Below are 57,671 nucleotides of genomic sequence, written 5' to 3' on the forward strand. Positions count from 1 at the left end.
TTTGGCATTAGAAAGGATCAGTTTGTTTTTTGATTGATCCTTTCTAATGCCCTAGCAAACGCAGTGCGGTAGTTGTACTACGAAAAAAATATCAAATTTTAATGTCCACTTTCTTGACAGAAGTCCATTAGCATCCAATTTTAAGTTTTTTTGCTTCAGAATCTATAAAAGATAAGAGATCGTTCGTTTCTAAAAATGTATTCGTCATAACAGTGATAACAAAATGGAGTATTTACTGTAGGTGAAAATATCCACTCTATGGATTGTTATATTTTTTAACATGATGATTAACATCGATAGTATATAACGAGTGCAACATGTCTTTTTGTCGAAATCCGCTTGGGGATTGTGATGAATTTGTGACGTTTTTATTTGGTGAAGCGAGTTTTATTATTGGTTAGTTAGTTTTCGTTACATATGATGTTATAAAAGGTTACAAAGTTTCGTTTTTTACAATAAAACAATGAATGAAACGATTATTCTTAAGGAGACGAAACAATCGAAAGGAAAGAGGGATGGATACTTGTAAGGGGATCAAAGAGATTTCCTGAGATTAGTTCATGGATTTTTAAAAAGTTAGTTTAAAACCATTTATATAGGAGGAATATCTCATGCAAATTACCGAAAATACGAAAGTAACACATCCTTTGGAGCCACTATCAGGTAGGGAAATTACAGAAGCGGTTAAAATTTTAAGAGAGAAAAAGAATCCGAGTGCCAATGTAAGATTTGCACAAGTACTATTAAATGAACCGAATAAAGAAGTTGTTATTAATTTTAATGAAGGAGATCCGATTGAACGAGAAGCTTTTATTATTCTTTTAGAACCAGATACGAACGAAACATTTGAAACAGTAGTTTCTCTGACAAGAAAAGATATTGTTTTGTGGGAGCGAATTCCTGATGTTCGACCAGGATTTTTGTTAGATGAATTTGATGCAGTGGAAGAGTTAGTCGTAAATGATCCTAATTATCAAGCTGCTCTTTTAAAACGAGGTGTTACAGACTCAAGTTTAGTAATGGTAGATCCTTGGTCTGCTGGTCACTTTAATATTAATGAAGACGAAGGTAAACGACTAGTTCGTGCCCTAGCTTGGGTAAGACCCGCTGCTAACGAAAATGGTTATGCTTATCCTCTAACAGGTCTTGTAGCTGTAGTTGACGTAAATAAGATGGAGATAATAAGAATTGAAGATTATGGTGTAAAACCACTTCCACCTACGGAAGGAGCTTACACACCAGAAGAAGCAAAAAGCTATGAGATTGAAGCACGACAAGATGTAAAACCATTAGAAATTATTCAACCAGAAGGTCCGAGCTTTAAAGTTGAGGGGCATTCGATTGATTGGCAAAAGTGGAAAATCCGTTTTGGATTTACTCCTAGAGAAGGTCTTGTTATTCACACAGTAGGATATGAGGATAAAGGGGAAGTGCGACCTATACTTTATCGTGCTGCATTATCTGAAATGGTTGTTCCTTACGGGGATACAAACCCAGCCCATAACTGGCAAAATGCTTTTGATGCAGGGGAATACGGTATAGGGCAGCTTGCTAACTCATTAGAGTTAGGCTGTGATTGTGTTGGACATATTCAATACTTCGATGCGATCATGTCAAATAGTAAAGGTGAACCGTTTACTGTAAAAAATGCTATTTGTCTCCATGAGGAGGATTATGGAATTGCGTGGAAACATACAGATTGGAGAACGAATCAAGTAGAAGTACGTCGTTCACGTCGTCTTGTCATCTCGTTCTTTGCAACTGTAGCAAATTACGATTACGGATTCTTCTGGTCATTCTATCCAGATGGCACGATTGAATGTGAAGTAAAACTAACTGGAATATTAAATGTTGGTGCGCTTGAAGAAGGAGAAGTACCGAAATATGGAACAGAAGTTGCTCCACAAGTAAATGCGCCATATCATCAGCATTTCTTTAATTTCCGTATCGATCCAATGATTGATGGGATGAAAAACTCGCTTGTAGAAACGCATACAGTAGCGGAAAAATCAGGTCCAGATAATCCTAATAATAATGCATTCTATGCTGTATCAAAAACGTTTAAAACAGAAACAGAATCAGTTCGCAATATTGATTTGCCGTCACAAAGAACGTGGAAAATTGTTAACCCTAATTCTAAAAACTTTGTCGGTCAACAAGTGGGATATAAGCTTGTCACTGGTGAAAACTGTCTTCCGTTTGCGGCTGATGATGCAACAGTCATCCAACGTGCGGGATTTATTAAAAATCACCTACATGTAACGAAATTTGACCGTGATCAAATGTATGCTTCTGGAAAATATCCGAACCAGCATAAAGGTGGAGATAGCTTAGAACATTATGTGAAAGCTGACCGTTCAATTGAGAATGAGGATATTGTTGTATGGTATACAATGGGTCATCATCATATTACTCGTACTGAAGATTGGCCGGTGATGCCTACTGCATATCAAAGTTTTCAATTAAAACCAGTAGGATTCTTTGATCGTAACCCAGCTCTTGATTTACCACGTCCTGCACCAAAAAAATGGGCAAGTTGCCATTGATCCGAGGGTGATTCATATTCTTTAAAACATAGAGGGGGTATACTACCTCCTCTATGTTTTATCTAGTAACAGGTGGTGTTAGTATGCTATTTATTAATTCGATTCTAATTTTCATTTATTTAGCATTTTATATTTTGATCGTTTATCCTAAAAAACAATATATTCAATCCATGTTGGCCAAAATGATTTGTATGACCATTGGAATGACAAGTAGTTTACTAATTGGTTTAATGGCGGGGGTTGTTTTACAAGGGAATTTTGCGATATCAACAATTGTAGCGATAGTCATCAGTTTTGTGATTGCTTTCTTAATAGGTAGCCCGTTTGGTTCAATGGCTTCAATGGAGGCTCTATGTTCAAGTTTGATGGGTGCTATGATGGGAGCGATGGTAGGGGAAATGCTACCTAGTGAAGGTGTGAATGTGTTGCTATTTTTTATGGATAGTATTTTCATTGTAAGTATGGCATATGTGTTCATTTTAATTAAAAAAGAAGAACAAAAAAGTAATACGTTGGCTCCTAAACGCAATTCATCTTTTTCTGTTATATTCACCATTATTATTCCGATCCTCATTATTGGTGCAATTCATTTCATAGATAATAAAGGTTTGCAAAATCAAAGTGAAAAGATCGATCACAGTCAAATGCACCATTAATAATTTTTTTCAATATTTTAAAAAACTGTTGAGTTAAAAATATTGAAATATTAATTTTGGGAAGGTTTACAAAATGAAATGAATAGAGGTGACTAATAGAAAACTTATGCAAGAGGTACAGTTTAATATAATAGGAGGGTTAATTGATGATATCTTTGTTGAAGAAAAGACATTATTTATTCATTATCGTTTTAACACTATTTACATTCTTCCCATTAAATGTATTTGCTGCAACAAGCGTGCCTACTATTGATACAGGGGATACAACGTGGATTCTTATTGCTACTGCACTCGTTTTATTCATGCATGTACCAGGCTTAGCGCTATTCTATGGTGGACTTGTTAGTGATCGAAATGTTGTTTCAACAATGATGCACAGTTTTGTAAGTCTTATAATTGTTAGTGTTGTTTGGATACTATGGGGATATAGTCTTAGTTATGGGACATCTACTGGTGGTTTCATAGGGGGGGCTTGATTACCTAGGATTTAATGATGTTGGTGGAGAAGCTGCGCTGGGAACGTTAACAATTCCACATTACCTTTTCGCTATGTTACAAACTGTCTATGCAGCCATCACGGTGGCTATCATTTCAGGAGGGATTGCTGGCCGTATTTCTTTTTCGGCATGGGTGATATTTGCTGTCCTCTGGCCTACCTTTGTTTATGCGCCAATGGCTCACTGGGTATGGGGAGGAGGCTGGCTTTTCCAAATGGGAGAGCTTGATTTTGCTGGAGGAACTGTTGTGCATATCCTGTCTGGAGTAAGTGCACTTGTAGCTGCATTGATGATAGGTCCTAGAAGAGGGCACCTTACAAGTGAACAACGTCCTCATAATATTGTTTTATTTTTGTTTGGGGCTGCTACGCTTTGGTTCGGTTGGTTTGGATTTAACGGTGGTAGTGCCCTTGCTTCTGGAGCAACTACATCTCTTGTCTTTGCGACTACCCACGCTGCTGGAGCGGCAGCTGGACTTTCTTGGCTTATTATTGAATGGATCTTGCGTAAACGTCCAACACTGATAGGGACAGCTACCGGAGTTATTGCTGGTTTAGTTGCCATTACTCCTGGAGCGGGGTTTGTCACAGTTCTTTCTGCTTTAATAATTGGTTTAGCCGCAGCACCTGTTTGTTATTTTAGTATTAACTTTTTGAAGGCTCGTTTGAAGTATGACGATACGTTGGATGCATTTGGAGTCCATGGAATGGCTGGTATTTGGGGAGCGCTTGCTACAGGTATTTTTGCAACAACAGACGTGAATTCGGCTGGAAATAATGGCTTACTTTACGGTAATCCTGAACAACTGCTCCATCAATTTGTTGGTGTAGTAACAGCCGTTGTTTTAGGAGTTGTAGGTACATTTATTATTTTAAAAGTAATTAGCTTATTTACATCTTTACGTGTGAAAAAAGAAGATGAATTGCTCGGCTTAGATTTAAGCTTCCATAAAGAACCGGCATATCATTCAATTAGTCAATCAGATAATATGAACACATTAAGCTCAAAATCTGAGCATGGCGCTTCATAATGAATTTTTGCTAATAAACTAGAATAGGAAAAGGAGCTCATTAAATTATTCCCTTGGGTATAGTAGTGAGAGCTCCTTTTTTATTGTCGTTTCAGTATTGAGAGGCAATAAAAAGATTTTTATGATAAATAGAAAAAGACATATACGGAGCGATCTATTTACTGAGAAAAGGCTTCAATAGGATGGCTTTAAATGGTGGTAGATGGAAGACACTATTTGGAGGGGCGGCGAAGATAATGCTTTGCCGCACAATTTATTATTTTTCATTTCCACTTTGAGTGAATGGATATTCTTTCATTCAAAATGATTTTTGTCCCAACCTACTTGAACCTTCCCTGTACCATTGTAATCAGGGCATCTCTTTTAATGGTTGGAAAGAAATCCGCACTTGAGCAAACTTTCTCCATACAACATCTGCAAATTTTCATATAGGACAAGAAATCTCTTCCTTCGTTTAGAAGTGCTATTCAAATGAATACATTGTAATTGGGATTCTCTCTTTTTATCGTAGATTAACGGCAGTAAACCCCCGACTTCAGGACTTCATGGAGAAGCAAAAGAAGAGGGGGATTTGTTCAAATATCAGAATTTATAATTTTAGGCTTCGAGAATTGTCCAGCGCAAGGCTTATGACCTCGAGCCGATAGACGGGCGTCTTACGCTTTTCTTGGTTAAGGCTAAGTAAGTCTCGTTGAAAATCAGGAGAGTAAAGAAAAAAACACTGATGTAAGCCTCACTTAATAGCTGCTGCAGTTCGTTCATGAATCTACAAATATGGGGAAATATTTACGAAGTCTTCACTTGTTAGAAAAAAAGCTTACAGTCTTGTTATTTGCTTTCGGTTGAATCAACAGGGGAGAGAAGGCGAAATTATTCTTTTACTAGAATTTCGCCTTCATTGTTTTGACCGAGAGTATTATCTTTTAATTGTTGTAAATCCTCATCGGAAGCAACGCGAAAAATCAATTCCAACTTAATCTGATCTTCAGTGACTCCATGTGCTTTACAAATACATTCCTGAAATGATTTATTATATTGGATCATCATTAATAAATCATTAATATCTGCGACACCAAAAACCTCTTTCACAATATCCCCATATCTCAATTGTGAACCAGTTGCGAATTTACTGATACCATCTTCAGGATTTTCTAAATAATAAATTGTATCAATTTTTAATTCCATCCGTAACATCCTTCCAAAACATTTATTTTTTAACGTTTCCTAGCCCGGTTTGAATTTGTGGGCTGGAATAATAGATTGACATTGTGAACTCACATACTTCATCGGCATGATTTCGATAAACATGATTAGTATCGGAATCGAAGGAGATTGAGTCACCAATTTCTAATGTATGACCATTTTCTTCACCAATTTCGATGGACAAATGACCAGAATGGACAGTGATTGATTTTAATACGCCAATTCCTGTTGGGGCAGAAATGTGCTTGCACCCAGGTAACATCCGTATACGATAAATTTCTACAGGTATACCAGGAGAGGCAAATGTGTTATATGTTTCAAACAAATTATTATCTTCCTGAAAGAAAGGTTGTTCATCTTTTCTAAGAATCTTAATTGAAGGATCCTTTATTAGGAAAGAGGCAAAGGGAATTTGTAATCCTGCAGCTATTTTCCAAAGAACAGCTACAGTTGGATTGGAGGTGCCACGTTCAATTTGACCTAGCATAGGTTTACTAACACCTGTTAGATCAGCAAGTTCTTCCAATGATAATTGTCGCTGTTGGCGATGAAACCGTAAACGTTGTCCAATTTGAACAGATAAGAAGTTTTTATCCATAAACTACTCCTTAAATGAAATGTTATATTAAACTGTTTATTATATTATAACATATATTTCATTGCTAGTTTTTTAAAACTATTGTTAAAAATTTTCTGAATATTGGACGTGAGGGATTGTCAGATAAGTCTGTATGTTTTATGATATAAAAATAATATTATAACATACAATTTTGGTTATGTTTTAAGGAATCATTAAATAATAAAAAGTGCGAATATTGACAACTATCAATTTCATTTTGTGCAAAAGGAAGGGACATCTTATGGAATACTCATTTGCAGAGCAAACAAAAAACTTTAAATCATCGGCTGTTCGGGACATATTAAGTGTCATTCAACAAGGAAACGTGATTTCATTTGCAGGCGGCCTGCCTTCAGAAGATCTATTTCCTTTAGATGAAGTTCAGAAAGCATATGAAAAAGTATTTGCTTCAGGAAAATCGTCTTTACAATATGGTTTAACTGAAGGATTCACACCATTGAGAGAAGCAATTCAAACGAAAATGGATGGCAAAGAAATTCGAACATCATTAAATAATTTGCTGATCACAACTGGTTCACAGCAAGCAATTGATTTATTCTCAAGAGTTATTCTTTCTCCCGGAGATGTTGTATTAACGGAAGATCCAACCTATTTATCGGCATTACAGGTGTTTAGATCCTACGGTGCCCATGTAGTGGCGGTCAGCAGTGACGAAAATGGAATGGAATATGAGGATTTAGTAGCGAAAATAAATGAGTATCAACCGAAATTTATTTATATCATTCCTACATTCTCTAATCCTGATGGAAAGGTTTGGAGCACAGAACGACGCCAACAACTTTTAGACCTCTGTTATGAACATAATGTACTTATACTTGAGGATGATCCTTATGGAGATATTCAATTTCATGAGCGAGAAACCTATCCACCAGTTGCATCGTTAGATCAGAAGCAAAGCCATGTTTTGTATACGAGTACGTTTTCAAAGTCAGTTGTTCCTGCATTACGGACAGGCTGGGTAACGGGTCCTACTCCAATCATTAAGATGATGACTCAAGCGAAGCAAATGGCTGATTTGCATTCCAGTTCAATCGATCAACAAGCGCTTTATTATTTGTTACGTGATTTTGACTTGGATGGGCATATCCAGCTGTTGAGAAGAGAATATTATCAGCGGATGACGATTATGAGAGACTGTTTAAATAAGTTAGAGCCAGGTGTATTTACTTGGAAAGAACCAAAGGGTGGAATGTTTATGTGGGTAAAGGGACAGAAGCATCTAAATACAACCACGTTGCTCAATAATGCGGTAGAAAAAGGTGTTGCATTTGTTCCTGGTGCTCCGTTCTATGTTGATCATCCAGAATATAATACATTCCGATTGAACTTTAGCCATCCCACACCTGAAAATATTAAGCTAGGAATGGATCGCTTAGTCGATGTTTTGTTAAATCCGGTAACAAACTAAGAAACGAAAACTTACCTCCTACATATAGTAAGAGTAAATGCTTACTATATGTAGGAGGTGAGGAAAATGTATGCTCGTTTGGTAGTTTTTACATTAGGAAATGAGAAAAGACAAATTGCAGAAAAATTAACGAAAGAATTTGATACGACAACTAGGAAATTAAGCGGTTTTAGAGGAAATGTGTACTTTTTTAATGATCGTGAAGGGGAATATCGAGCTTTAAATTATTGGGATACAAAAGATCATGCGAAAGATGCCAACAGTGTTATGTTTCCAAAATTAGAAAAAGAACTCGAAAACATGAACGTGAAAAAGCCAGTTGTCAAGCTATTCGAAGTATATGATCCTTCAGATAGTAAAGAATTATTGTTTTCTCATATCAAAATATAATAAAAATGAGGAACTGATTAATTTGGTTCCTCATTTTAATAACCTTTATTTTATAAGAACAGTGGATCAAGCGGTACTATAATAATATAGAAAATAAATATGCTAAATAGGATAGCGTTTCCAGTTCCTGGCTCCTCTTGGGTCTACAGCCACTGCTGAATTGAGGGTAAAAACACCTTCTATTCAGCAGTGGCTTATTTGCCCTAGGCTAATCAAGGCGCTTCTGCTTTTGTTCTTTAAGAACTAAACAAGCGCTTCCTGTTACCTGACCTACAATAAATCACCAAGCTCATTATCTGAATAGCTCGCAATTAAAACGACAGCTTTTTCCTCGCCAATATTTTTTACAAAGTGAGGAACACACGCATTCCAACTGAAGGAATCACCTTGTTCAACAATCACCGAATCCTCTCCTTGTTCGGCCAGAACTTTCCCTTCTATGACCATATGGCACTCTTCTCCCTCATGCGCATGTGGATCGCCAGTAGAAGTTCCTGGAGGAAATTCTACAATCATCATTCTCAATCCACCTTTTGACGTTAAATGCTCAATTTTCAAGTTATTAAAGGTTGAGAAGCTTCTTTCCGTTTTTCGAACAACCCTCATATGTTGTTTCTTTTCTAACAGTAGATATGGTAATGGAACCCCTAGAAAGTTTGCAATTGTTTGCAGAGTACTAATGGAAGGGGAAGTATTATTATTTTCGATATTGCTTATAAAACCCTTTGATAGCCCAGTTTCTGCACACATTTGTGCAATCGTAATTTTTTTTCTCTTTCGTATTGCACGAATTTTTGCGCCGATATCCAAGTAAATCACCCCTAATGTTTCCTAATAAAAAACTTAATCACATCGTAGCAAAAAAATCATTGACAATCCACAGAAGAAATTGTTATCTTATAAACAACTAATATTCATATTAAGAAACAAATTGATAGAAAGAATTCTATTATTCATTATTTTTTTGGATATGTGTATTCTTATATGAACATTTTATTCTTAAAAAGATGGAATATTTACCTAGAATTGTTTAGATTATAGGTATTTCATTCAGTTAATAGTTAGATTCTAATGGACGTTGGGATAAGAATACAGAGGCGACTACTATATTTTAAGAGGAGGAGTTAAGATGATCCCATCTTTTTTTATCGCTCATGGGGCGCCATTATTAGCAATTGAAGATAATGAGTACACACAGTTTTTAACAAGCCTAGGGCGTACATTGCCACGTCCAAAAGCGATTGTGCTATTTTCAGCTCACTGGGTATCTGGTGTACAAAATGTAAGTAAAGTTGATGAATACGAAACAATCTATGATTTTGGGGGATTTCCTGATGCTTTATATCAAATTAAATATCCAGCAAAAGGAAACGAGAAAATTTCAAATGAAATAGAAGAATTGTTTACAAAAAACGGTATTTCATATGAAGTGGAAACAAGTCGTGGATTAGATCATGGAGCCTGGGTTGTACTCCGTAAGCTTTATCCAGACGCGGATATCCCTGTTATCTCTATGTCCGTTAATCCGAATCTTACACCAGAAGATCAATATAAAATCGGGAAATCTTTATCTGTGTTAAGTGAAAATGATATTTTAGTTATCGGAAGCGGCGGGACAGTTCATAACCTAAGAGCTGTTAATTTTGGTAAAGACAATGGACAAAGTGATGATTGGGCGCTTGACTTTGATGAGTGGTTGGCACAGCATTTGGAAAATTGGGATGTTGAATCTCTTTTCAACTATGAGTCGTTGGCACCAACTGCAAAGCTAGCGGTGCCTCCATATGGAAATGAACATTTTGTTCCATTTTTCTATGCAATGGGAGTAGCAGATAATAAACGAAATGCAACATTATTGCATCGCAGTTATCGTTACGGAAATTTAAGTCACAGTGTTTGGCAGTTTGGGTAAGAACAAAAGCGCAAGCGCCTTGATCAGCTAGGCGCTGGAGCTGGATGTCATGCGCTTATCCACAGTACAAGAATTTTATAAATTCCTAAGTAATAAAAAGAATAACTTTTTATCATAAAATAATTGGAGGAAAGAAAAATGACGAATAAATATGAGTGGAGTACATTACTTTTACGTGTGGTGCTAGGGATTACTTTCTTTGTTCATGGGCTAGTAAAATTCCAAGGTGGTATTGAAAATACAGTTGGCTGGTTTGATAGCATTGGAATTCCTGGGTTTATGGCTTACGTAGTTGCATTGATTGAATTAGTCGGTGGAGTTGCATTAATTATTGGCTTTGGGACTAAAATTGTCTCTGCTTTATTAGCTATAGTAATGCTTGGCGCGATATTAAAAGTAAAATTAGCTGCTGGCTTTTTAGGTAATGGTCAAATGGCAGGATATGAATTAGACCTTGTTTTATTGGTAATGGCAGTATTTCTTGCGGTTAATGATAGTAAAATGTTATCGCTTGATCAAGTTGTTTTTAAAGGAAAAGAGCAACAACGCGGTCAGACAAAAGCTGTATAAGTAAATAATACGTATGTAATAGTAAAGGCAACTTAGAGCATTACTTCAATTAGGAGTAATGCTCTTTTGATGTTGAAAAAATTGAGCGGGAAATAGGGAAGAATATTAAGTTAATGTTAATAAAATGTAATTTTGGAATTTTATGTTGTTTATTTCCAGGACATGTTATATATTGATTATGGATAAAGAGATACGCTGACTTGACGACAAGAAGCGCTGGAAAGTTCTAAATCGACATGAACTTTTCAAGCGCTTTTTTTGTGTTCTTTTTATCTAAATCATACGTAAACGGAGGAATGTGAAATGGAAAAAACGTGTATGAATATGTCAATGATGGTGTGTATGGAAAGAATGATGTGTGAAATGAACTGCATGAAAATGATGATGACTGAGATGAATACCATGGATTCGGTCATGCTGATCACGAATATGGATCAAATGATGTCTAAAATGCAAGAATGCGATGAAATGATGACATCAATGATGAATATGATGGTCGATATGAAGGAAAAATGCTAGTAAAATAAAAGGAAGCACCTTATCTTAGATAGGGTGCTTTAAAGAATATCTATTTTGAAGAGTGTCCTTTAGTCAATTCAATCTGACGGCCCAATAAGATGCGTTGTTTTTTTAGCTGTTGGATTTTAACATCTAGATTTATATTAGAAGGTTGATGTTTCATTTGATGATAAATACCAAGTATTTCTCCATTCAGACGCTTGTATTTTTCTAACAGTTCGGTAAGCGAATGTAATCGAGACTTTTGATTTTCGTTAACGATAATCTTAAGTTTTTCAATGATTTCTGCCCGCCAAGGTTTATCTCCAATATTTTTCGCATAAAGGTACAAATCTAAATAATCATTTACCTCGATTTGATTCTCTTGAATGTTCATAAACATTCTCCTTTCTTATCTTCAAAAGCTATGCTCTTCTGGAAGTAGCACCATACAGAAAAAAGGCTGTGGTTGCTGAGGCTTCATAGGACCAGTCCCTCCACCTCTCTTGATAAGAGTGTTGTTATTATTTTATTTCCAATAATATTAATCGGAATAAAAGGAATTGTCAAGAGGCGAATATAAAGTATCTACTTTATCCCATTTTTAACAGACCGTAAAATTCCTATTTTAAGATTCAAGCGAAGCAAAGAAGGTAGGTAAAATAGATTTAGGTAAGTCACGCCAACCATCAATGAAGGATAAAGAAAACCCCACTGATGGAAGGCTTGCTTTAGTCCCCCTTTGCCACAAGCCAATTTAAGTGTTGGATTTGTTCGTCTTTGCGCCACTTTTTTGGCATATCGATATCAGAAATGACGTAATGAATATCTGAAATATCGCAAATGCGACAAAAGGATTGATTGTCTATTTTGGTTGAATCAGCTAACAAAAAAACTCGATTGGCATGTTTAATCATCATGGAAGAAGCAATTGATTCTTCCATATCGAAGTCACTAATTTCCGAAAGGTTAATTCCTCCGCAAGAAATAAAGGCCTTATCAAAGCGAAACTCTGAAAGTAACCGACTAGTTAGTGTACCAGAGAGAGACTTTTGATATGGATTTAATGATCCTCCTAAAACGATCACTTTTCCTTCGAAATGATTATTTTCCAACAATCCGTTTAATTCGTTTGCAGCAGCAATCGAATTTGTGACAATCGTAAGGTTTTTAATCCCTTTAATATTTTTAGCTAACTGTAGTGTTGTTGTGCCAACATCAATGACAATGATGTCTCCGTCCTCGATAAAACTTGCTGCTTTCTTTCCAATTGCAGATTTTTCTTCATACATCATATTTTGCTTTTGCTCAAACCGAGGTTCACTCTTTTTAATTGCTCCGCCATGAACACGTTTTAGCTTATTATCCTGTTCCAATATAAATAAATCGCGTCGGATCGTTTCGGGAGTCACATGAAAATGAGTAGCTAAGTCTGTCCCATATACTTTTCCTTTTTCATCAAGTAACTGCAAAATCATATTTTGGCGTTCTTGTGCTAGTAAACTCATGATAGTAAATTGATGCCTCCTCAAGATCCTTAAGTGTTTAAAGGTCATTTATTTTGCTTCGGAATTATCCCATTCATTACAGGCAGTAAACCCCTACCTCAAAATTCAAAAGAAGCAAGGAAGATTGGTGGTTGATATCTACCCTTAAAGATATAGATAAGTTTCGCTTTATTAAATACTAGTACTTTGGATTAGTTCTCTGAAACCCTGCTCAAGCTGACCAAGGTAATTTCGCTTTAATTAAAAATAGGTTATAGCATATTTACCATCATTATAACTGAAACTAGTGGATTGCATATATTGGAAGAATGACTTTTACAATAAATTTACACATTTTTACGTTGGGTTAATATTGTCTTAATGTTTGAGATTTATGATATGACTTGTAAAAACAAAACAAACAAACAAAAAACAAACATTTAAAAGGAGCCTGATTAGATAAACCAGAGAATCGTTTTAGAATGATTATCGGAAGAGGTTTGAACATATCATTAGCAAATACTAGAGGTGAAAGAATGGCGAAAATTCAATTGAACCAATTGTGCAAAGTGTATGAAGGCAATGTGAATGCCGTATCAAATGTGAATTTACATGTGGATGACGAAGAATTTATCGTGTTTGTTGGTCCTTCTGGGTGTGGTAAATCAACGACACTTCGAATGATTGCAGGTCTAGAAGAAATATCATCAGGTGAATTTTTAATTGATGGTAAAAGAATGAATGAAGTGCAGCCAAAGGACCGAGATATCGCCATGGTTTTCCAAAACTATGCACTTTATCCTCATATGACAGTCTATGACAACATGGCTTTCAGTTTGAAATTACGTAAAACACCTAAAGAAGAAATAAAAAAACGGGTAGAAGAGGCAGCGCGCATCCTTGATTTAGAAGCGTACCTTCATAGAAAACCAAAAGCATTATCGGGAGGCCAAAGGCAAAGGGTTGCTCTAGGGAGAGCGATTGTTCGCGATGCAAAGGTGTTTTTAATGGATGAACCATTATCCAATCTTGATGCCAAATTACGCTTCCAAATGCGTTCGGAAATTACGAAACTTCATCATCGATTAAAAACAACAACGATTTATGTCACACATGACCAGACAGAAGCAATGACGATGGCGACGCGAATTGTCATTATGAAAGATGGTGTCATTCAACAGGTTGGAACACCGAAAGAAGTTTATGGTGAACCCGCAAATAAATTTGTTGGCAGTTTTATTGGATCACCAGCGATGAACTTTTTTGATTGTGAGTTAATAGATGGTTCGATAAAAATTGGACAAACCCTATTAAAGACTACCAAACAAGTTTATGAAAAACTTCAAGCTAAGGGATATGAACATAAACCATTTATTTTCGGAATTCGACCTGAGCACATTAATGTGGTTCATCCATCAAATTTATCGGAAGGGCAAAACTTCCCAGTTCAAATTGAGGTAGCGGAGTTAACAGGTGCAGAGACTCTATTATACGCAACAAATGGTGGGCAAAATCTAGTTGCTAGAGTTGAAACAGATCAAGATTTTCGACCAGGAGATTCTGTGACACTTTCCTTTCAATTAGAGCATGTTCATTTCTTTGACACTGAAACAGAGAATCGTATCCATGTAAAATGGACTGTTTAGGAGGGAAGAAAAATGCTTCAAACAAAGGGAAGTGAGATGAAGCTTGCTTCCTATTCAATGCAAATGACACGTGAAAATGAACAAAGCCACTTCATTATTCGCATGTTTATTCCAGAACATTTAGATTCAATTGTTGTTTCATTTTCCTATCAACCGGAAAAAGAAGAAAATCAAGCTGTAATAGACTCGATTATTAAAGAACAAGGTGATCTGTATAACTTAAATCAACAAGAGAAGGAATCGATTTCAAGTTTACGGAACTTAATCACATTATCTGTTACAGACCCGGTTGGATATCGTGGAAGCTGTCACCGATTTGAAACAACGCAAACTGTTAGATTAGCAGCTGGGGGATCGACGCCCGGTATGCTCAATCGATCGATCAAAAGTGGAATGTGGGACTTTGCCTTTAATATGCATGCAGTTGTAACAGAAACATGTCAGCTAGATATTCAAATAAAAGGATTTCATGAAAAGGCAACAAACCGTCGTTGGTTTCAATCACCTTTTGAAAAACTTGAGAAGAAAAAGCATTACCAACTTGGTCCAATTGAGTCCAATGCATCACACACTTATTTAAAAGGTGAAATTCACACGCACACAAACCATAGTGATGGTGGACAAACTGTTGAGGAATTAGTAGGTGGAGCAAAGGCACAGAATATCGATTTTCTAGCAATTACAGATCACAATACGATGAGTGCTACTGAACAAATAGCTAGTTTAGCTAATACTCATCAGGTGAAACTTATTCGCGGGATGGAATTGACAACCTTTTACGGACATTTCCTTACATTGGGTTATCAAGACGATCAAGCTGAGAATTGGGTTGAAATGGGACCTAGCACGTTAGAAGAAACATTGGTGAAAATGAAAGATCAAGGTGTACTTGTTGGAATTGCGCATCCGTATAGTCCAGGGACACCATTTTGTACAGGCTGTCATTGGGAATATGAATTGAAAAAACTTGATTTTGTGGATTTCATTGAAGTGTGGAATTCAGATGATCCACATTTAAGTCCTACTAATATAGAAGCTTTCCAACTATGGACACGATTATTAAATGATGGTCATCAAATTTCAGCTACTTGCGGAAGAGATTGGCATGTACAGCACACAGATAAACAAGTTGCTTATTTATTTGCTTATTTGCCACAAAAACCAACAGAACAGGAAATATTACGTGCAATTCAAAATGGTCACACCTATATCAGCTGTGGTCCTGAGCTTGAATTTACAGCAAACAATCGATATATACCAGGAATGACGCTGCTTTTAGATGAGAAGGAATCTTCCATTCGCATTGGTGTTGCAATTAAGCAAATGGATGAAAAGCATAAAGTCGTCATCGAGAGCAACAATGGGACAGTACTTGAATCCAAGGATCATGAACTAAGTCATTTGATTGAGGAATCCGAAGATTTAAAATGGCTGCGAGTTAGTATTTTTGATGATGCTCACGTCCGTGTAGCCTTTACGAATCCTATTTATATAGAAGATAGTAATCAAAGAGAGCTATAAAAACTTCCTTCATATATAAGGTTGAATGTTTGCTTGCGTTAATTAAATGAAAGGTGAGTGTTCATGGAGATAAAATTAGAAAAACCGGAAGAAATGCCTATAACTATACAAAAAAAAGGAAAACTTTCGGTACTTGGAAAAAACATTTGGCAGCATCGCCAGCTCTATCTAATGTTACTACCATGTATCATATTCTTTATCCTATTTTCTTATTTACCAATGGCGGGTTTAGTCCTTGCTTTCAAAGAGTTTCGATTTGACACAGGTTTATTTGGTGGAGCATGGGTTGGCTTAGAATACTTTGAACGATTTTTTAATGATCCTCAAAGCTGGGTATTCATAAAAAATACGTTGATTATCAGTTCTATGAAGCTATTTCTAGCATTACCTTTTCCAATCATACTTGCGCTTATGTTTAATGAAATAACGAATAACAAAATTCGTGGTATTTTTCAAAGTATTACCTATTTACCCCACTTTTTATCATGGGTTGTCGTCATTGGTATATTACAGCGTATTTTAGCACCTGATACAGGTTTACTGAATGAAGTCATATCGATGTTTGGTGGAGATGGTAGTACATTTTGGTTAATGGAAGAGTCGTCATTTTATCATGTGATGTTTTGGAGCTACATTTGGAAGGATATTGGCTGGAACTCAATCATTTACTTTGCCGCGATCGCAGGAATCAATCCATCATTGTATGAGGCTGCAGCGATTGATGGGGCGAGTAAATTGAGACAAATCTGGCATGTTACGTTACCAGGAATTAGACCGACCATTATTATCTTATTTATTCTTTCACTAGGAAATATATTATCTGCAGGTTTTGACCAGATTTATTTACTCAAAACACCAGGAAATGTGGAAGTTTCTGAAATTATTGATACGTATGTCATTAGTGTTGGGCTTCAAAATGGTCAGTTTGGATATGCAACAGCTGTCGGAATGATGCAAGGTGTTATTGGGCTTGTCTTAGTTCTAGTTGTTAATCATTTTTCGAGGAAAAAATTCAACACCTCAATGTGGTAAGAAACGGTTGCAAGGTCTTAATCAGACTTGACAATACACAAGAAAATTCAAAATGGAAAGCAGGATAATTGTGAAAAAACTTCGATTGATTATGTCATTATTTGTAGTTGCAGTCTTATTTATCACAGGTTGTGCACCAAAAGAAGAAGTTAACATGAGTAAAGAAATTCCTGAAGGAAAACCAGATACATGGATCGCGGATCGTACAATAAAAGGATTAGTCTTCATGAGTGATGGCGACGTTTCTGCGGAAATGAACCCAGAAATTGCGAAAGAATTAAAAGAGAAAACAGGTATTACGTTAGAATTACAAGGGATTTCACAAGAGGACTCTACTCAAGCGTTAACATCAGGATTAGCAGCTGGAGATTTACCTGACTTTATTGCCTATTACTTAAATCATAGTGGACGTCCAGAAATGCAAATTTTATTAAAAGCTGCAAGAGAAGGGATGTTTACAGATTTAACACCAATGTTAAAGGAAACAAAAATCTATTCTAAGTATTTCGAAGAAGGTTATTTACCGACAGATACAAAAGATAATGTTATGTTCCGAGATGAGTTTGGTGGTTCATCGTACTTTGTTCATATGACTGTCCCTAGAAAACCAGGTACTGTTACAACAAAATATGTCGGTGGTCCTTACATTTTAAAAGATATCGTTGATCAACTTAAGATAGATCCAGTATCAATTGATACGACAGAAGAATTGTATGATTTAGCTATAAAAATAAAAGAAGGTAATTTTAAAGATAAGAATGGTAAAGCTATTACACCTATTGGTCCAACTGCATGGGGTGGCGCGGATAAAGATCAAATCTTTAATGATTTAGTATGGACTGGTGATAGTGGTGAAAAGTTTTTAAAGGATGATAACGGCAAATTATTACACGAAAGTCAAACAGATTATGGTATGAAGCGAATTGAGTTAGTTCAAAAATTATTGAATGAAAAATTAATGCACCCTGAGTACTTCACAATGGAAGAAAACCGTGCAAAAGAAGGCATTGTCAATAAATCATTTGGTATCGTTTCAGACATGCATAATTACATCGTTCAAAATAATGATTTAAAATACATTCCACTTGGCCCAATGAACACAGTTGAAGGCGAATATCAAATGCAATTAACTTACAAATCAGGTTATGCTGGATGGTCAATTCCAAGCACGACAGAAAATCCAGAAGATATTGTGAAGTTAGCTGACTTCTTAACGAGTAGAGAAGGTAAATTACTAAGTCAATACGGAATCGAAGGTAGAGATTACACATTAGATGAAAAAGGTAACCCAATTGTTAAACAGGAAGTGTTGGACTTAAAAGAAAGTAACCCAGACGAAGCGAAAAAACTTGGTTTTAGAGGTGTAGGTTCATACTGGGCAGAACATCTAGGTTATACAGATTTAGATCGTTTAGAAGATTTTGGTGAAGCAGAATATGGTGATTCGGCTTCTAAAGCTTCGAATACAGCAGCTACAGAAATTATTAAGATGTGGAAGTTCGACGAGAAATATAAAAATGCTAACGTAATAGATGGTTCAACACCACAAGCATTTATCTTTGAATATGAGAATGGGGCAAATTTAGAGATTGCCTTAACTAAATATAATGAGAGTTTGTTAAGAGCTTATTATAGTAAGGATCTGAACGAAGCGAAACAGATCATGGATGAAGCAGCAGAGCAAATTAAGCAAGCTGGTCTAGATGGATATCTTGAAATGATTGAGAATAAAGAAAAAGAAGGTTTGAACATAAGATTTTAAGACAACTTGATTAACTATTTAAAAATGAGGGAGGCTTCCTTAACTAGGAGGAAGCTTTCCAATTAATAAAATAGGAACGTATAAGTCTTTTGTTTTTGCACTTGCGTAATTCTAAACAGAAAGGGGCTTTATTTTGAAATCCACTAAGATTCAATCAACTAGTAGCCAGCGTTTTTTCAAATGGATTAACTACCTTATTATTATTGGACTCTGTTTAACGATAGTTCTACCATTTCTTAATATATTAGCGTTAGCGTTTAATAGTGGAGCCGACGCACAACGAGGCGGGGTTTATTTTTGGCCGAGAGAATGGAGTTTTGAAAATTTTACAGAGGTTTTTAAACAGTCTGATATTATCACAGGTTTTTATATTTCAGCGTTCCGCACAGTCCTTGGAACCATTTTAAGTGTCTTCCTGACAGCGATGGCTGCTTATGCCTTGAAGAGTAGAACATTACCAGGAAGAAAATCAATTACATTCTTCGTGTTTTTTACAATGTTGTTTAGTGGTGGAATCGTCCCTTATTACATGGTGTTAAAAGAACTTCATTTAACAAATACAATTTGGGTATACATCATCCCACTGCTTTATAATGTTTGGAATATTATGATCATGCGCACATTTTTTATGCAAATTCCTGAAAGTATTGAAGAAGCAGCAAGAATTGATGGCTGTGGGGATTTTAAAATTTTTATGAAAATTATTTTACCAATGAGTAAACCGGTTATTGCGACCATTGCTTTATTTAACGGAGTAGGACATTGGAATGATTGGTTCTCTGGTACATTCTATGTAAGAGATCAAGAATTGAAACCACTGGCAACCTTGCTACAAGAAATGTTAACGAGACAGCAAGCGATGGCGGATGCGCTTTTAAAATCATCTTCTGTCCATTATGAAATGTTAGATAAAATTCAAGTGACTGGTGATTCATTAAAAATGGCAACAATCATTCTTGTCATTCTACCTATCGTTTTAATCTATCCTTTTATTCAAAAGTATTTTGTTAAAGGTGTAAATATCGGTTCAGTAAAAGAGTAAAGAGGAGCTAACATCATGAAAAAATTGAAATTTAATGAAAACGGACAGTTTAAAATTGTTCAATTTACTGATTTGCATGTTGGTGCATATCCATTTGTGGAAGAAGATCTTCAAACCCTGAAATTAATGGAAAAGACGATTTTAGAGGAAAAACCGGACTTGGTTGTTGTAACGGGAGATTTGATTTGGAGTGAAGGTGTCAAGGATCCATTAAAATCATATGAAGTTGTGTTGGATGTATTAAATAAAACAGGTATACCTTTTGCGATTGTTCATGGTAATCATGATACAGAAGAAAACATCACGCGCAGCGACTTGCTTAAAATGGAAGAAACGATTGAACAGGCATTGTCGAAAGATGGTGAAGACATAAAGGGAAGAAATAATTATTCAATCCCAATTTACACATCATCTGAAGAGACGGTTGGATCTGTCCTTTACATGCTTGATTCTGGTGCCCATGATTTATATGAAATTGGGACGTATGAGTGGATCTTACCTGAACAAGTTAGCTGGTTTTTAAGAGAAGCGAAAACTTATCATGAAGATTCATCCAATAAAATTCCAAGTCTTTCATTCTTTCATATTCCTCTACCAGAATATAAAAATATAAATCTCTCAAATGAGACCGTTGGGGTAAAAAATGAAGAGATTTGTTCCCCAGAGCTAAATAGTGGTTTTTACACAGCTTTATTTGAACAAGGAGATGTGATGGCTACATTTGTTGGTCATGACCATGATAATGATTTCTGTGGGAATTATCACGGCATTAGCTTAGGGTACGGACGTGTCTCTGGCTTCAACTGCTATGGTGAATTAACAAGAGGAGCACGCATCATTACGCTATCTGAACAGAAATATTCATTTCAAACATACCTAAAATTAAGTAATGGAGAAGAGACCAACCATTACACACACCATGAATCAACACGAAAGGAAGTCATTTCATGAAAGTAGATTACCATTTTCACCTTGAGGAAGGTCCATATTCTTTATCTTGGATACAAAGAACGATTGAATCCCTTCGTGAGGGTTATCAAACGAAGGGATCGGAATCTAGCTATCAAGAATCACTTCGCTTAGCGGAATTATTGAAAAACCGCATGGATGTTGGCGAGTATTCACGTGAATGGTTTAGCTTGTATTTAAATAAAGCGAAAGAGATTGGTCTAAAAGAGGTCGGGATCGTCGATCATCTGTATCGATTTATCGAATACAAGTCTTATTATGAAAAATATATCGACATTCACTCTGATGAATTGGGAAAGTTACAGAAATACTGGCTGGATCAAATCTGTATTCGTTCAATTGGTGAGTTTGTTTCATTTATAGAAACTGAAAAAAAAGTATGGGAGAAAGAAGGGATTCAGTTAAAGCTTGGAATGGAAGCAGACTATTTCCCAGGTGGAGAAGATGAACTGAAAGAGATATTATCCGAATATCCATACGATTATATTATCGGTTCTGTTCATTTTCAAAATGGCTGGGGTTTTGATAATCCACAAACACAATGGAAATTTGAGGAGACTCCATCACTAAACCTCTATCATATTCATTTTGACATTCTTGAATCAGCGATTAAATCAGACCTCTTCGATATCATTGCTCATTTAGATAATTTAAAAGTGTTCGGTTTTCGTCCAGATGAAAACGAACTAAAACACTATTATGTGAAAATTGCAAAACTACTGAAACAACACGATATCGCAACAGAAGTGAATGCTGGCTTATTTTACAGATACCCAATTAAAGAAATGTGTCCGAGTCCTACTTTTTTGAGTGTTTTAGCCGAAAATGATGTGGCAGTCACAACCTCTTCAGATGCCCATTATCCTGAAGATTTGGGGAAATATAATTCGTTACAACTTGAAATGCTACGATCGAACGGTTTTTCGCAAATTGCAACATTCAGTAAGCGAAAACGATACATGAGAGATCTTAATGAACGTATTGGGACAATGAGCGAGAACAAGTAATGAAAGAGCGAGCTCCCAAAACAGTCACCTTTTGGTTTTTATTCTGGCCATTATTAATTGAACAATTTTTCCAGCTATTATTGGGAAATGTGGATATCTTTATGCTCAGTCATTATTCGGATGAATCCGTTAGTGCGGTTGGTTTGGCAAATCAACTATTAGTCGTTGCATCATTAATTTTCGGGTTTGTAAGTATCGGTACAAGCGTGATATTGGTGCAACTTCAGGCAGGCCAGAAGCTCAAACAAGCATCACTTGTGACAAATCATGCGTTTGTCTTAAATAGTATTAGCGGCATTTTAATTAGCATTGTGTTTGTTTTATTTGGTGAAAATTTATTAAGGATGATGCAAGCACCAGTCTCCATTATGGAAGAGGGTAAGATCTACTTAGCAATTGTCGGTGGCAGTATTGTTTTACAAGCACTAATGGCCACATTGGGAGCTGTTTTTAGAAGCTTTAACTTTGTCAAAGAGGTCATGTATATTTCCGTTTTTATCAATATTCTCAATATTATTGGGAATTATCTTGTTCTCATGACATCATTGCCACTTCCTGTCGAAGGAGTCGAAGGCGTAGCCTACGTAACAGTAATTAGTCGTGTTGTTGGTACAGGAGTATTTATTTGGTTATTTTTGCGAAGATTTAAGGGGAAATTGCCGTGGGTGAACCCATTTCTAATAAAGAAAGAAACAACATTGTCTATTTTGAAATTAGGAATCCCTTCTGCTGGTGAGCATGTTTCCTATAATCTGTCCCAAACCGTGATTACAGGAATGATTGCGTTAATGGGAACGGTCGTTTTGACAACAAAAATATATACACAAACAATATCAGGGTTTGTATTTATCATCTCGTTTGCAATTGCTCAAACGACCCAATTATTGGTAGGTCGCCTGATCGGTGAGGATAAGAAAGAAGTAGGGTTAAATTTAAGTATCAAAATTATGATACGAACACTTATTATTTCCTTTTCATTAAGTTTCATCATCTATGGTGCAGCATCATTTATTGTCCCGATCTTTACAGATAATCTTGATATTCTTTCTTTGACAACAACATTATTGTTTTTCTCCATCTTTCTTGAGCCTGCTAGGGCTACAAATGTCGTACTAATTGGATCATTAAATGCTGCCGGAGATGTTCGATTCCCTGTAATCATTGGAATCCTTTCGATGTGGGTTATATGTGTCCCTCTTAGTTATGTGGTTGGGGTCTATTATGGGTTCGGTCTAGTAGGGATATGGTTGGTCTTTATTCTTGATGAATGGCTTCGCGCATTCTTACTATTGTGGCGTTGGAAGAGTCGTTCATGGATGAAAATTGTCCTGCGGGTTTGACTTTATGTTGTTTACAGTTTGAATTTGAATAGGAGTTCGTTGTGGACAGTTAGTACGATTTGTGTCCAAAGCGACTCCTATTCATACATTAATGAAGTTTCACTCTATCGTCTGTTTGACAAGAAGAACTAGTTGGTTCCTGTCTCACTGACTTTCTCAATCTTATCGACGAACATTTGAAAAACCTTTCTTTTTTCCTCTAATTCTTTTATATATTCTTTAAGTTCTTCATACTTTTCTACAAATGGAATTTGGTAAGTTGTTTTGATCGAATTGATAAGTTCGTCATTTATTGTTGATTGAATGACTTGCTTCGTAATACCAGATTTATATGAATAGAGTTGAAGATCACATTTGACCCTCTCATATTCTTGATCAATTTCATCTTTTTGTTTTACCATTTCTTCCTTCCATTCAAGTAGAGCATCTTTCACATACGGCTCCATAATTTCCCCTCCTCAGCTGATTACCAATCTGTGTATTTCTAAAACAATAGGCAATGGTTTGTATATCTAAATACACTATTGATATTTTTTAACTAATTTATGGGGGTAATAGATTGTATAAACGATTCCATATCCATTCTATATAATAATAGATTTTTTATGTAAAGTAATTAAAGTTTTGTAAATGTATTGTAAATGAAGATACACTACATGATTGATAGACTAATCCCTTAATCCTAGTAAAATGTGTTTATTTTCGGAAGGATTTTACAATTTTCAACCTGATTTCGACATTATTTTTAGGAAATGAGAAAATAGTAGGGTTAAATTATGCTGGTTTTAAGAATATATTCCTGAAATTACTTAATTTACAAAGACGATATATCTCTTTAATACTGACTTAATAGTATATAGATAGAATTTACTTAGAAAAACGAATTACATAATTATGATTTTAAAGGAGAGAGTGAATTGATGGATCGCCGTAAATTTTTAACTTATATGGGAACTGGTACTGCAGCAGTAGTTGCGGCATCGACAGGACTTGGCGCGTTAGCACCTAAAGCTAATGCTGCAACAGCAGATCATTTAATGAATGGACAAGCAAAAGGAAATGGAAAAGCACTTACTGCTCCTTTTAAAGCGATTGGACGTACATGGGATAACGATATAACACTTCCAAAAGGTTACAATTATAACATTATCGCTTCTTATGGAGATAAAATTAATTCAAAAGGTGAAATTTTTGGTGACGCAGCTGACTTAACTGTTTATTTTCCAATGGATACCTTAGAAGGTGGAAATAATTCTGAAGAAGGTTTAATTTGGGTCAACCATGAGTTTCCTGAACCAGGTAACTATATGGAAATGCTAGGAATTAATCCTGATGCAGTTGGTGATGATATTAGTAATTTTCCTAATCTATTAAAAATGGAAAAAGAAGCTGTTGGCGGTTCAGTTATTCATGTTAAGAAGGAAAAAGGAAAATGGGCACTAGTGCAAGATGACAAATATAATCGTCGTGTAGATGGGACAACTAAAATTGAATTAGCAGGTCCTGCAAGAGGAAGTTCTGCAGTAAAAGGAGCAACTTCTGTTGAAGGTTCACTTGGAAACTGTAGTGGTGGACGTACTCTTTGGAATACAGCTCTTTCTTGTGAAGAAAATACGGAATATGGTGACGATTATGGCTGGCCAAACTTTATAGATGAACATTACGGCTGGGTGGTTGAAGTAGATCCTTTCAACCCTGAACGACCCGTTCGTAAGCAAACAGCTCTTGGCCGTTTTGCCCACGAAAATACAGCGATGGGACAAACCAAGGATGGTAGAGTTGTAGTTTATATGGGGGATGACGCTCGCGATCAATGCTTCTATAAATTTATTAGTGAAAAGAAATTTAATCCGAATAATCGTGAAGCAAACATGAATATTTTAGAAAATGGAACATTGTATGTTGCTGACCTTAATAAGCAAACTTGGATTGCTCTAGACTATTCGACGAATACAAAGTTACAAAACTATCAAAAAAATGGTAAAAAGTTCTTCGCTAGCCAAGCAGATGTTTTAACATTTACTCGTGAAGCAGCACTAGCTGTAGGTGCAACAAAACTAGATCGTCCAGAAGACGTGGAAATCCATCCACATGACGGAAGTGTATTTTTAGCATTAACAAATAACTCAAGCCACGGAAATTTCCATGGTCAAATCTATCGTTTTGTACCTGCAAATGGTGACCACGCTAGTGATAAATTCACGTTTGAAGTATTTATTGCTGGTGGACAACAAAGTGGTATTACTTGCCCAGATAACCTTCATTTTGATAGTAAAGGAAACCTTTGGGTTGTTGAAGACTTCGGTGCTACTGAAGATAATCAATATGCTGCATATAAAAACTGTGGTGTATTCATGGTTCCTACAGACGGTAAAAATTATGGAGACCCGTTCCAGTTTGCATCAGGTCCACTAGGGAGTGAATTGACCGGTCCTTGGTTAACTCCTGATGAACGTACTTTATTCATCGATGTACAACATCCTGCTACATGGAATAAATACCCAGGATATACTTTTGGGCGCTCTTGTTTGGTTGCTATCCAAGGTGGGAAATTTAAATAAGATATAGGAGTTTTTTTACATGATTTTCGTTTGTAAAAAGCATGTCAAAAAAGGCTTGAAAATGGTGTTTCTACCACATATCCAGCCGATCTCTGATGAAAATAAAATAACTGGGAACTTTCATTGCCATGCCTGTGCTCAGTGGGCTGATTTTAAATTATATAATTTTGAATCGCATAGGAAACAGGCTGTTAAAAAAGCCATGTAAATAGAGGAGGGAATAGGTATGTTTCAGAATATTGGAATTCCTGGTTTGATTCTTGTTCTTGTAATCGCCTTAATTATTTTTGGGCCGTCAAAATTGCCAGAAATTGGACGTGCGTTTGGTTCTACACTAAAAGAATTCAAAAAATCTACACGAGAATTGGTTTCAGATGAAGAATCGAATTCCGAGGAGAAAACAAAAAAACAAAAAGCAATTTAATGGAAAATCATAAAAAGGAGATGTAGGTAGATGGTTCTTACTTACATCTTCTTTTTATAAACGAAGAAGGTGATTTCAATTATGGAAAACAGAGAAATGAATCTTGTTGATCATTTAAGCGAAATGCGAAAACGTCTCATTATCATTCTTGGCAGTTTTATGCTTTTATTAATTCTGTCGATGATTTTTGTGCAAGATATTTACAATTGGTTAATTAAAGATTTACCTATGAAGCTCGCTGTCCTTGGACCAAGCGACATTTTATGGGTATATTTAATGTTGGCAGGTATTATCGCCATTGCAGGTGCGATACCGATCACAGCCCATCAAATCTGGCTCTTTGTACGTCCTGCTTTATCTGTTAAAGAAAGGAAAGTAACGTTAGCTTATATTCCAGCCTTGTTTCTTCTCTTTATATTAGGAATTTGCTTTGGCTATTTTGTCATTTTTCCAACAGTATTTAATTTTCTACTTTCATTGTCCGATAACATGTTTATGACTTTTTTTACTACGGAAAAATATTTTCGGTTTATGATTCATATTATACTCCCGTTTGGATTTTTATTTGAACTTCCGGTGATTATTATGTTTTTAACTAGTCTTGGAGTGTTGAACCCTTATCGCTTACAAAAAATGAGGAAGTATTCTTATTTTGTGTTAATTTTAATTGCCGTCCTGATCACACCACCTGACTTTATTTCAGACGTAATCGTCGTTATTCCACTACTGTTTTTATATGAATGTAGTGTCCTATTATCCAAAGTAGTTTATCGGAGAAAACAAAAACTTGCCATGACAGCTTGATTCAGTATAACAAGACAATCACTATGAATAAGAAAGGCTGACACTTAGAGTTGTCAGCCCTTCTTATTACATTATTTCATCATATCGTGGTCTACATATCTCTCACCATTTAGTTCACTAATGATGTTGATTGCAACCTTTGCACCGTCACCTGCTGTAATAATTGTGTGAACACTAACGCCAGCACAAGTTCCAGCAGCCCAAATACCATCGATGTTTGTCTTTCCATCGTTATCTACTTGGATAATTGTCTTAATTCTCGGTTCTGTTCCAGGTATAGTCGTTAATCCAATCTTTTCGCCGAGTGCTACTATCGCACCAGTTGCAATAATAACATGTTTAGCAGAATAAGCCCCATGTTCTTCTGTTTGAATGTCAAAACCTGATTCCGTTTTCTTGATATCGACGACAGCATCTTTAACAAGTTCAGAGCCAAGCTTTTGAGCCTGTTTTATTCCAGTTTCAATTAACTCAGGACCAGAAATTTCAGAAACTCCATAATGATTTTCAATCCATGCACGTTTTGTCATACTTTTGTCTGAATCAATAATCAACGTTTTTTTACCAGACTTTGCTGTAAAAATTCCTGCACTTGCTCCGGCAGGTCCTGCTCCAATAATAACAATATCAAACATGTAACCCCATCCCTTCGAATTGTTATATGTATAAGATCTATACAGTTAAAGTATAAATGGTATCTACCATAATTTATAGTAATTCATCTTATGCGGGTTTCGAGTTTATCATATTGCTTGTCATAATGATGCGTTTTCATTATGATGAAATAGGAATGGTATAATTATAGAAAAATTGGTTTGTAACTGGTTGTTGAATACGATGATTTTAATATTTGAATAGGAGTGTGTGACATACGATGGATGTATTTACAGCGATAACGACGAGAAGAAGTATTGGTGTAGTAAAACCTGATCCTGTTCCAACTGAACTTATTAATAAAATACTTGAGGCTGGTACTTGGGCTCCTGCCCATCACGGAACAGAGCCGTGGAGATTTTTTGTTTTGACTGGGGAAGCAAGAAACAGACTTGGGCAAACACTGTCTTCAATACTTGAAAAGACATTGGAAGACCCGGAAAGTGAAGAAAGTAAGAAACGATTAGAAAAAGTGGGACAACAGCCATTTAGAGCACCCGTTATTATAGCGGTGGGTGTTGAACCGACAATAAATGAAAAGGTGTTAATAAATGAAGAATACGCTGCTGTAAATGCTGCGATTCAGAATATGTTACTTGCCACACATGCACTTGGGTTAGGTGCAGTCTGGAGAACGGGTAAAGTATGTTATTCACAAGAAATAAAACAGTTGTTTGGTCTTTCAGATAATGGAGAGATGTTAGGCTTTATTTATATTGGTTATTCTGATATGAAGGAGAAAGAGGGCAAAAGAAGTCATTACTCTGAGGTAACAAAGTGGCTTGAGTCTGAAGAAGATTTTTCGTAAGTGAATATGGTAATGTATGGACAGGAAAAACACGGTGAGCGATTGCTAGCCGTGTTTTTCTTATTGAGAATCGAATAGTTCCACTAAAAATACGACTAGTAATAAGTTGCATTTTCATTGGGAATTTGGTTTAATTAGATGCAAACTTTTTATTCCAAGGTGGATGAAAAGTTGAAAGGCAAGTAAACGTCTTAGTATGTTTATATCCTGCAAATATAAATATAGTAGGTGAAGGAAAATGGAAAAGAAACAATTTCGGGTTTTACTATATTACCATTATGTAACGATAGAAAATCCAGAGGAATACACACAACAGCATTTAGAATTTTGTAAGAGTATTGGATTAAAAGGTAGGATCTTAATTGCATCTGAAGGAATCAATGGAACCGTATCTGGTACGATTGAACAAACAGATCAATATATTGCCCATATGAAAGCCGATCCTCGCTTCGCAGAGATGGTATATAAAATTGACGAAGAAGATGGTCATGCGTTCAAAAAAATGCATGTGCGTCATCGACCAGAACTTGTGACTTTACGATTAGAAGAAGACGTGAATCCACTAGAGTTAACTGGTAAATATTATAGTCCGAAAGAATTCTATGAAGCAATGCAGCAGGAAGACACTGTTGTGATTGATGCAAGAAATGATTACGAATTTGAATTAGGCCATTTCCGCAATGCGATTAAGCCTGATATTGCTACATTTAAAGAATTACCGGATTGGATTCGTGAAAATCGCGAACAATTCGAGGGCAAAAAAATCTTAACGTACTGTACTGGTGGAGTTCGATGTGAAAAATTCTCTGGCTGGTTACGTAAAGAAGGATTTGAAGATGTAGCCCAACTACACGGCGGTATTGTCACTTACGGTAAAGATCCAGAAGTACAAGGGGAACTATGGGATGGTCAATGCTATGTATTTGATGAGCGAATTGGTGTACCAGTTAATAGAGTAAACCCTGTTGTTGTCGGAAGGGACTACTTCACAAACGAACTATGTGAACGCTATGTTAATTGTGCGAACCCTGAATGTAATAAACAAATCCTCTGTTCAGAAGAAAATGAACATAAGCATTTACGTTCATGTAGTGATGAATGTCGAGTTCATCCGAGAAACAGATATATTGCAGAACATGGGCTGACAGAAGAGGAAGTAAAAGAGAGATTAGGAGCACTAGTTTAATTTAGTTAATAGATCGTTGTGACTATGATTTTCTTTCATTTCGCTTCATTCATCGAGATAAAAAATCTCTTCCGATTCAGGAAGAGATTTTTTATGTTTTGGGAAACTGAAAAAACCTGTAATATATTGACACAATATAGAGGATATGGTATTTAAAAGAGAGTTAGCACTCGACTAAGAAGAGTGCTAATCGGTTCATGCGCGATCTACTGGATACCTAAAAAACATTTTTACTAAGTTATTGCACGTTTCGCGTAGTTTTCAATTTGAAAGGAGAGAGTTACATGGCTAAAAAAGAGTTTAAAGCAGAATCTAAACGGTTATTAGAAATGATGATTAACTCGATTTACTCGCAGAGAGAAGTGTTTTTAAGAGAGTTAATTTCGAATGCAAGTGATGCAATTGATAAAATTTATTACAAAGCATTAACCGATGAGAATTTAAGTTTTGATAATGATAGTTACTACATAAAAGTGTCAGCGGATAAGGAAAACCGAACATTAACAATTAAAGATACCGGAATTGGCATGACGAAAGAAGAGTTAGAAAATAATCTTGGAATCATCGCCAAGAGTGGCTCATTGGCATTTAAAAATGAAAATGAAGTAAAAGATGGACATGATATTATTGGTCAATTCGGTGTTGGCTTTTATGCAGCTTTTATGGTTGCTGATGTTGTGACTGTTATCAGTAAGGCATTAGGCAGTGATGAAGCTTATAAGTGGGAATCACAAGGTGCAGATGGATACACGATTGAACCATATGAGAAAACTTCAGTTGGCACAGAAATTATTCTGAAGATCAAAGAGAACACAGAAGATGACCAATATGATGAGTTTTTAGAAGAATATCGTTTAAAAACAATTATCAAAAAATACTCTGACTTCATTCGCTATCCAATCAAAATGGATGTAACTGGTCAAAGACCGAAAGAAGATAATGAAAACGAATTAGAGGAATATCAGGAAGAACAGACGATTAATAGCATGGTTCCAATCTGGAAGAAAAATAAAACGGAGCTTACTTCAGAGGATTATGAAAAATTTTATCAGGAAAAACGCTATGGTTTTGACAAGCCTCTTAAATCTATTCATAGTAGTGTGGATGGGCAGATAAGATATAATGCGATATTATACATCCCTGAAAGTATGCCTTTTGACTATTACTCTAAGGAATATGAAAAAGGATTGGAGCTTTATTCAAATGGCGTCTTGATTATGGATAAGTGTGCAGATTTGCTTCCTGACTATTTCAGTTTTGTTAAAGGAATGGTTGATTCGGAAGATTTGTCTCTTAATATTTCAAGAGAGATGCTACAGCATGACCGCCAATTAAAGCTTATTGCTAAAAACATTAACAAGAAAATTAAAAATGAATTGCAAACCTTATTAAAAAATGAACGAGAAAAGTACGAAGTATTCTATACATCATTTGGCAGACAGTTGAAATATGGCGTGTATAGTGATTTCGGCAGCAATAAAGATGTATTACAGGACTTATTGATGTTCTATTCATCTAAAGAAAAGAAAATGGTTACGTTAGATGAATATGTTTCAAGAATGCCTGAAGATCAAAAATATATTTACTATGCTTCTGGGGAATCGTATGAAAGAATTGAAAAACTTCCACAAACAGAGCTAGTATCAGATAAAGGCTATGAAATTTTATATTTCACTGAGGATATTGATGAATTTGCAATAAAAATGATCATGACCTATAAAGAGAAAGAATTCAAATCGGTCTCAAGTGGCGATCTTGGTATTGAAGCAGATGAAAATCAACAAACGACGGAAAAAGAAGAGAATGAAAACAAAGAACTCTTTGAACAGATGAAAAACATCCTAGCAAACAAAGTAAAGGATGTAAGAGTATCAAAACGATTAAAAACGCACCCAGTCTGTTTATCTACAGAAGGTGAAGTAACGATTGAAATGGAAAAAATCCTGAGTGCAATGCCTGATAACCAAAATGTTAAGGCTGACAAAGTGTTAGAAATTAATACAAATCACGACGTATTCCAATCATTAAAAGACGCGTATGAAAATGATAAAGAGAAACTAACTTTATATACAAATCTACTGTATAATCAAGCACTTCTAATCGAAGGCTTGCCAATCAATGATCCAGTTGAGTTTACAAATGATATATGTAAAGTGATGGTGTAAAAATGATAAAAAACAACAGTCCGACTTTTTTTCAAGAGTTTGGGCTGTTGTTTTTAGTTATAAATCATTATAAGAGTCAAATTGTTCTTTCAATTCAATTACAAAAACAATCGCCCTACACAGGGTGCGAGGATTTTGTAAAATAATAAGCTATTGCGGAAGCCAGCTACTCATATATTCCTCATCTTCTAAATTGTGTGCGTCTTTTACGATATAAAGTGGACGGAATGTATCGACCATGACCGCCAGTTCACGCGTCTCTTTTTTGCCGATACTATCTTCTATTTTTCCTGGATGTGGTCCATGTGGCAAACCGCTTGGATGAAGGGTAATAGATCCTTGTTCAATTCCGCGCCTGCTCATAAAGTCACCATCAACATAATATAGTACTTCATCACTTTCTACATTACTATGTAGCAGTCTAAAGTTGCCCGCGAAGTCTGAAAAAGGCCGAAACCAGTAACAACAAAAAAAGGACTCTATAAAAGAGTCCTTTCATAATTATGCTTTGTGTACGTTAGTAGCTTGAAGTCCACGTTGACCTTGTTCTGTGTCAAATGTAACTTTTTGGCCTTCGTCTAAAGATTTAAATCCTTCGCCTTGGATAGCTGAGAAATGTACGAATACATCGTCTCCACCTTCAACTTCGATGAAACCGAAACCTTTTTCTGCGTTAAACCATTTTACTGTACCTTGTTGCATGTGTGTTTCCTCCTGTGTGGATACTATTCCACAATTTATTACTATAGTTGCTCAATTAGATATCAAAGGCGAAAAGTTTAAACACTTATTCTTTCCTTACAGACCGAACAAAAATAATTCCTCTTTAGAATAACAGAAGAAATTTGGAAAAGCAAATAGAAAATGTTACTTGTTTTATCCATTATTTTATTTTTTATGCATCCATTTCAGAAAACGATTGATTTACTAAGGGATAGATTGGGTACAATATGATGAAAAGAATGACTCTATTGCAAAAATATCTTAAAAGAAATTGGTTTATCAGGTAATCAACGGGAGGTAGAATGTATGATTAATGAAAAAGTTGCTTTTATTTTAGAAGATAAAATAAACCTCGTCAAAAGTGATGGGAAATCAATTTATTTAGTCGGTCCAATCAAATTACCCGTGAACTTAGGTGGTGAAACAACAATTTTTCAATGGTATTGCTGGTTGCGATGTGAGAATATGGCTGGTCACTTTTGTGAGGATGGCTCTTATAATACGGAAAGTATCATTGAAACGTTGGCCTCATCCAATTTAGCGGAAATGCAGCAATCGAGTGTGCTAGTATATGGAGATTTTCAACATTCTACCGATGCACTGATTCGCATGCATAGTATTTGCCATACAGGTGATATTTTTGGAAGTAAACGCTGTGATTGTGGCTTTCAATTAAAACAAGCAATGAAAATGATTGCTGCTCACGGATCAGGTGCATTGTTTTATTTAGCAAATCATGAGGGAAGGGGTATTGGCTTATTTAGTAAAGCCATGGCTTATGTTCTTCAAGAGGAAGGATTAGATACGGTACAAGCTAATTTAGAGCTTGGCTTTAAGGATGATGTGCGAAACTATGATGACGCTATTCGAGTATTAAAAACATTGCGTTCTAATCCAGTGACCCTGATTACCAACAATCCAAGAAAATTAGATGCACTGCAAAAATCAGGTGCCAATCTCGCCGGTCGAGTTCAGTTATGGGGGGACGTATCAGAATACAATGAAAAATATTTAGAAACAAAGGTTGTCCGTTCAGGTCATTTAAAGGGTGGATGTCCGAATGAGTGAATATGTTATACTATAAGCCATGAGGAATCTTTAGGGAGAAGGATCTTCATATTAAAATCGAAAGTGGGGAAGCGAAATGAAATTTGGTTTTGATATTGATGATACTTTGATTAATTTACGGGAATATGCATTTCATTTGTATAATAAAAAGCTGAATAAAAATGTTCAACTCGATGTGTTTCATACAATAAAGACTCTTGAAATCCATGAGGCTTTTGATTTAACTGCAGAGCAAGGTAGCGAGATGTGGAATAGTCTCCAAGACGAAATATATTTTTCTGCTTGTCCGCCATTTCCCCATGCAGTCGAAACATTACAAGAACTTGAGAGACAAGGTCACGAAGTCTATTACATAACAGCAAGAGATAAGGAATTCGGGGAACGGACAAAGAAGTGGTTACTGGAAAATGGCTTCCCAGTAAATGATGATCGCTTTTACTGCGGGATGAAAGACCCGGAAAAAATAAACATCATAAAAGAACTAGATTTAGATTATTACTTTGATGATAAACCTGCAGTTTTAGAAACATTGTTAGATTTACCACTACAGGTTATTGCAAAGGATAATTCTTATAATCAGCATTTATCCATACCACGGCTTACTTCTTGGTCTGAGTTGGAGGCAATCGTTAAACAAAATAGCTAGAGTGCTTATGCAGAGAAATGAATCGAAGTTCGGATTACGTTTTAAATAGTTGCCTCTTATAAATATAATTAATCAGGTCGTGGTAGAATCCACGCCCTGATTGATTACTTATTTACCTTGCCTGTTCAATGATATTGATAAGATTCAACAGCATGTCATTTATCGGTGTAGGGATCAGATAGTATTGACCTAGTTCACTAACTTTACCAGCTAAATATTCAACCTCTGTTTTCCGCCCTGCTTCAATATCTTGAAGCATTGACGTTTTCCCTTGAGGTGACAAAGTATCTAAAATTACTAAAAATTCATCGATATCTTTACTAGTTAAGTTTATGCCAACTTTTTCAGATAAGGTGACAACTTCCTGCATCGCATCAATCATTAACTGCCTGGCCTTTGGTACTTCCTGAAATACTTGGTAATTGCCTCTTAATACAGCTGATGTTTGATTAACCCCAACATTAATCATAAATTTCCACCACATCGTCCGCAGCATATTTTCAGGAATTTCATAAGGGATTTTCACTTGTCCAAAAAATTCTTTTACAAGCTGAACATTAGGAGAATAAGTGGTATTCATTTCTTCTCCAAAGCAAATTTTTCCTATACTTGAGAATTGAATGGAGTTCCCTTCGCGCAATGCATCAATTGCGACACACATGCCATATAGGAGATTTTCATCTCCATATGTTGCAGCAATCATTTCTTCGCTAGCAATTCCGTTCATTAATGAGAGAATAATTGTTTGTGGTCCTACGTGTTTTTTCATATCCTTTATGGCTTGCTGTAGTCCGGAGTATTTAACGGCAACTAGGATTAAATCTGCAGGTTCAGTATTTTCTTCCGGTGTTATATAATTGAATTCATAATGGTTTCCATTTACGTTAAAACCTTCAGCTTTATAGCGTTCTATTCGCTCTGAGTCTGCGATAATTTGAAGACTTTTGCTATCAGATTCATAGATTTTACTTGCATAGGCAGCACCAATTGCTCCAAGTCCAATAATTGATACTTTTTCAATTTTTTTCATAGTTATCACTCCATTATCGTAATTTGAAATAGGGAATGAGCGGGGTAATCTGGAATTAACAGACAATCAAAGTGTGTGAATTTTTCATCTAATGACTTTATATACCATTAATAGATATACTACAAGTATTGTGATCTTTGTATTCTGCAAATTAGAAGTAAACGGTTAGTATATTTTTATTTTAATAGATATGTATGTTCACGGAAATGATTTTTAAATATAGGAATAGAAAGGACTTACATGATGTATTTAATGGATTATCATCACCATACGAATAACTCTTTTGATTCCAAGGCAATAATGGAAGAAGTATGTAATGAAGCAATAAAAAAGGGAATTAAAGAAATATGCTTTACAGAGCATTTTTCCCTAAATCCAGTTGTACCTACTTACGGTTATATGGACTTTGAAAGATACTTTCATGAAATCCGCGATTGTCGAGATAAGTTCCAGGATCAATTAATCATAAAAGCAGGGATTGAGATTTGTGAACCACATCAACTGAAGGATGAATACACAGAAGCATTTAAACCACTTGAGTTGGATTTTATTTTAGGATCTGTACATAACATGAATAATGAAAAATTACGGAAGTTTTTAGGGGATAAAAATAGCAGTTCAGCTTATAGTGAATATTTTACGGAAGTATATCAGTTGGTAAGTTTTGCCGATATAGACGTAATCGCGCACTTAGATTTGTTAAAGCGCTATGCGATTAATACGATTGGAAACTTTGATTTTAATGAATGTAAGGATCTCATCGCTTCGATTTTAGAAAAAGCAATTGACAGAAACATTGGCATCGAAATCAATACTTCTGGCCTTAGAGGGAAATTAAATGAAACACTTCCTTCTATTAATATTATCCAGCTGTACAAAGATTTAGGTGGGGAAATCTTGACGATTGGTTCGGATTCACACTTTGCGGAAACGGTTGGTGCACATTTGCATGAAGCTACTGAAATAGCAAAAGAATGTGGATTTACATCCATTTTTAAGTTTGACAAAAGAACGCCTATTGCAGTTAATCTCTGAGTCATCATTATTCCAAAACGGTCTGTTGAATAAGGCCAAGAATTATAGGACTAAACAACAGTTGAAAATACGAAAGAATTTAAAAGAAAGATTCAACATTAGAGCTTTCAGATTTAGCGATCAAGCAATTCTGAAAGCTTTTTATCATTAGACCAATGTAATCTTTAAACATGAAAAAGGAATCATCTATCTAAATAGTTTTAAATATATGTAGGTCTTACCATCGCTGAATTAGATGTGAAATAATTTACAATAAATGAGCAAGTTTTTAGAGGGAATTTCCTAAAGTTGCTTTTGAAATGGTAGCAGCTCAGGCATAATGAACGATGAAATAATAGAATTAGCCTAGTTGAAAATGTTAACAAAAAAAATTTGTTATTCCTACTTGACTGATTGGATTAATTATCATATAGTTTGTGTATCAAATAAATCAATAGACATCGAAGGAGATCAAAATGAACACCGTTCTAATTATCGTTAACATTGCAGTTTTTCTATTACTCATAATGGGTTTGTTCATAATGCAGAAAAAACATGTTTCTTTTTCTAAGCGTGTTTTCACCGCATTAGGTTTAGGTATAGTATTTGGTCTTGTCATTCAATTAATCTACGGTGCAACATCTGAAGTTACTGTAGGAACAATAGATTGGTTTAGCATTGTTGGTAGTGGGTATGTCAAACTATTACAAATGATTGTTATGCCACTTGTATTCATTTCAATTGTAGGTGCTTTTACGAAGTTAAAATTGACAAAAAATATCGGGAAAATCAGTTTCCTTGTCATTGGAATTCTGCTTGGCACGACTGCCATTTCTGCAGCCATCGGAATTGGCTCTGCATTAGGATTTGGTCTTGATGGAATTCAGATAACGCAAGGGGAAGCGGAAGCAACGCGAAATGTACAGTTAGAGGAAAAAGTTGTCGGAGTTCAAGATATGACGATTCCTCAACAAGTTTTAGAGCTATTGCCAAGTAATCCATTTCAAGATTTGACAGGTGCTCGTCCAACTTCAACAATTGCAGTTGTCATTTTTGCAGCCTTTATTGGTATGGCCTACCTTGGTGTTAAACGTAAGGATCCTGAGCATGGCGAATTTTTTGCTAAGATAATCGATACATTCTACGCGATTATTATGAGAATTGTTACACTTGTTCTTCGTTTAACACCATTTGGAATTTTGGCTTTAATTACGAAAGTAACAGCAACAAGTGATTATGTAGCCATTGCTAAATTAGGTAAGTTTGTCATTGCATCTTATGTGGCATTAATTGCGATGTTTATCGTACATTTAATCCTGTTATCACTTGCAAAACTAAGCCCTGTTAATTATGTGAAAAAGGGATTACCAACATTAACATTTGCCTTTACTTCACGTTCAAGTGCAGGAACATTGCCTTTAAATATTAAAACACAAACAAAAGATTATGGGGTTTCTGAAGGGATCGCGAACTTTGCTGGTTCATTTGGACTTTCAATCGGGCAAAACGGATGTGCTGGTATTTACCCAGCGATGCTAGCAGTAATGGTTGCTCCATCTGTGGGCATTGATCCAATGAGTCCATCATTTATACTCACTCTTATTCTAGTCGTAGTAGTTAGTTCTTTTGGAGTTGCAGGAGTAGGTGGCGGTGCAACATTCGCAGCGCTTATCGTGTTATCTGTCATGAATCTTCCAATTGAAATTGCTGCACTCGTTATCTCAGTTGAGCCATTAATCGACATGGGACGTACAGCATTAAATGTAAGTGGAAGTATGCTATCTGGGGTACTAACTGGAAAAGCAACTGGTGAGTTAGATCAAGAAGTATATCAAAAATCAGAGGTTGCAGAAGCGTAATCGTACAAGGCGCTAGGCACTACTTATTATAAAGAAAATGGCTGCGGGGGAAACTCTGCAGCTATTTTCTTTATGTTTTGGAAATGATAACGCACATTAGTTGAAAATAAACCCCAAACTTAAATAAGGACATGCTAATGTTTCAAAAACATCTACTTTTCATTATCAGAATATTTGTTATTGACACATAATATCGAAAATACATATAATTAGGGACATGATTGAAATAGAGACGTAATTTTTATAAAGATGAAGGGAGAATAGATATTTTGGAAAAATTTTATAGATTATTAGATGACGTTAATGAAGAAATGATCGACATAAGACGACACCTTCATCAACATCCTGAACTATCATTTGAAGAAGTAGAAACTCCTAAATTCATTGCTAACTACCATGAAAAGTTGGGCCATGAAGTAAGAACAAATGTAGGAGGTCGCGGTGTTGTTGCAACTCTTAAAGGGGGGAAACCTGGACCGACAGTGGCATTAAGAGCTGATTTCGATGCGTTACCTATACAGGAAGAAAATGAGTTTTCTTATAAGTCAAAAGTAGACGGTGTCATGCATGCATGTGGGCATGATGGTCATACTGCCGCATTATTAGGCCTAGCAAAGGTACTAAATCAGATGAAAAATGAGTTAGAAGGTAACATAGTTTTTATTCACCAGCATGCAGAAGAGCTTCCTCCTGGTGGAGCGATTGCAATGATTGAAGACGGTTGTCTTGATGGAGTAGATGTTATTTTTGGAACCCACTTGTGGGCAACAGTACCACTTGGTGAAATTGGCTACAGGGTTGGACCGTTTATGGCTGCACCTGATCGTTTTGATATCAAGATCCAAGGGTATGGAGGCCACGGGTCTCAGCCTGAATTAACAAAAGATAGCATAGTGATTGGAGGGCAGTTGATCAATAATCTACAACAAATTGTCAGTAGACGCGTCAGTCCATTAGATTCAGCTGTTGTCTCTGTTTGCTCGTTTGAGGCGAAAAATCCTTATAATATTATTGCTGATTCTGCCTCATTAACGGGTACAGTGAGAACATTCAAAGAAGATGTACGTGAATTTATTGAAAAGGAAATTGAACGTGTTGTAAAAGGGACATGCCTCGTTACTGATGCAGATTATTCTTATACTTACTCGAAAGGGTATCCTGCAACTGTGAATCACAAGGAAGAAACAGAATTTCTTGCAAAAGTAGCTGAAATGGCCCCAAATGTAGAATCTGTTAAAGAACATGAATTGATTATGGGTGGAGAAGACTTTGCTTATTATTTGCAGCATGTCAAAGGAACGTTCTTTATGACAGGCGCTCAAATTGCAGGACGTGAAAAAACATATCCACATCATCATCCAAAATTTGATTTTGATGAAAAGGCGTTATTAATTGCTGCGCAAGTTCTTGGCAACGCAACATTGCAGTACATGAAGGAAAATTCAGAAATTACAGTTTAAGAGGTGACATCAGTGTCAGAGAAAAAGCAACAATTATGGAAAGATTGGCGTATACATCTGATTGTCTTGGGGATTGTTTTAATCGCTGAAGCAATTGGCACATTTCAACTACCTATCGGAATAGGCGTTATCATGTTATTGCCTATGCTTTACGCAATTATTATTGGATTAGGATTATATTTCACCCCCGTCGTAAAAGAAAAGCAAGCAAAAAGTGCAGAATCACTCATTTTTATCGCTGTCAGCTTACTTATCGCTAAATTCGGTGTTACAATTGGCCCGGCTATGGACACAATTATTGAGGTTGGACCCGCATTAATTCTTCAAGAAATTGGTAACTTAGGTACGATACTCTTTGCATTGCCAATTGCTATCTTACTAGGATTAAAACGTGAAAGTATCGGGATGACCCATTCTGTCGCACGAGAACCAAACGTTGCCTTGATTATGGACAAATATGGACTTAATTCTCCTGAAGGTCGTGGGGTTATGGCGATTTATATATTTGGAACTGTCTTTGGAGCAGTCTTCATGGGGATCATTTCCGGAGTTCTCGCAACAATTACACCTCTCCACCCACTTTCCTTTGCAATGGCTTCAGGGATTGGTAGTGGAAGTATGATGGCAGCAGCAACAGGTTCTTTAGTAGCAGCATTTCCTGATTTTGAACAAGATATCGTGGCACTAGCTGGGGCAAGTAATTTGATCTCTACAGGTATCGGTCTTTATGCAAGTATATTCATTGGACTCCCGCTTACAGAGAAACTTTATCTAATTCTTTCGAAAAATAGAGATAAAAGGGCCAGTTCGAAGGTCAAAGTGGAGGCGAAATAATGTTACGAAATATTCAAGAGTGGAGTTTAGTTTTGGTTATTATCGGTATTATCACCTTAGTTGGAAATTGGATTGGTTATGATGTCTTACCGTTTCAAGCTTTGCCTGGAATGATTGTTCTTATTCTTATTTCTCTAGTTGGTTTAATTCTTAATAAGCTAATCCCACTTCAAATCCCAGCAATAGCCTATATCTCATTCATTGCAATTATCGTTTCCATGCCAGGCGTGCCTGGATCAGAACTTGTTGTCAAATGGACGACAGATGTGAACATACTTGCAATCACAACACCAGTATTAGCCTATGCAGGAGTTGCCATTGGTGGATCATGGGCAGATTTTGCGAAAATGGGCTGGAAAAGCATCGTTGTTGGTATGTGTGTGTTGACCGGAACTTTTCTCGGTTCCGCTCTTATTGCCGAAGTGATTTTACGCATGCAAGGAATTATTTAACTATTCTAAAAAACTGAAAATGTATTTGAACAATAACCCGATAAGGCGGCACTTATCGGGTATTTATGTTTTATATAGAACATCGATTTTGGTTGTAACCATAAACAAGTTTCCTTTTTGCTGTTGGATACAATTATATTGCATTTTGCAGCCCTATCACTAGACTGGAAATGGCACACTAAGCTTCCTAGCTCATGAAGTAGTATTATAGAACTTCGCATTCTTTAGCCGCCTGGGAGATCGATTTATATGTTCAATCCATAAAATAAAGGAGCATCATAGCTCCCAAGGTGGAAATTCATTATTTTTTTGTTTCTCATATTCTTTCATCCTAGAATATGGGGTTGCTAGCGTAGATAAGATGAAACCTTGAGGGTTGGTTGTTTTCATATGACCATTTAGCTCTTGGATTTTACTTGTTGCAAACATGTTTGCAACTCGAGCTAGATTTTCAATCGTGTCCATTAATTCTGGATTGTCATTGTAATAACCTTTAGCAATCGAGTTAATATAATCAAGTTTATTACTGATTAGTTTTAGTGTTTTGATATCAAAATGTTCACTTTTCATACGATTCCACTCCTTATTAATAAAGCATATGGAATTATGGGGAATGTGGAACGAGAAAAGTATGAAAAGATGTTTTTTATCCAAGAACAGGATTTCCTTCGTATTATCATTTTAAAATGGACAATGAGCGGGGGATTGCCAAAGGAATTTATAGTGAGAAAAGATAATTGTTAGGATGAATTAGAGTAACTTGCTCGTGATGGAAAATGAACGAAACAGCTCTTTCATGTGTTATTTTCATGAAGCAGTGAAAAGGTAAGCTTGCGATTACTTTTATATAGTAACAAGGATGAAGAAATGAGATGAATGTTTACTCAATGTTTTGTTTATGGTTTGATGCAGGGTTTTTATTAGGTTTTGGTAGTAAATTCTTTAATTTATTTTTTAAATAATCTTTAATCATGTCACGAATACGCTTTTGTTTTTTGTCACGGTTTTTCAAGAAAGCCGCCCTCCTTAAATGAAGTTTTCATTTATGCACTTATTATAACGTTATTTAATCTAATAATCTAATTACGACTTTTTTGATTCGTTCAATTTAAAAGGATTCATCATATCGTATGAATTAAGATGAAACATGTTGTGAAGTATTTTAACTAATTGATTTGAAAAAGAGAAGAAGGATAACCCGAAATGATGATTAGGAGTTATCCTTTTTCCATTTGCTTTTATCTGGAGATATTTCTTCAGAAGCTTCAGTCTGATAGTGGAAATTGTTCGTTTGTACATAAGATTCCTTTTCTCTTATCACATTTGACATCATGTATTTATGGAAAAACCAATTAATAATCGCTACCCCTATTGATAAAATAAAGGATACGAGAAACAAATTATTTTCATTATAAGTGATATTAGCTAGATAAAACCAAGTTAAAATCATTGCTGTTGCAAAATCGGATATAGTGGCAGTTAGGTTATTTGTTCTCGGAAGGAGCAATAAATCACCAAGAATATAAGAGACAATCCAAATTAGGAGCGTTAGTGTAAGTACATTTCCGATAGAATAGTTAAAAAATAATCCAAGAATAATATAACTGAGAACAAGTACAGCGATTAATTTAATTGCTAAAGCCTTAATATGTCGCACACAAATCACTCTTCCTTTTTAACGGTTATGATTTACTTAAAATCAGATGATTATGCATGGAAAATAAATCAATGGGTTTCTCTTTTGTAATGTAGATATCCGATTATTCATTAGAGAATATAGCGCTATTAATAATTTGTGGTTGGGGATAAGTAATGTTAAATTTACACTAAGATCCTTGAAGTAATACGCGAAACATAAAAGAAAATGAAGCTGTCTATTGTCGGTTTTGGAGTAAAATGGTGGTAGTTTAGTAAACTAGTTTACAAATTAATTATTTTAATATAAGATGAAAAGGTAGATTTTTAGCTTAATCTTTATAAAAGAGCGGGGAAACCATTTTTGCAGATGTTTCTGCTAGGGGTGAATTTTGAAAATAAAAGGGCATTTATGTTTCCATGACCTAACCCGACAGCTAACCTCGTAAGCGTCTTAGAGGGAACAATACGTGAATGTTCACGTTAAACGGACACCAAAGTGTCTTTTTTTTTGACAACAAATGAAAATAGATTTTCTTTGTTCGTCCTAGTTATCTTGTTTCCCTACCCAAGAATACTTGTTTTTTATCAATGATAGAAGGGAAGGAAGTAAATGAAGAAGATTAAATTAAGTCTAGCCAGCCAAATTTTTATTGGTTTAATTTTAGGAATAATTGTCGGAGCTATTTTCTATGGTAGTGTGACTGCACAAAGTTATTTGCAGCCGCTAGGAGATATTTTCCTCCGTTTAATTAAAATGATCGTCGTACCGATCGTCTTTTCAAGTATTGTCGTAGCTATTGCAGGTGTTGGAGATTTAAAATCAGTTGGTAAACTAGGTGGTAAGTCATTATTCTACTTTATCGTTGTCACGATGATTGCGATTGGAGTAGGGCTTGTATCTGCAAACATCTTTCAGCCTGGTGCAGGTTTAAATATGAACGAACTAGAAAAAAGTGATATTTCGAACTATGTGAAGACAACAGAATCGGAAGAAGGCAAGTCTTTCATTGAGACAATCGTGCATATTGTTCCTTCAAATCCGTTTCAAGCGATGGTTGAGGGTGATATGCTCGCAATCATTTTCTTCTCAGTGATGTTTGGGATTGGAATTGCAGCGATTGGTGAAAAAGGGAAGCCAGTCCTTCAATTCTTCCAAGGTGCTGCAAATGCAATGTTCTATGTAACGAATGTCATTATGAAATTCGCTCCTATTGGTGTATTTGCCTTAATCGGGGTAACAATTTCTAAATTCGGTTTAGCATCACTTATTCCATTAGGGAAGTTAGTCATTACTGTTTATGGGACAATGATTTTCTTTGTGATTGTGATTTTGGGACTTATTGCAAAATTCGTAGGCTACAGTATATTTAAGTTAATTAAGAACTTGAAGGAAGAGTTAATTCTCGCGTTCTCTACAGCGAGTTCTGAAACAGTTCTTCCGAGAATTATGGATAAAATGGAGACAGCGGGATGTCCGAAGCACGTAGCGACTTTTGTTATTCCTACAGGTTATTCATTCAATCTTGATGGTTCTACATTATACCAAGCATTGGCGGCATTATTCATTGCACAAATGTACGGGATTGAAATATCTGTTATGGAGCAAATTACGTTAATGTTGGTCCTAATGGTTACATCTAAAGGTATTGCAGGTGTCCCAGGTGTATCATTCGTTGTCCTATTAGCAACATTGGGCACAGTCGGTATACCGTTGGAAGGTTTAGCGTTTATCGCTGGGATTGACCGTATTCTTGACATGGGTCGTACAGCAGTTAATGTTGTTGGTAATGCCCTTGCTGCAATCGTTATTTCGAAATGGGAGGGGAATTTTAATCCTCCGGTAGAAGATCAAGTACAAAAAGCATCATAAAAGGAAAAATCCAGAACATGTAGCTGTTCTGGATTTTTCTTATTTCAACGTTTCGGTTCAATCTTATGAAATTGATAGGGAATGTAGTAAAATAGATAATAATGTGGTGAAATTTATGTATTTGATGATTCAAGAAATAGCTTTGTATGAATCAATCATACATCATCTTACATTAACACATGTTTTTGAACAAAATACGAACTGTTCATGACTCACTTGTGGTTGGGGTGAGACATCCGAAAATAGTATGTTTGCGTAGTAATGATAAAGATGAAATACAAGGGGGAGCTAGTTTGAGTAGTCATAAAAAATTAGGCTTGGTTCTGGACGTAGAGACGACTGGGTTAAGCCCATATGCTGATGAAATCATTGAGTTAGCGATGAAGTTATTTTCATTTAACGAGGTTTCTGGTGAAGTATTGGAAGTGATTGACGAGGTCACGTTCCTTCGCGAGCCGATGTCTGTGAGTGCAAGACAGAACTACGAACATGCATATGAAATACATGGAATTTCGTTCGAAATGGTAGCGGGGAAAAGTTTCGATGATGAAAAAATTGCGCAGTTCTTCAATCGTACAGATGCTATTTTTGCCCATAATGCATCGTTTGACCGTAGTTTTTTAGTTCAAATGTACCCGGATGTCAATCAGCTGAAATGGTATTGCACGATGAGGGGTGTTGCATGGAAGGATTATGGCATGTATAACAGTAAGTTGTTGACATTGTTGAAGTACTACGGGATAACAGATTATCAATCACATAGGGCAATGGACGATATTACTAATTTGCTAAAGCTTATCAAAAAGGGAAATCCGTATGGTGACTTATTTTTACAGGAAATACTTACACGCGGACCGATGAGAAAATATAAGCCTGCTGCTCGACAAGTACAACGAAAGTCGGTTTATAAGTTTTAAGTTAAGCTGGTATTAGTTAGATATAATACCAAAGAATATGTTAGATACATGGGGATGAAAAAACATAAGATCTGCATGCAAGATTGGAGATAGACAAGTGAATGACATCATAAATTTTATGAAAAGCAAAGGTTTTACAAGATTTCTAACGTTAGCAATCTTGATTGCCATTCTTTACAGTATGGGGAGTATGGTGAATCTAGTCCTTTTTACGTTTATCTTTACGTTTCTAATGGGGCGACTTCAGAATCGATTGTCAGCCTATGCCAATAAATATGTGAGAATTAACCCGAAGCTAATTCTAGCGTTATTATACACACTACTTGTCATTGCACTTGCGTATGTGTTGTATAAATACCTCCCAGTGATCACTTTGCAGATTACCGAATTAGTAAGGCAAATCTTCCACTTTTATAAACATCCACCAGACATCCAAGCGATTCATTATATTAAAGATCTAATCAATAATCCTGAAACAAGCTTCAATATACCGAAACAATTCAATACTGTGTATATTTACATATCTGGAATCGGTTCTATCGCAGTTCAGGCACTTATTTCAATTATTTTAAGTCTGTTTATTCTGCTTGAAAAGGATAAAATTTTACGTTTTACTGCTAAATTTAAATATGGGAAGTTTGGTCAGTTTTTTCTTAACATCGAACATTTTGGGAGGAAATTTACAAATTCATTTGGAAAAGTAATTGAAGTTCAATTTATGATTGCTGGGACAAATGCCCTACTCTCGACTTTATTTTTGTGGATCCTTGGATTTCCACAGCTAATTGGGTTAGCAATCATGATCTTTTTCCTCGGCTTAATTCCAGTAGCTGGTATGATTATTTCATTAATACCACTCTGTATGATTGCCTATAGTGTCGGCGGCATCACAAAAGTTATCTGGGTTTTGGTTATGATTGCAGTCATTCATGCAATTGAGGCCTATTTTCTCAATCCTAAATTCATGTCGGTCAAAACAAACCTTCCTACATTTTTTACCTTGGCAGTCCTGTTACTATCCGAGCATTTTCTTGGAATTTGGGGATTGATTATCGGTATACCAATATTTATCTTTATCATCGATATGCTAGAAATTCCTGAGGATGATGTACTTCCGAATAATTTTGAAGAAAAATAAAATAGTAGCATGGAAAAAAGGTAGTGATTTTTAAAATCACTACCTTTTTTGTGCTTTAGCAAAAGTATCCACAAGAGCACTCACTACTTGTTCCCTATTTCTATATGTGTCTTAAATGAAAAGACAAAACAGTCGATAAAAGATCTAAAAGCACAGGACTGTACAATGTTACCAAAAATTGTAAAACAATAACTAGTAACCGAATGGAAGAAAACGGGAATGCATTTTACGAACTACATGAGAAATGGATGGAAATCAGTGATATTTGATGATACGATTCAAAAGTGGAGTGAGTATTTGTTTTAGGTGATGTATACTACCCTTATTTGCGGAAACAAAGCTATTGCTTTGGATATTGAACCAAAATAGAAAAGGAGACATCAAATGTTAATGGATTGGAATAATTTAAATTACATAGCAATAATCGTTGGCGGAGTTTTGTATATGTTATATGGAACGATCTATTATTCAGTGTTATTATCAGATAAAAAAGGGAGCAAAAATAAGGAATTTATCGAGAATCAAAGCGAGGGTTCAGCGAAATATGTTTTCTCAGTTATTATTGCATTTATAAATTCATTTTTGGTGGCTTTACTAGTTCAAGCAAGTGGCGCTGACAATTGGTTGGAAGGGGTAGGCGTAGGACTCATCATTGGTATACTCATTTCGATTGTTTATCTGAAAAATTCGTTATTTGGACTTATATCTAAAAAGGCATTTTTGATTGCCATTGGAGACCATCTCATTATTTTTTCATTACTGGGCGGCCTGCATGGTCTATTCATTTAAAAAATAAAGCTCAAGAGTAGACTTCGACTACTACCGTAAGTGGTATTTGGTACGATAAAACAGGACAAATGTCTAATAAAAACAGGCGCTTTTCTCTAAAATGGAAAGCGCCTGTTTTAATGACGGACAGATTGTTGAGTAATAGAAGGTAGTTGGGTTCTTCTCTCTTCATTCACACATTTAATTACGAGAAAAAGTCCTTTAAAATGTTCTTCAATCGTGTGAATAATGAAACCGGCATTTTGAAGTAATTCAACCGTGTTTTGATTTAATCGGCACCCTTCAGATACTTTTGACCAAACGGGTGTAAGTGCATCTTGAAGTGGCCCAAATTTAGAATGGTTTAATCTTACATGTTCAAAAAGAAGCACTTTACCATCTGGTTTACAAACACGCTGCACTTCTTTTAATGCCCTTTCAGGATTAGGGATCGTACAAAAAACAAGAGTTCCGACTACCGTATCAAATGTATGATCAGCAAAAGGTAGTTTTTCAGCCTTTACCAAATGAGTCTGAATCGGTATTTCACTTTTATCTAATCGTTTTAGAGATTTTTTTCTCATATAGTGATCTGGTTCAATCGCATCTACGTGTAATGCCAATTGATAAAAGGGAAAGTTTACTCCTGTTCCAGAACCAATCTCTAAAACCCTGCCTTTTGCTTTACCAATAAGACTTTTTCTTATCTTTTTAAATTTAGTTTGTTCAATCGGTGCCAAGACCATATCATAAAGCCGTGCAAACCATTTTCCCATTTTGCTTTACCTCTAATTACATCTATGATGTGCTCTTCTTAAAGTTAAGATTGTCCAAATCAAAATGATATAGGAGACATCATAGGTGCATTCTAATATTCTCAAAGATATTATAGGCTTCGTGTCGGTAATTATTTTTCATCGACAACTTCTTTCAGTATTTCATAGGAGCGTTTTTGTTTATCTTGATCATAAATATAAGAAACGGCCATAATTTCATCGACATTATACTTCTCTTGAAAGTTTGTTAACTGTTGTCGGATCGACTTTTTACTTCCTATGAAAGAAACTCGTCCCATCGATAACATTTCTTTTTCCATTGGATTCCAGTATTCATCCATATTGTCAACAGGAGGACTTAACGGCATAGTCGAACGTCGGATAAAATTGAGGAAGAACCGGTACATTGAAGAGGATAATAATTTAGCTTCTTCATCTGTTTCTCCTGCAATGACATTCAAACATATCATCATATATGGTTTGTCTAGATATTCAGACGGTTCGAATCGCTGACGATAAATTGATATCGCTTCTTCCATTTGTTGTGGTGCAAAGTGGGCAGCAAATGCATAAGGTAAGCCTAATTTTGCAGCTAAATAAGCTGAATCAGTTGAAGAACCAAGTATATAAATTGGCGTATTTGTTCCAACACCAGGAAAAGCTTTTACATGACTTTGCTTATTTTCAGGTCCAAAATAAGTCAGTAATGATTTAACGTCTTCTGGGAAAGTATAAATAGAATCATTTGTTGAACGTCTTAGTGCATTTGCAGTCATCATATCTGTACCAGGTGCTCTACCAAGACCTAAATCAACACGATTTGGATAAATCGTCGCCATCGTACCAAATTGTTCGGCTACTACTAATGGGGAATGGTTCGGCAACATCGTACCGCCAGACCCAACGCGAATATTTTCAGTCTGTTCTAACGTATGTTTAATTAAAATGGACGTTGCCGAACTTACGAGGGTTGATGAATTATGATGTTCAGCAATCCAAAATCTTTTATACCCCAACTTATCAGTCGCTTGCGCAAGATCGATCATTGAATCAATTGCTTGTTTAGGGCTTTGTTCTTCACGTATAGGCGCTAGGTTTAAAACAGAAACAGGGATATTTATATTTACCATTACTATTCGTCCTTTCTTTATATCGTCTTACTTAAATAATACCAAGACAAATCTAAATTCCAAACTTAAATGCTTATGGTTGATTTGTTAATTTTAGTTATGGAAAAAGTTTTTTCTCCATTTATTTCAAGACTTCGAGAAGATGATAAAGGATAAGTGGAGGATAAACTGTCCATGAAAGCTAAGGTAAGTCTTGCTAACTATCAGTGGGGGAGAAGGAAAATCCCCACTGATGGAAGTTTCGTTTTATCTATGTAAGTGGGTTCAAATATAGTATAGGAATAGAATGAAGAGAGCCATCATATGATGGGCTCTCTTCAATTTAGTGTTTTGATTGATTGTTATAATAATAGTAATTTTCATTTGCAAATTGTAACGCGTTAATTTCAGTAATACGTTCTTTATAAGGTGATTTTTTATCCCATTCTTAAGGGGAAGTAATACTCCTACCTCATGATTCAAGAGAAGCAAAGAAGATAGGTAAGAGATAACTGCCCGTAAGATCCGATAAGTCTCACTTTATCAGATTCGAAATGATGTACTACCCCATTTAACGGATTATGGAAAAATTAATGTTGCAAGGCAGACCTTTCAATCATTAATCATTGCCCTAACAACCATTTTATACGATCAGATGAACCCAAATAATGTAGTACTGTAAAAAACAAGAATATAAAGCTATATACCCTAAAATCGCTATAGAAAAACGCTATAAACCCTGCACTAAAAATGATGAATTCAATCATCAATCTAGTAAATCCACTTATCACTACAACTGCCTCTCCGCTTCTACTTGGATCGCCTGGTACAGCAAATACACCCCAAACAATCATGACTAAAGCAGGTAAAATAAATACTAAAGCGTATCTTAAAAATCCATTGAAATGTGTCCAAGCAAACATTCCAATGGAAAATAGGGCAGCAATTTCGAGCAAAAATCGCAATAATAAATTATATTGATTCATTCGATACACCTCCTTAAACTTATATTGTTTTGAATCTATTAATTCAAAACCTCTACGGTACATATATTACTGCCCTTTGACGTGAAGCAAACGTTGAATGATTTATGAAACGATAAACTGCATCCATAGCTAGATAACAGTCTCCCTTCATTGATGTTAATAGGGCAAACCAATCTTGATGATGGAAGATTAAATAAAAACATCTTGAAACAAGTAGGTAATTTATTTTGATGTGAAATTCTAGTCTATTGGTTATAAATCAATGAATATTTTTTAATAAAAAATCCACATGCTCAAGAGCAGAGCTTTTTAATTCATCATAAGATAAAGGAATCCTCAAGTTAAAAGAAATAAAACCATGAATTGACAAAAACAAAGAATATATTTGACTAAGTGAAATGTGAAATTTACTAACTTCTTGGACAAACCTCTTATAGCTTTCATCTGAAGCTGGATGATTAAGAAAAGAGTTATCCTTATTCATAAACATAATTTCATAGTGATAAGGATAAGTAAGTCCAAATTCAATAAAACCAAGCAAAATTTCCTTAAGACTATGCTCATTGCAAACAACTCGATCTAACGTTTGATTTAATAAATCAAAATCTTTGGTAAGTATTTCAGAAAATAAATCCGTTTTATTTTTGAAATGGTAGTAAATGGATCCGTGACTGTACCCAAGTTCTTTTGCAATATCTCGCATCGAGACCTGCTGGATTCCTTGTGAAGAGAACAAAATCCTAGCTACATTTAAAATTTTATCTTTGGAAAGTTCATGTTCGACTACTCTTCTTGGTGACATAATGAGCCCCCTTCTATAAACAATCAACGTTAGTAGATAATTTTAGACTATGCTTTTAAAAAACAAAAAACACTAAGAAAATACCTAAGAATACTTTATTGTGTTATAACTTGTAAACTCTTTAATCCATACATTAATGGACTCTGTAGGGGTTCGATATTCATTTTATCTTTAAGTTGCATAGTTGGAAATCGTTTTACTAATTCAGATAATACAAGATTTGCTTCAAGACGAGATAATGGGGCACCTAGACAAAAATGAATACCACTACCAAATGCTAAATGCGAATTTGGAGTCCGGTGTAAATTAAACTCGTCTGCTTGATCAAATTGGTTTTTGTCTCGATTTGCTGAGCCAATCCATAAAGCTACTTCATCACCTGCTCTTAATGTCTGTCCGCGTATAACGATATCTTCTTTTACGATTCGAGGTATAGCATGAACTGGTGAACGGTAACGTAATGTTTCTTCAATTGCTTTTGGTATTAAATCAGGATTTTGTTTAATTTGATTAAATACTGATTGATCTTCTAAAAAACAATACATTGTATTCGTAATGAGGTTTGTTGTGGTTTCATGCCCTGCTATTAATAAAAGAATTGAAAAACCAATTATCTCTTTATCGGATAATTTAACACTGTCTTCTTCAACCGCAATAAGAACGGAAAGAATATCATCTTGAGGATGACTTCGTTTCTTCTCAATAATTTGGGAAAAGTAATTTGACAGATCTTTAAAGCCTTGATACATCCTTTTTGTATTCTCTTCAATAGATTCTTTGGAGTTATCCTTAGGACCTGATACGATTGAGAGTGTCCATTCCCTGAATTTGTCCATGTCACTATAAGGTACACCAATGATTGATGCAATAACAGTTAGAGGTAATGGAAATGCGATTGTCTTAACAATGTCAAATTCACTTTTATCATTTATTTTTTTAAGTAATTGTTCGATATTCGCTTGTATGTGTGGTGTCCATGATTGAATAGTTCTAGGGGTAAAAGCTTTGTTAACCAATGTTCGCATTTGTTTATGTCTCGGTGGGTCCATTGCGATAATACTATTAGAAGTTGGAATGTTATTATTTCTTCTTTCCGACGAAAATACTTTTGGATTTTTTAAAATTTGGATTATGTCCTCATATAAAAAGATATCCCAAATTTTCGTATTTTCGTCGTATAAAATAGGTGATTCTGCTCGCATTTTTTTATACCAATCAAAACGGCCTTCCCAGACTTCTTCTTTAGTTCGAAATACATTTCGAAGTAGGATATTATTTCCCTTTTGTTTATTCATAGTTACATCAATCCCTTCCTTTTTTATTGACCATCGTTCAATTAATTAAAAGTTATAAAAAGATAATTTGTCAATACTTTTTTTGTTTTTGTAGTTTGTGAAAATAAGATGTAATGAAATCAAGTGTTAGAATTCACTAGAAAGTAGAAAAACCGAAAAATGTAACGAAAATGTAAATGTGGTATTGAATTGTAAAGGTAATGTTAAAAAATAGATATAAATGTAAAATTACGTCATGTGATGTTGAAAGTGGTAATTTAATGCTGTAACCTAACCATAGGTTAGTAAAGTAAATGGGAGATTATTTATGGATAAGTCGATAGAAACAAAGAAAAGAATTCTTTTTGCTGCTTCAGAACTATTTAGTATTAAAAGTTACGACACGATAACAATGAGAGAAATAGCTAAAAGGGCAAATTGCTCCCATACTACAATTTATCTTTATTACAAAGATAAGAGTGATTTGTTAGAGAAATTAGCTATTCCACCTCTATTAACACTTGCAAAACGAATTGATAGAATAAGAAGCCGAAAGACGTTGGATCCTTTAGGTAAATTAAAAGTTATCGGAAGAGGCATGATAAACTTTTCAATCGAAAATCGTAGTTTATATTTAACTTACATTACAGTAAATTCTATAAAGGTAGATGAAGATGATTTTTCTTCAGAGATTAATGCTGTGAGAAATTCCTTGTTTAATAGTTTAAAAAAAGTAATTTTACTAAATAATCCATACCTTACAGAGGAAGAAGCCTTAAAATATGGGAGAATGATCTTCTTTCAAATTCATGGAACAATTATGTCATATATTAATTCAAATGAAGAAGGCTTATCTATACGTCAGAGAGTAATACCTATATTGGAAGAAGCCTTAGAGTTTTTAATTCAAGGGATACTGGATAAGGCAGGACCTCAAATTAAATGACTGATATATACAATTTTTAGGTTGTTTATATAAATATGAAATTGAGGGGAGGAAATCTATGAAGCTATTTTGTATTCACTGCGCAGGGGGATCAAGTAAAGTATTTCAATCTTTATCACAGCAATTAAAAGATCAATTAGAAGTAATTCCAGTTGATCTCCCAGGACGTGGAAAACGTTTTTCTAGAGAGTATATTTATTATTTTGAAGATGCATGCAAAGATTTAGTAACAATAATCAAAAAGGGATTAAATAATAATCAAGAAGAGTTTGCTCTATTTGGTCACAGTATGGGAAGTTTATTAAGTTTTGAGATAGCTCATTTATTTCAAAATGAAAAATTTGCATTAAATCATGTTTTTTTAACAGGAACAAAACTTCCTTACCAGTTTGAGAATAACTCACTAATAGATGTAAGTAAGAATGATGATGAGGTTATGGATAGGATAAAAAAATTAGGAGGAACACCACCGGACCTATTAGAACACCCATATTTCTTAAAATTGTACTTACCTACTTTTAAGGCGGATTTTCACTTAATAGGTTCCTATAAATATCAAAAGAAAGAAGGGAAATTGAATATTCCTATTACAGTAATCAATGGAAAAGATGATCCTCTTTCAAATAGTGAATTTGATAGATGGTCACAACTAACTAAGCAGAAAGTTGAGATATTAATGGTTGATGGAGGTCACTTTTTTCTAAATGAACAAATAGAATTTGTATCAAAATCAATTCGATTAAAACTCATAAAGGACTTAATAATCAATCAATAAAAGGGGGGATTGGAATGGATAAAAACTATCTTCATGAATTAAAAAATTTTGTTGAATTACATATTAAATCACAATATTTAAAGCATGTTGAACCTTTGAACGTACTGGATCGTATTTTTTCATACGATAACGAAACTGAAGGATCGTGGGAGTATGAATGGCTGAGAGAAGGGAATAGAGTTTTGGAGAAAAGTCCATCAGAGGCTATACAATGCTATAATTTTGCAAGGTTTCCCTATGCTAATAATGAAATGCAAAAGGAGGTGTATAACAAACTTGTTGAAAGTTTTACGAGTTCTCTAGTAAATACAGGTATTAAAAAGGAATACCATTGTTTTCAAGATAATGTATTCACTGTATATACTTCCAACCTCAGTCCAGAGAAGCCATTATTGCTAGTAATGGGAGGGATAGTCTCAATAAAAGAACAATGGTATAAATTCCTCGAAGTGGGGCCATTGCTAGGCTTTTCAGTCATTGTTGCTGAATTCCCAAACGTAGGGGAAAATAGCTTAACCTTTAAGGCTAATTCATATGAAATGATTCAAGAAATATTGAACCATTATGAAGGTGAGGTAGATGTTGAGAATTCCTATTATGTAGGAATGAGCTTTGGAGGGCAATTAGGTATTCAATGTGCTTTAAAAGATAGTAGGATCAAAGGAATCGTTACAGTTGGAGCCCCATTATATGAATTTTATAATCTAGCTAATAATGATTGGGATAATATTCCTGTCATTACTAAAAAGACATTAAGCCATGTCTGTGCATTAACAGAGTTAGAATTAAAAGAAAACCTCTCAAATCTAAGTATTGATGTAAAAGCTCTTAGTAAATTAAAAATCCCTATAACTTATGTATTTAGCTTAAAAGATGAAATCATTCCTATTACTGAGCTAGAATTTATTCAAAGAAATATCAATAATCTAGATCTTATTACTTTTGATGATGTCCATGGTTCTCCAAATCATATGGATCAAATTCAAAAGTTAATTCCTGAGAAAATTTTAAATCAATATAAAGATAATCAATCCAAAGTTATCACAGATTTGAATATCTAGGAGGAATCAATTTGAGTTCTAAAAAAGTTGTTATTACTGGAATCGGTATCATATCTTCATTAGGCCATAATAAGAAAGAAAATCTCGAGCAGATGAAAAAAGGTCAATCAGGCATAGATAAGATTCAACGATTTAATACTGATAAGTTCATAAGTAAGATTGGAGCCGAAATTAAAAAGTATAATCCTAAAGATTATTTTACCCAGAAAGAAATTGATGAATATGATCGTTGTGCACAATATGCGATGATCTCAATAAAAGAAGCTTTAGATGAAAGTGGAGTTTTAAATTATACTTCCTCTAGTAAAATTGGTCTTGCATTAGGAACTTGTAATGGAGGAGTTAACTCTTTAGAAGAGCAAGGAACAATTGAATCTTTGGATCAAAAGCAGACAAAAAAGTATCCGTTTTTTAATCAAAGTGATCACGTTGCGCAATATTTCCAATTAGGTGGACCAGTAAATACTATTAATACAGCTTGTGCTGCAAGTGGTAATGCTATCGGATTTGGGTTTGATATGATTCGAAAAGGCTATGCAGATGTTATGATTGCTGGTGGCTCAGATTCAATGTCATTATCAGTCTATGCTGGATTTAATGCATTAAGGGCTTTAAACTCGGACCCTTGTTCACCATATAGTAATGCTTTTGGTTTAAGCTTGGGAGAAGGAGCAGCATTCGTAGTATTAGAAACCATTGAAAGTGCTTTGTCTAGAAATGCAACAATCTATGCAGAAGTGTGTGGTTACGGATTAAGCAGTGATGCATATCACGAAACAGCACCCCATCCGCAGGGATTAGGGATAAAAAACGCTATTGAATGTGCAATAAAACAAGCATCTATTGAAACAAAAGATATTGATTACATTAATACACATGGAACAGGTACAAAAGCCAATGATTCTGCTGAATTAAAGGGCTTAGAACAAGTCTTTGGAATTGAAAGACTTAAACAGATACCGATCAGTTCAAGTAAAGCATATTTTGGTCATAATTTGGGGGCTGCTGCAGCTATAGAATACGTGACAACTTTACTGGCAATGAAAGAAAACTTACTGCCAGCCACAATAAATTTTCAAGAAAAACGAGATGGCTGCGAAAAAGCTTACATTATAACAAATGAAATGAAAGAACAAAAAACAAACTATTTCTTATGTAATAATTCAGCATTTGGAGGTCATAATGCTTCTATCGTGTCAAAAAACTGGGTAGATCAGGAAGATAGGATGCATCAAACCGCTATTTCGTTACAATCTACAAATGACAATGTATATATAGTTGGTATAGGCAATTGTACTACATTATCAAAAGAAAATCAACATAGTCTAATTGAATATTTAATTGATATAGGTCAAACCTCACAGGAATTAGATTTTAATCTTAAAGATTATGATAGTTCTTTGTACGAAAGACGTATGAATTCCTTGGCTCAATATAGTATCGGCGCTGCAAATGAGGCGCTCAAGAATACCAATACGGAATTCCCATTGAGAAGTGAGGATATTGGACTTATTTATGGTACGTCAAGAGGAAGTCTACAGAGTTCTGAAAAATATTTTCAGTCAATTCTCCAAAAGGGTCCAGAATTTGCTAGTAGTATCTATTTTCCTGATATGGTCTTGAATTCTGTAGCTGGGAAAATATCTAAGAAATTAAATTTACAAGGATTCAGTAGTTCTATTAGTACAGGGGGGAGTGATGGACTATTCAGTGCTATCTATGGATTTGAAGTCATTAAGAATAATATCCATTCCTATTGCTTAGTGGGAGCAGGTGATGAACATTCTAATTTATCTAGTCAAATTGATCATGCATTGGGATTAGATAAAAGCATCTATCGGATATCAGAAGGTAGTAGTTTTCTGATGCTTTCTAACCAAATTGATAGAGGTACAAGCTTTGCAGAAATTACTGGTGCAGGGTTAACCTTTGGAGCCGATGCTAGTAGCTTAATACGGGCAGTTCATATGGCTTTAGACCATTCAAACTCAAAAATTGAAGACATTGATTTCATTTTTTATAACTCCAACGGTTTACCAGGAGATATGTCCATTTATGAAAATATGTTTAAAGAGTTAAATACTAAAAATACTGTTTTAAAACATTGTTTTAACGCCAAAGAATATTTAGAATCCACGAGTTCACTAAATCATCTATATGCAGCAGCAGAGTTGCTTAGTGGACAAGTTGGTAACATTGATGCTGTTAATCATTATTTTAATCAAGATGTTACTAAATTTACGAAGGGTCTTATTGTTAGTACCTCTATAAATGGTAATAACTCAGCTGTTGTTGTTAGTAAAATTGGCTAGAAATTATTTTTTATAGAGTAATATAAATACTAAAAAAAATTAGGAGGCTATTTAAATGATGAAAATTGAAGAAATCAAAAACATTATTAAGGAAAAAATTTTAGTAGAAAGATTAGAGCTTGAAGATATTTCAGCAGAGGAAATTGATGATAACGAGCCTTTATTTGGAGATGGGTTAGGGTTAGATTCTGTAGAAGCACTAGACGTTATTTCAGGTGTTGAAGAAGAGTTCCAAATCAAAATGCAAGGTCTTCCAGAAGAGGAAGTCCAAAAGACATTTAGCTCTGTAGAAACGTTAGCTGTCTATATTAATGAAAGATTGATGCTGAACGTATAAATTTAAAATCAGTAAAGCCTGCATAGTCAGGCTTTACTGTTACTCACTTATATTATTTAGTATCAAGGAACTATTCGGGAGATTGAAGGAGGGAAGATAATGACATTAAAAGATAAGG

Annotated in this window: 56 protein-coding genes, 2 pseudogenes and 2 riboswitches (1 of these 60 running past the window's edge); of the genes and pseudogenes, 40 read left to right on the top strand and 18 right to left on the bottom strand. The window is 35.2% G+C overall.

Annotation, left to right across the window (positions count from 1 at the left end; translation table 11 throughout):
- Positions 1-611: 611 nt before the first annotated feature.
- The 3 genes and pseudogenes from K9V48_RS09935 to K9V48_RS09945 all read left to right on the top strand — a co-directional run bounded on the left by K9V48_RS09935 (position 612) and on the right by K9V48_RS09945 (position 4,729).
- A complete protein-coding gene (locus K9V48_RS09935) occupies positions 612-2,546 on the top strand; it encodes a primary-amine oxidase (protein WP_224138799.1) in 1,935 nt (644 codons plus the stop codon).
- 53 nt (positions 2,547-2,599) lie between these two features.
- Complete coding sequence (locus K9V48_RS09940) at positions 2,600-3,202, top strand: hypothetical protein (RefSeq protein ID WP_224138801.1); 603 nt, start codon at positions 2,600-2,602, stop codon at positions 3,200-3,202.
- A gap of 248 nt (positions 3,203-3,450) precedes the next feature.
- Positions 3,451-4,729, top strand: a pseudogene (locus tag K9V48_RS09945) (ammonium transporter).
- Between the two features lie 870 nt (positions 4,730-5,599).
- Here the strand turns inward: K9V48_RS09945 and K9V48_RS09950 are convergent.
- Complete coding sequence (locus tag K9V48_RS09950; protein ID WP_224138803.1) at positions 5,600-5,914, bottom strand: hypothetical protein; 315 nt, start codon at positions 5,912-5,914, stop codon at positions 5,600-5,602.
- Positions 5,915-5,936: 22 nt separating this feature from the next.
- Entirely contained in the window at positions 5,937-6,530 is a 594-nt protein-coding gene (locus K9V48_RS09955) for a helix-turn-helix domain-containing protein (protein ID WP_224138805.1), read from the bottom strand.
- A gap of 262 nt (positions 6,531-6,792) precedes the next feature.
- On the opposite strand from K9V48_RS09955, the gene K9V48_RS09960 reads away from it, so the two are divergent.
- Positions 6,793-7,980 carry an aminotransferase-like domain-containing protein gene (locus K9V48_RS09960; RefSeq protein WP_224138807.1) on the top strand — a complete coding sequence of 396 codons (1,188 nt, stop codon included), beginning with the start codon at positions 6,793-6,795 and terminating at the stop codon, positions 7,978-7,980.
- Positions 7,981-8,046: 66 nt separating this feature from the next.
- The gene (locus tag K9V48_RS09965) at positions 8,047-8,370 is read left to right on the top strand and encodes a hypothetical protein (protein ID WP_224138808.1); all 324 of its coding nucleotides are present in this window, start codon (positions 8,047-8,049) and stop codon (positions 8,368-8,370) included.
- Between the two features lie 270 nt (positions 8,371-8,640).
- Here K9V48_RS09965 and K9V48_RS09970 read toward each other — a convergent pair whose 3' ends face one another.
- Positions 8,641-9,180, bottom strand: a complete 540-nt coding sequence (locus tag K9V48_RS09970; protein ID WP_224138810.1) for a helix-turn-helix domain-containing protein — start codon at positions 9,178-9,180, stop codon at positions 8,641-8,643.
- A gap of 319 nt (positions 9,181-9,499) precedes the next feature.
- On the opposite strand from K9V48_RS09970, the gene K9V48_RS09975 reads away from it, so the two are divergent.
- The 3 genes from K9V48_RS09975 to K9V48_RS09985 all read left to right on the top strand — a co-directional run bounded on the left by K9V48_RS09975 (position 9,500) and on the right by K9V48_RS09985 (position 11,371).
- On the top strand, positions 9,500-10,282 hold the full coding sequence (locus K9V48_RS09975) for a dioxygenase family protein (protein ID WP_224138812.1): 783 nt from the start codon (positions 9,500-9,502) through the stop codon (positions 10,280-10,282).
- A gap of 138 nt (positions 10,283-10,420) precedes the next feature.
- Positions 10,421-10,852 (top strand): DoxX family protein, encoded by a 432-nt coding sequence (locus K9V48_RS09980; protein ID WP_224138814.1) that lies wholly within the window; start codon positions 10,421-10,423, stop codon positions 10,850-10,852.
- Positions 10,853-11,155: 303 nt separating this feature from the next.
- A complete protein-coding gene (locus K9V48_RS09985; RefSeq protein WP_224138816.1) occupies positions 11,156-11,371 on the top strand; it encodes a hypothetical protein in 216 nt (71 codons plus the stop codon).
- 49 nt (positions 11,372-11,420) lie between these two features.
- Here K9V48_RS09985 and K9V48_RS09990 read toward each other — a convergent pair whose 3' ends face one another.
- Both K9V48_RS09990 and K9V48_RS09995 read right to left on the bottom strand, forming a co-directional pair.
- Positions 11,421-11,747, bottom strand: a complete 327-nt coding sequence (locus K9V48_RS09990; RefSeq protein ID WP_224138817.1) for a hypothetical protein — start codon at positions 11,745-11,747, stop codon at positions 11,421-11,423.
- Between the two features lie 12 nt (positions 11,748-11,759).
- Positions 11,760-11,866: riboswitch (SAM riboswitch) on the bottom strand.
- A 215-nt stretch (positions 11,867-12,081) separates the two neighbouring features.
- On the bottom strand, positions 12,082-12,858 hold the full coding sequence (locus tag K9V48_RS09995) for a DeoR/GlpR family DNA-binding transcription regulator (RefSeq protein ID WP_224138819.1): 777 nt from the start codon (positions 12,856-12,858) through the stop codon (positions 12,082-12,084).
- 515 nt (positions 12,859-13,373) lie between these two features.
- On the opposite strand from K9V48_RS09995, the gene K9V48_RS10000 reads away from it, so the two are divergent.
- The 8 genes from K9V48_RS10000 (at position 13,374) to K9V48_RS10035 (ending at position 23,156) form a co-directional block, all read left to right on the top strand.
- Positions 13,374-14,483, top strand: a complete 1,110-nt coding sequence (locus K9V48_RS10000; RefSeq protein ID WP_224138820.1) for an ABC transporter ATP-binding protein — start codon at positions 13,374-13,376, stop codon at positions 14,481-14,483.
- 12 nt (positions 14,484-14,495) lie between these two features.
- Positions 14,496-16,004, top strand: a complete 1,509-nt coding sequence (locus K9V48_RS10005; protein WP_224138822.1) for a CehA/McbA family metallohydrolase — start codon at positions 14,496-14,498, stop codon at positions 16,002-16,004.
- A gap of 93 nt (positions 16,005-16,097) precedes the next feature.
- Positions 16,098-17,036 (top strand): ABC transporter permease, encoded by a 939-nt coding sequence (locus K9V48_RS10010; protein ID WP_224138916.1) that lies wholly within the window; start codon positions 16,098-16,100, stop codon positions 17,034-17,036.
- Between the two features lie 67 nt (positions 17,037-17,103).
- Positions 17,104-18,798, top strand: a complete 1,695-nt coding sequence (locus tag K9V48_RS10015; protein ID WP_438803880.1) for an extracellular solute-binding protein — start codon at positions 17,104-17,106, stop codon at positions 18,796-18,798.
- Positions 18,799-18,931: 133 nt separating this feature from the next.
- The gene (locus K9V48_RS10020) at positions 18,932-19,840 is read left to right on the top strand and encodes a carbohydrate ABC transporter permease (RefSeq protein WP_224138824.1); all 909 of its coding nucleotides are present in this window, start codon (positions 18,932-18,934) and stop codon (positions 19,838-19,840) included.
- Between the two features lie 15 nt (positions 19,841-19,855).
- Complete coding sequence (locus tag K9V48_RS10025; protein WP_224138826.1) at positions 19,856-20,791, top strand: metallophosphoesterase family protein; 936 nt, start codon at positions 19,856-19,858, stop codon at positions 20,789-20,791.
- The gene (locus K9V48_RS10030; protein WP_224138828.1) at positions 20,788-21,816 is read left to right on the top strand and encodes a histidinol phosphate phosphatase domain-containing protein; all 1,029 of its coding nucleotides are present in this window, start codon (positions 20,788-20,790) and stop codon (positions 21,814-21,816) included. Before K9V48_RS10025 ends, K9V48_RS10030 begins: the two co-directional genes overlap by 4 nt.
- Positions 21,816-23,156, top strand: a complete 1,341-nt coding sequence (locus K9V48_RS10035) for an MATE family efflux transporter (RefSeq protein WP_224138829.1) — start codon at positions 21,816-21,818, stop codon at positions 23,154-23,156. Before K9V48_RS10030 ends, K9V48_RS10035 begins: the two co-directional genes overlap by 1 nt.
- Before the next feature lie 128 nt (positions 23,157-23,284).
- Here K9V48_RS10035 and K9V48_RS10040 read toward each other — a convergent pair whose 3' ends face one another.
- Positions 23,285-23,602 (bottom strand): hypothetical protein, encoded by a 318-nt coding sequence (locus K9V48_RS10040; protein ID WP_224138831.1) that lies wholly within the window; start codon positions 23,600-23,602, stop codon positions 23,285-23,287.
- A gap of 474 nt (positions 23,603-24,076) precedes the next feature.
- On the opposite strand from K9V48_RS10040, the gene K9V48_RS10045 reads away from it, so the two are divergent.
- The 4 genes from K9V48_RS10045 (at position 24,077) to tatC (ending at position 26,945) form a co-directional block, all read left to right on the top strand.
- A complete protein-coding gene (locus tag K9V48_RS10045) occupies positions 24,077-25,717 on the top strand; it encodes a PhoX family protein (RefSeq protein WP_224138833.1) in 1,641 nt (546 codons plus the stop codon).
- Positions 25,718-25,736: 19 nt separating this feature from the next.
- On the top strand, positions 25,737-25,925 hold the full coding sequence (locus tag K9V48_RS10050) for a hypothetical protein (RefSeq protein ID WP_224138835.1): 189 nt from the start codon (positions 25,737-25,739) through the stop codon (positions 25,923-25,925).
- An 18-nt stretch (positions 25,926-25,943) separates the two neighbouring features.
- Positions 25,944-26,141, top strand: coding sequence for a twin-arginine translocase TatA/TatE family subunit (locus K9V48_RS10055; protein WP_224138837.1), 198 nt, complete (start codon positions 25,944-25,946; stop codon positions 26,139-26,141).
- An 81-nt stretch (positions 26,142-26,222) separates the two neighbouring features.
- A complete protein-coding gene (gene tatC / locus K9V48_RS10060) occupies positions 26,223-26,945 on the top strand; it encodes a twin-arginine translocase subunit TatC (protein WP_224138838.1) in 723 nt (240 codons plus the stop codon).
- A gap of 71 nt (positions 26,946-27,016) precedes the next feature.
- Here the strand turns inward: tatC and K9V48_RS10065 are convergent, their stop codons facing one another.
- Positions 27,017-27,580 (bottom strand): FAD-dependent oxidoreductase, encoded by a 564-nt coding sequence (locus tag K9V48_RS10065; RefSeq protein WP_224138840.1) that lies wholly within the window; start codon positions 27,578-27,580, stop codon positions 27,017-27,019.
- 239 nt (positions 27,581-27,819) lie between these two features.
- Between K9V48_RS10065 and K9V48_RS10070 the strand changes: the two genes are divergently transcribed.
- The 3 genes from K9V48_RS10070 (at position 27,820) to htpG (ending at position 31,758) form a co-directional block, all read left to right on the top strand.
- Positions 27,820-28,407, top strand: a complete 588-nt coding sequence (locus K9V48_RS10070; protein WP_224138841.1) for a nitroreductase family protein — start codon at positions 27,820-27,822, stop codon at positions 28,405-28,407.
- Positions 28,408-28,645: 238 nt separating this feature from the next.
- The gene (gene trhO / locus K9V48_RS10075; RefSeq protein ID WP_224138842.1) at positions 28,646-29,593 is read left to right on the top strand and encodes an oxygen-dependent tRNA uridine(34) hydroxylase TrhO; all 948 of its coding nucleotides are present in this window, start codon (positions 28,646-28,648) and stop codon (positions 29,591-29,593) included.
- Positions 29,594-29,877: 284 nt separating this feature from the next.
- Positions 29,878-31,758: a molecular chaperone HtpG gene (gene htpG, locus K9V48_RS10080; protein WP_224138843.1), complete on the top strand. Its 1,881-nt coding sequence runs from the start codon at positions 29,878-29,880 to the stop codon at positions 31,756-31,758.
- A 150-nt stretch (positions 31,759-31,908) separates the two neighbouring features.
- Here htpG and K9V48_RS10085 read toward each other — a convergent pair.
- Together K9V48_RS10085 and K9V48_RS10090 are read right to left on the bottom strand one after the other, a co-directional pair.
- A pseudogene (locus tag K9V48_RS10085) lies at positions 31,909-32,172 on the bottom strand (homogentisate 1,2-dioxygenase); the annotation flags it as partial.
- Between the two features lie 87 nt (positions 32,173-32,259).
- Positions 32,260-32,460 (bottom strand): cold-shock protein, encoded by a 201-nt coding sequence (locus tag K9V48_RS10090; protein ID WP_111616898.1) that lies wholly within the window; start codon positions 32,458-32,460, stop codon positions 32,260-32,262.
- Between the two features lie 327 nt (positions 32,461-32,787).
- Here K9V48_RS10090 and K9V48_RS10095 point away from each other — a divergent pair, with 327 nt between their 5' ends.
- Together K9V48_RS10095 and K9V48_RS10100 are read left to right on the top strand one after the other, a co-directional pair.
- Positions 32,788-33,549 (top strand): GTP cyclohydrolase II, encoded by a 762-nt coding sequence (locus K9V48_RS10095; protein ID WP_224138845.1) that lies wholly within the window; start codon positions 32,788-32,790, stop codon positions 33,547-33,549.
- A gap of 76 nt (positions 33,550-33,625) precedes the next feature.
- Positions 33,626-34,195 (top strand): 5' nucleotidase, NT5C type, encoded by a 570-nt coding sequence (locus K9V48_RS10100; RefSeq protein WP_224138847.1) that lies wholly within the window; start codon positions 33,626-33,628, stop codon positions 34,193-34,195.
- A 112-nt stretch (positions 34,196-34,307) separates the two neighbouring features.
- On the opposite strand, the gene K9V48_RS10105 is transcribed toward K9V48_RS10100, so the two are convergent.
- Positions 34,308-35,225 carry a ketopantoate reductase family protein gene (locus K9V48_RS10105; RefSeq protein ID WP_224138849.1) on the bottom strand — a complete coding sequence of 306 codons (918 nt, stop codon included), beginning with the start codon at positions 35,223-35,225 and terminating at the stop codon, positions 34,308-34,310.
- 243 nt (positions 35,226-35,468) lie between these two features.
- Between K9V48_RS10105 and K9V48_RS10110 the strand changes: the two genes are divergently transcribed.
- From K9V48_RS10110 to K9V48_RS10130, 5 genes are all read left to right on the top strand, one after another.
- Entirely contained in the window at positions 35,469-36,260 is a 792-nt protein-coding gene (locus K9V48_RS10110; protein WP_224138918.1) for a histidinol-phosphatase HisJ family protein, read from the top strand.
- 455 nt (positions 36,261-36,715) lie between these two features.
- The gene (locus K9V48_RS10115; RefSeq protein WP_224138851.1) at positions 36,716-38,098 is read left to right on the top strand and encodes an L-cystine transporter; all 1,383 of its coding nucleotides are present in this window, start codon (positions 36,716-36,718) and stop codon (positions 38,096-38,098) included.
- 269 nt (positions 38,099-38,367) lie between these two features.
- Positions 38,368-39,558, top strand: a complete 1,191-nt coding sequence (locus K9V48_RS10120; protein WP_285871505.1) for a M20 family metallopeptidase — start codon at positions 38,368-38,370, stop codon at positions 39,556-39,558.
- Between the two features lie 12 nt (positions 39,559-39,570).
- Positions 39,571-40,392 (top strand): DUF3100 domain-containing protein, encoded by an 822-nt coding sequence (locus tag K9V48_RS10125; RefSeq protein WP_224138853.1) that lies wholly within the window; start codon positions 39,571-39,573, stop codon positions 40,390-40,392.
- Positions 40,392-40,844 carry a hypothetical protein gene (locus K9V48_RS10130; RefSeq protein WP_224138855.1) on the top strand — a complete coding sequence of 151 codons (453 nt, stop codon included), beginning with the start codon at positions 40,392-40,394 and terminating at the stop codon, positions 40,842-40,844. The genes K9V48_RS10125 and K9V48_RS10130 overlap by 1 nt, the downstream gene beginning before the upstream one ends.
- A 276-nt stretch (positions 40,845-41,120) precedes the next feature.
- On the opposite strand, the gene K9V48_RS10135 is transcribed toward K9V48_RS10130, so the two are convergent.
- From K9V48_RS10135 to K9V48_RS10140, 3 genes are all read right to left on the bottom strand, one after another.
- Positions 41,121-41,414: a hypothetical protein gene (locus K9V48_RS10135; protein WP_224138857.1), complete on the bottom strand. Its 294-nt coding sequence runs from the start codon at positions 41,412-41,414 to the stop codon at positions 41,121-41,123.
- Between the two features lie 310 nt (positions 41,415-41,724).
- Positions 41,725-41,856 (bottom strand): hypothetical protein, encoded by a 132-nt coding sequence (locus K9V48_RS29045; protein WP_263432789.1) that lies wholly within the window; start codon positions 41,854-41,856, stop codon positions 41,725-41,727.
- Between the two features lie 198 nt (positions 41,857-42,054).
- Positions 42,055-42,501: a YndM family protein gene (locus K9V48_RS10140; RefSeq protein WP_224138859.1), complete on the bottom strand. Its 447-nt coding sequence runs from the start codon at positions 42,499-42,501 to the stop codon at positions 42,055-42,057.
- 297 nt (positions 42,502-42,798) lie between these two features.
- Positions 42,799-42,946: riboswitch (cyclic di-AMP (ydaO/yuaA leader) on the top strand.
- Positions 42,947-43,092: 146 nt separating this feature from the next.
- Between K9V48_RS10140 and K9V48_RS10145 the strand changes: the two genes are divergently transcribed.
- The 4 genes from K9V48_RS10145 to K9V48_RS10160 all read left to right on the top strand — a co-directional run bounded on the left by K9V48_RS10145 (position 43,093) and on the right by K9V48_RS10160 (position 47,196).
- Positions 43,093-44,352 carry a cation:dicarboxylate symporter family transporter gene (locus K9V48_RS10145; RefSeq protein ID WP_224138861.1) on the top strand — a complete coding sequence of 420 codons (1,260 nt, stop codon included), beginning with the start codon at positions 43,093-43,095 and terminating at the stop codon, positions 44,350-44,352.
- Positions 44,353-44,645: 293 nt separating this feature from the next.
- Positions 44,646-45,269 carry an exonuclease domain-containing protein gene (locus tag K9V48_RS10150; protein WP_224138863.1) on the top strand — a complete coding sequence of 208 codons (624 nt, stop codon included), beginning with the start codon at positions 44,646-44,648 and terminating at the stop codon, positions 45,267-45,269.
- A gap of 118 nt (positions 45,270-45,387) precedes the next feature.
- Entirely contained in the window at positions 45,388-46,407 is a 1,020-nt protein-coding gene (locus K9V48_RS10155) for an AI-2E family transporter (protein ID WP_224138920.1), read from the top strand.
- 384 nt (positions 46,408-46,791) lie between these two features.
- Positions 46,792-47,196 carry a DUF1761 domain-containing protein gene (locus K9V48_RS10160; RefSeq protein ID WP_224138865.1) on the top strand — a complete coding sequence of 135 codons (405 nt, stop codon included), beginning with the start codon at positions 46,792-46,794 and terminating at the stop codon, positions 47,194-47,196.
- 116 nt (positions 47,197-47,312) lie between these two features.
- Here the strand turns inward: K9V48_RS10160 and K9V48_RS10165 are convergent, their stop codons facing one another.
- The 5 genes from K9V48_RS10165 to K9V48_RS10185 all read right to left on the bottom strand — a co-directional run bounded on the left by K9V48_RS10165 (position 47,313) and on the right by K9V48_RS10185 (position 52,143).
- On the bottom strand, positions 47,313-47,951 hold the full coding sequence (locus tag K9V48_RS10165; protein ID WP_224138866.1) for a class I SAM-dependent methyltransferase: 639 nt from the start codon (positions 47,949-47,951) through the stop codon (positions 47,313-47,315).
- 131 nt (positions 47,952-48,082) lie between these two features.
- The gene (locus K9V48_RS10170) at positions 48,083-49,081 is read right to left on the bottom strand and encodes an LLM class flavin-dependent oxidoreductase (RefSeq protein ID WP_224138868.1); all 999 of its coding nucleotides are present in this window, start codon (positions 49,079-49,081) and stop codon (positions 48,083-48,085) included.
- A 602-nt stretch (positions 49,082-49,683) separates the two neighbouring features.
- Entirely contained in the window at positions 49,684-50,046 is a 363-nt protein-coding gene (locus K9V48_RS10175) for a YrdB family protein (protein WP_224138870.1), read from the bottom strand.
- 259 nt (positions 50,047-50,305) lie between these two features.
- Positions 50,306-50,848, bottom strand: a complete 543-nt coding sequence (locus tag K9V48_RS10180; RefSeq protein ID WP_224138872.1) for a TetR/AcrR family transcriptional regulator — start codon at positions 50,846-50,848, stop codon at positions 50,306-50,308.
- 95 nt (positions 50,849-50,943) lie between these two features.
- The gene (locus K9V48_RS10185) at positions 50,944-52,143 is read right to left on the bottom strand and encodes a cytochrome P450 (protein WP_224138874.1); all 1,200 of its coding nucleotides are present in this window, start codon (positions 52,141-52,143) and stop codon (positions 50,944-50,946) included.
- 307 nt (positions 52,144-52,450) lie between these two features.
- On the opposite strand from K9V48_RS10185, the gene K9V48_RS10190 reads away from it, so the two are divergent.
- The 6 genes from K9V48_RS10190 to K9V48_RS10215 form a co-directional block, all read left to right on the top strand.
- Entirely contained in the window at positions 52,451-53,068 is a 618-nt protein-coding gene (locus K9V48_RS10190) for a TetR/AcrR family transcriptional regulator (RefSeq protein ID WP_224138876.1), read from the top strand.
- A 58-nt stretch (positions 53,069-53,126) separates the two neighbouring features.
- Positions 53,127-53,843 (top strand): thioesterase II family protein, encoded by a 717-nt coding sequence (locus K9V48_RS10195; RefSeq protein ID WP_224138878.1) that lies wholly within the window; start codon positions 53,127-53,129, stop codon positions 53,841-53,843.
- 14 nt (positions 53,844-53,857) lie between these two features.
- The gene (locus K9V48_RS10200) at positions 53,858-54,904 is read left to right on the top strand and encodes an alpha/beta fold hydrolase (protein ID WP_224138880.1); all 1,047 of its coding nucleotides are present in this window, start codon (positions 53,858-53,860) and stop codon (positions 54,902-54,904) included.
- 11 nt (positions 54,905-54,915) lie between these two features.
- On the top strand, positions 54,916-57,216 hold the full coding sequence (locus K9V48_RS10205; RefSeq protein WP_224138882.1) for a beta-ketoacyl-[acyl-carrier-protein] synthase family protein: 2,301 nt from the start codon (positions 54,916-54,918) through the stop codon (positions 57,214-57,216).
- A gap of 55 nt (positions 57,217-57,271) precedes the next feature.
- Positions 57,272-57,553, top strand: coding sequence for a phosphopantetheine-binding protein (locus tag K9V48_RS10210; protein WP_224138884.1), 282 nt, complete (start codon positions 57,272-57,274; stop codon positions 57,551-57,553).
- Positions 57,554-57,652: 99 nt separating this feature from the next.
- On the top strand, positions 57,653-57,671 hold the beginning of the coding sequence (locus K9V48_RS10215; protein WP_224138886.1) for an SDR family NAD(P)-dependent oxidoreductase. 725 nt of this gene lie beyond the right edge of the window; only the first 19 of its 744 coding nucleotides appear in the window; the start codon lies at positions 57,653-57,655; its stop codon lies beyond the right edge, outside the window.

This window comes from Metabacillus rhizolycopersici, assembly GCF_020075705.1.

Bases quoted from the DNA above. Each gene is read 5' to 3' on its own strand.
- K9V48_RS10065 (WP_224138840.1), bottom strand. From the start codon at position 27,580: ATGTTTGATATTGTTATTATTGGAGCAGGACCTGCCGGAGCAAGTGCA.
- K9V48_RS10100 (WP_224138847.1), top strand. From the start codon at position 33,626: ATGAAATTTGGTTTTGATATTGATGATACTTTGATTAATTTACGGGAA.
- K9V48_RS10160 (WP_224138865.1), top strand. From the start codon at position 46,792: ATGTTAATGGATTGGAATAATTTAAATTACATAGCAATAATCGTTGGC.
- K9V48_RS10195 (WP_224138878.1), top strand. From the start codon at position 53,127: ATGAAGCTATTTTGTATTCACTGCGCAGGGGGATCAAGTAAAGTATTT.
- tatC (WP_224138838.1), top strand. From the start codon at position 26,223: ATGGAAAACAGAGAAATGAATCTTGTTGATCATTTAAGCGAAATGCGA.
- htpG (WP_224138843.1), top strand. From the start codon at position 29,878: ATGGCTAAAAAAGAGTTTAAAGCAGAATCTAAACGGTTATTAGAAATG.
- K9V48_RS10135 (WP_224138857.1), bottom strand. From the start codon at position 41,414: ATGAAAAGTGAACATTTTGATATCAAAACACTAAAACTAATCAGTAAT.
- K9V48_RS10130 (WP_224138855.1), top strand. From the start codon at position 40,392: ATGTTACGAAATATTCAAGAGTGGAGTTTAGTTTTGGTTATTATCGGT.
- K9V48_RS09995 (WP_224138819.1), bottom strand. From the start codon at position 12,858: ATGAGTTTACTAGCACAAGAACGCCAAAATATGATTTTGCAGTTACTT.
- K9V48_RS10175 (WP_224138870.1), bottom strand. From the start codon at position 50,046: ATGAATCAATATAATTTATTATTGCGATTTTTGCTCGAAATTGCTGCC.
- K9V48_RS10055 (WP_224138837.1), top strand. From the start codon at position 25,944: ATGTTTCAGAATATTGGAATTCCTGGTTTGATTCTTGTTCTTGTAATC.
- K9V48_RS10145 (WP_224138861.1), top strand. From the start codon at position 43,093: ATGAAGAAGATTAAATTAAGTCTAGCCAGCCAAATTTTTATTGGTTTA.
- K9V48_RS10035 (WP_224138829.1), top strand. From the start codon at position 21,816: ATGAAAGAGCGAGCTCCCAAAACAGTCACCTTTTGGTTTTTATTCTGG.
- K9V48_RS09965 (WP_224138808.1), top strand. From the start codon at position 8,047: ATGTATGCTCGTTTGGTAGTTTTTACATTAGGAAATGAGAAAAGACAA.
- K9V48_RS10210 (WP_224138884.1), top strand. From the start codon at position 57,272: ATGATGAAAATTGAAGAAATCAAAAACATTATTAAGGAAAAAATTTTA.
- K9V48_RS10095 (WP_224138845.1), top strand. From the start codon at position 32,788: ATGATTAATGAAAAAGTTGCTTTTATTTTAGAAGATAAAATAAACCTC.
- K9V48_RS09950 (WP_224138803.1), bottom strand. From the start codon at position 5,914: ATGGAATTAAAAATTGATACAATTTATTATTTAGAAAATCCTGAAGAT.
- K9V48_RS10165 (WP_224138866.1), bottom strand. From the start codon at position 47,951: ATGGGAAAATGGTTTGCACGGCTTTATGATATGGTCTTGGCACCGATT.
- K9V48_RS10045 (WP_224138833.1), top strand. From the start codon at position 24,077: ATGGATCGCCGTAAATTTTTAACTTATATGGGAACTGGTACTGCAGCA.
- K9V48_RS09955 (WP_224138805.1), bottom strand. From the start codon at position 6,530: ATGGATAAAAACTTCTTATCTGTTCAAATTGGACAACGTTTACGGTTT.
- K9V48_RS10030 (WP_224138828.1), top strand. From the start codon at position 20,788: ATGAAAGTAGATTACCATTTTCACCTTGAGGAAGGTCCATATTCTTTA.
- K9V48_RS09960 (WP_224138807.1), top strand. From the start codon at position 6,793: ATGGAATACTCATTTGCAGAGCAAACAAAAAACTTTAAATCATCGGCT.
- K9V48_RS09940 (WP_224138801.1), top strand. From the start codon at position 2,600: ATGTTTTATCTAGTAACAGGTGGTGTTAGTATGCTATTTATTAATTCG.
- K9V48_RS10010 (WP_224138916.1), top strand. From the start codon at position 16,098: ATGCCTATAACTATACAAAAAAAAGGAAAACTTTCGGTACTTGGAAAA.
- K9V48_RS10200 (WP_224138880.1), top strand. From the start codon at position 53,858: ATGGATAAAAACTATCTTCATGAATTAAAAAATTTTGTTGAATTACAT.
- K9V48_RS10040 (WP_224138831.1), bottom strand. From the start codon at position 23,602: ATGGAGCCGTATGTGAAAGATGCTCTACTTGAATGGAAGGAAGAAATG.
- K9V48_RS09990 (WP_224138817.1), bottom strand. From the start codon at position 11,747: ATGAACATTCAAGAGAATCAAATCGAGGTAAATGATTATTTAGATTTG.
- K9V48_RS10115 (WP_224138851.1), top strand. From the start codon at position 36,716: ATGAACACCGTTCTAATTATCGTTAACATTGCAGTTTTTCTATTACTC.
- K9V48_RS10170 (WP_224138868.1), bottom strand. From the start codon at position 49,081: ATGGTAAATATAAATATCCCTGTTTCTGTTTTAAACCTAGCGCCTATA.
- K9V48_RS09975 (WP_224138812.1), top strand. From the start codon at position 9,500: ATGATCCCATCTTTTTTTATCGCTCATGGGGCGCCATTATTAGCAATT.
- K9V48_RS10190 (WP_224138876.1), top strand. From the start codon at position 52,451: ATGGATAAGTCGATAGAAACAAAGAAAAGAATTCTTTTTGCTGCTTCA.
- K9V48_RS10155 (WP_224138920.1), top strand. From the start codon at position 45,388: ATGAAAAGCAAAGGTTTTACAAGATTTCTAACGTTAGCAATCTTGATT.
- trhO (WP_224138842.1), top strand. From the start codon at position 28,646: ATGGAAAAGAAACAATTTCGGGTTTTACTATATTACCATTATGTAACG.
- K9V48_RS09935 (WP_224138799.1), top strand. From the start codon at position 612: ATGCAAATTACCGAAAATACGAAAGTAACACATCCTTTGGAGCCACTA.
- K9V48_RS09985 (WP_224138816.1), top strand. From the start codon at position 11,156: ATGGAAAAAACGTGTATGAATATGTCAATGATGGTGTGTATGGAAAGA.
- K9V48_RS10005 (WP_224138822.1), top strand. From the start codon at position 14,496: ATGCTTCAAACAAAGGGAAGTGAGATGAAGCTTGCTTCCTATTCAATG.
- K9V48_RS10110 (WP_224138918.1), top strand. From the start codon at position 35,469: ATGTATTTAATGGATTATCATCACCATACGAATAACTCTTTTGATTCC.
- K9V48_RS10090 (WP_111616898.1), bottom strand. From the start codon at position 32,460: ATGCAACAAGGTACAGTAAAATGGTTTAACGCAGAAAAAGGTTTCGGT.
- K9V48_RS10070 (WP_224138841.1), top strand. From the start codon at position 27,820: ATGGATGTATTTACAGCGATAACGACGAGAAGAAGTATTGGTGTAGTA.
- K9V48_RS10105 (WP_224138849.1), bottom strand. From the start codon at position 35,225: ATGAAAAAAATTGAAAAAGTATCAATTATTGGACTTGGAGCAATTGGT.
- K9V48_RS10025 (WP_224138826.1), top strand. From the start codon at position 19,856: ATGAAAAAATTGAAATTTAATGAAAACGGACAGTTTAAAATTGTTCAA.
- K9V48_RS09980 (WP_224138814.1), top strand. From the start codon at position 10,421: ATGACGAATAAATATGAGTGGAGTACATTACTTTTACGTGTGGTGCTA.
- K9V48_RS10000 (WP_224138820.1), top strand. From the start codon at position 13,374: ATGGCGAAAATTCAATTGAACCAATTGTGCAAAGTGTATGAAGGCAAT.
- K9V48_RS10050 (WP_224138835.1), top strand. From the start codon at position 25,737: ATGATTTTCGTTTGTAAAAAGCATGTCAAAAAAGGCTTGAAAATGGTG.
- K9V48_RS10185 (WP_224138874.1), bottom strand. From the start codon at position 52,143: ATGAATAAACAAAAGGGAAATAATATCCTACTTCGAAATGTATTTCGA.
- K9V48_RS10180 (WP_224138872.1), bottom strand. From the start codon at position 50,848: ATGTCACCAAGAAGAGTAGTCGAACATGAACTTTCCAAAGATAAAATT.